A 57,671-nucleotide genomic window follows, 5' to 3' on the forward strand; every position below is an offset into this window, starting at 1 on the left:
TACGCCTTTCGGCCTCGCCTTAGGGGTCGACTTACCCTGCCCCGATTAACGTTGGACAGGAACCCTTGGTCTTCCGGCGTGGGGGTTTTTCACCCCCATTATCGTTACTCATGTCAGCATTCGCACTTCTGATACCTCCAGCAAACCTTACAGTTCACCTTCAACGGCTTACAGAACGCTCCCCTACCCAATACTCAAAAGAGCATTGCCGCAGCTTCGGTGTATAGCTTAGCCCCGTTACATCTTCCGCGCAGGCCGACTCGACCAGTGAGCTATTACGCTTTCTTTAAATGATGGCTGCTTCTAAGCCAACATCCTGGCTGTCTGAGCCTTCCCACATCGTTTCCCACTTAGCTATACTTTGGGACCTTAGCTGGCGGTCTGGGTTGTTTCCCTCTCCACGACGGACGTTAGCACCCGCCGTGTGTCTCCCGGATAGTACTTACTGGTATTCGGAGTTTGCAAAGGGTTGGTAAGTCGGGATGACCCCCTAGCCTTAACAGTGCTCTACCCCCAGTAGTATTCGTCCGAGGCGCTACCTAAATAGCTTTCGGGGAGAACCAGCTATCTCCAGGTTTGATTGGCCTTTCACCCCTAGCCACAAGTCATCCGCTAATTTTTCAACATTAGTCGGTTCGGTCCTCCAGTTGATGTTACTCAACCTTCAACCTGCCCATGGCTAGATCACCTGGTTTCGGGTCTATACCTAGCAACTCGACGCCCAGTTAAGACTCGGTTTCCCTACGGCTCCCCTAATCGGTTAACCTTGCTACTAAATATAAGTCGCTGACCCATTATACAAAAGGTACGCAGTCACACCACGAAGGTGCTCCTACTGCTTGTACGTACACGGTTTCAGGTTCTATTTCACTCCCCTCACAGGGGTTCTTTTCGCCTTTCCCTCACGGTACTGGTTCACTATCGGTCAGTCAGTAGTATTTAGCCTTGGAGGATGGTCCCCCCATATTCAGACAGGATATCACGTGTCCCGCCCTACTCGATTTCACTGATTGTACGTTGTCGGTTACGGGGCTATCACCCTTTATTGCGAGACTTTCCAGACTCTTCACCTGACGCACTAAAAGCTTAAGGGCTAATCCAATTTCGCTCGCCGCTACTTTCGGAATCTCGGTTGATTTCTACTCCTCCGGGTACTTAGATGTTTCAGTTCCCCGGGTTTGCCCTGTTAACCTATGTATTCAGTTAACAGTAACTGCTTATGCAGTTGGGTTTCCCCATTCGGAAATCGTAGACTCAAGTGGCTTTTACTGCCTAATCTACGCTTATCGCAAGTTAATACGTCCTTCATCGCCTCTGACTGCCAAGGCATCCACCGTGTACGCTTAGTCACTTAACCATACAACCCCAAAGGGTCTTATGAGCAACCAAGGTTTCTATCGTTGTCTCATTATTTGAATGAGCGAGACAACATTTCGATTTTGCCGGACTCAAATATAAACAGCATTACTATGTAATGTTGTTTCCAAGAACACTTGAATGTGTGTTGGTACCTAATTCTTTCAAAGAAAGAGTTAGGATTTGAGAACTTTTAAATTAGATAACAATCAATCAAATTGTTATCTGTCAGCTTTCCAAATTGTTAAAGAGCAAAGATTTTTTCTATTTAAAGAAATAAACCATTTTTAAATATTCTCATCTTTCTTTTAAAGAAAGAACACTTAAAGATGGTGGAGCTATGCGGGATCGAACCGCAGACCTCCTGCGTGCAAGGCAGGCGCTCTCCCAGCTGAGCTATAACCCCATCAGTGGGTGTTTCTTTTGATAACTCATAATATGTTGATTAAATCTTTCTTATTTGAGGCAAGTTATGAGGAAGCATATTGAAATATGCGACGATTAACTTAACGAAAAAGAAGGAAGATTTTGGTGGGTCTGAGTGGACTTGAACCACCGACCTCCCGCTTATCAGGCGAGCGCTCTAACCAGCTGAGCTACAGACCCATTCTAACTCGTTCTTTTTGCTTGACTCTTCGTTGTGCTGCCTATCCTCGCTCAGTCACATACTTTTGTATGCTCCTTTACTCGTCAGTTGCACGCCTCGATTCAACCAAAAATCCCGTCGTTATAAACTCAATAAGTCTGAGTTATCTTTCTCTTTGCTTTTCTAAACCGTATCAATCTGTGTGGACACTCATAAACGAGCAATCTTCGTATTAAGGAGGTGATCCAGCCCCAGGTTCCCCTAGGGCTACCTTGTTACGACTTCACCCCAGTCATGAACCACAAAGTGGTAAGCGTCCCCCCGAAGGTTAAACTACCTACTTCTTTTGCAGCCCACTCCCATGGTGTGACGGGCGGTGTGTACAAGGCCCGGGAACGTATTCACCGTAGCATTCTGATCTACGATTACTAGCGATTCCGACTTCATGGAGTCGAGTTGCAGACTCCAATCCGGACTACGACGCACTTTTTGGGATTCGCTCACTTTCGCAAGTTGGCTGCCCTCTGTATGCGCCATTGTAGCACGTGTGTAGCCCTACTCGTAAGGGCCATGATGACTTGACGTCGTCCCCACCTTCCTCCGGTTTATCACCGGCAGTCTCCCTGAAGTTCCCACCCGAAGTGCTGGCAATCAAGGATAAGGGTTGCGCTCGTTGCGGGACTTAACCCAACATTTCACAACACGAGCTGACGACAGCCATGCAGCACCTGTCTCAGAGCTCCCGAAGGCACACCTGCGTCTCCGCTGGCTTCTCTGGATGTCAAGAGTAGGTAAGGTTCTTCGCGTTGCATCGAATTAAACCACATGCTCCACCGCTTGTGCGGGCCCCCGTCAATTCATTTGAGTTTTAATCTTGCGACCGTACTCCCCAGGCGGTCTACTTAACGCGTTAGCTCCGAAAGCCACGGCTCAAGGCCACAACCTCCAAGTAGACATCGTTTACGGCGTGGACTACCAGGGTATCTAATCCTGTTTGCTCCCCACGCTTTCGCATCTGAGTGTCAGTATCTGTCCAGGGGGCCGCCTTCGCCACTGGTATTCCTTCAGATCTCTACGCATTTCACCGCTACACCTGAAATTCTACCCCCTCTACAGTACTCTAGTTTGCCAGTTTCAAATGACCTTCCCAGGTTGAGCCTGGGGCTTTCACATCTGACTTAACAAACCACCTGCATGCGCTTTACGCCCAGTAATTCCGATTAACGCTCGCACCCTCCGTATTACCGCGGCTGCTGGCACGGAGTTAGCCGGTGCTTCTTCTGTCGCTAACGTCAAATAATTGCGCTATTAACGCAACTACCTTCCTCACGACTGAAAGTGCTTTACAACCCGAAGGCCTTCTTCACACACGCGGCATGGCTGCATCAGGCTTGCGCCCATTGTGCAATATTCCCCACTGCTGCCTCCCGTAGGAGTCTGGACCGTGTCTCAGTTCCAGTGTGGCTGATCATCCTCTCAGACCAGCTAGAGATCGTCGCCTTGGTGAGCCATTACCTCACCAACTAGCTAATCTCACTTAGGCTTATCCAATCGCAGAAGGCCCGAAGGTCCCCTCTTTTCCCCCGTAGGGCGTATGCGGTATTAGCTATCGTTTCCAATAGTTATCCCCCTCGACTGGGCAAATTCCTAAGCATTACTCACCCGTCCGCCGCTCGACGTCCAATAAATCATCCGAAGAATCTTTATTGCCGTTTCCGCTCGACTTGCATGTGTTAGGCCTGCCGCCAGCGTTCAATCTGAGCCATGATCAAACTCTTCAATTTAAAGTTTTGATTTTGTTTCTCTATTAAGAGAAACGGGACTCAACGAATACTGACTTCAAAACTGTCCTTACTCGAAAGTAAGAAGTAATTTTAAAGCTATTATCATTCCAACAGAATGATAATGAATTGACTGTGCTCGATAGCCATTTCTAATAAAAGAAGTGCTATCAAATTGGTCACTCAGTTCATTGAAACCGTTGTTGATTTCGTGCCCGAAAGCAGAGAATCATCTTCGATTGTCATCAACGAGTGCCCACACAGATTGATAGGTTTAAATTGTTAAAGAGCGTTTAACTGAACATGCTATTTCTCAAGCCTGAAGCAGTTAGGGATGCGTATTCTACGCTTCCAATTTTGTGAGTCAAGAAGTTTTTAAAACTCTTTTCTCAACCTAAACAAGATAATGAATTTAATCGCTCATCTCGTGTTGGTGTGGCGCATTATAGGGAGGAATTTATTACTAGCAAGATCTTTTTGCGAAATAATTTTTAACTGCTGAAAAAAACAGCAAACCAATATAATTTGAATAAAATTTCAACATTTGAACACCGTCACACCAATAGGTTGGCAATTAGTCAGGGTTAAACGTAAGATTCAAAAGCTATTTAATAAATCATTAAAAAGCTTTTATTCTATTAACTCACTAAATGTTGTATTCATTTATGGACTCTAAAAAAACTATTTTCTTAATTATCACTGTTGCCATATTAGGAACCGTTGTCTTTTCTCAAATAATGGTTTCTCCGGCAATATCTTTTATCATCGGTGTAATTGCTACTGCTGCTGTGCTAAATATTTCTAGTTCTACTTCTTCTACAGTATCAAAAGGCAAACCTTCTACAAAAACACTTTACGTAGGAAACCTCCCTTATAAGGCAAATGAAGCAAACGTGCGCCAGTTATTCTCGGAGTATGGTGAAGTATTTGCAGTTCGCTTAATGAAAGATAAGCGAACAGGAAAAAGACGTGGTTTTGGTTTTGTTGTTGTCGCAAGCAGTGACGCAGAAAAAACCATCTCTTCTTTAAATGACAAAGACTATATGCAACGGACTTTAAAAGTTCGTATTGCTAATGATCCTAAGCATCCAGAATCGGAAGCGTCTCAATAATATCAAAACCTAATTTTGATAGTGTTAAATTTAGTGCAGCCTCTTCAAAGGGGGTTGCACTAGAATATATTTTGTTCTTCTCTCTATTTTCTATTTCAGTTGACGACGATATTAGTGTCACCACTCTTCGTGCGATTGCATCCCCAGAGTCAACCAATTTAGTACTCTCTCCTAATACTTGAGATATCTCTTCCTTAATCAAAGGAAAATGTGTGCAACCTAGCACGACCACATCAACACTATTTTTTAATGGCGATAATATCTGTGTCAGCAAATGTATGTTTACTGAATGTCCTCTCAACTTCATCTCTGCCATATCCACCAGTTCAGTAGAGCCAATAAATGTTACTGGTATATTCTGCGAAAACTGAGCAATGAGTTGATGGGTGTATTCTCTCTCTACTGTTGCGGGAGTTGCTAAAAGACCAATTGCTGTTTTTGCTAGGTTTGCGGCCGGCTTAATTGCAGGAACAACACCAACAATAGGTATTTCAAATTTTTCTCTGAGGGTTGGCAATACCACTGTACTTGCTGTATTACACGCAATCACCACCATATCTATCGAATGTTGCTTGATAACATAAGAGAGTAAACTCTCTACCCTTTTAATCAGCGTGTGGCGAGAAAGTTCTCCATATGGATAGCCTTGATTGTCAAATACGTATAGGTAGTTGCAATTAGGTAACGACTTTTGGATTTGTTGATATACAGAAATCCCTCCCATTCCAGAATCAAAAATAAGGATCGTAGGGTTTGGATGATCTGTCATGCGAATTTCATTTAAAAGAGAAGAATGGCGTCATAATACTGAATCGTATTGCCATGACAAGAAATAACGAGAAGCCACCTAGGTGGCTTCCATTAATGATCAAAACTGATAAGCGGCTGTTACCAGAAACTTACGACCATCACCTGCGTAATAAGAAGTATGGCCATACGCTTGAGAAACGTACTGTTTATCCAAAACATTATCAATACGAAGGCTGGCAGTCCATGCATCAAGGGTATAGTTTAATGCCAGATTTGCGAGCCAGTATGACGGCAGTTTTTTATCGCTGTTGCTATTATCGCTGCTGTGGAAGCGCTCACCAACATACGCACCTTCAATATAAGTTTGTACATCCTCGGTGATATCGATGTCTGTAAAGAGCCTTCCAGTATGTTCCGAAACCCAAGGAACCTTTTTGTCTTTGTTTTCACCACCGATAAACTTGGCATTCACATAGTTATATTCAGCCCCAACAAGAATCGAGTCTATTAGATACTTATCAAAATAGAGCCCTACGCCATTTCTCTCTGATTTAGCAGCATTAACATTGGCACCATTACCGCTAGCTCCTGTCGGTTTCTCCGCGTTGCGATCATAAACAATTTCATCTTTTAATCGCAAATTATAAGCATCAAACTTTACCAGGTAGTCATCACCGATATGGTTCCAACCTGCTTCAAAAGAGTAACCTAGTTGTGGTTTTAGTCCTTTAACACTTGCCGGTGTTCTGCCCTGTTCATCCGTTTTAGCAAAGCGATAGTTAGATTCAGCTCTAACGTAATAACGAGTATTCGTAGTTGGACGAATATTGATCCCCAGTTCAGCTGCGGTTGCATCTTCGTTCAGTTTTTCGCCACTGACATAAGTTTGTGCATCGGTAATATCATCCTGTACACGCCCATAACGACCACCAGCAACGACCGCAACATGATCGGTCATTTTATAATTGAACTGGCTATAGACACTAGTTAGTAACTGTTCAACTTCTCTGCTAATAGAGGAGCTCTTATATTTGTAATCATTTCGACCTACATCTAGTCCTATAAGAGTATTGAGTTTTTGCCCAATAATACCTTCTAACTTAAATGCTCCAGAGATATTGTCGTTACTGGTATTAAATCCGCTATTCCAAGAGACACCTGTGGCAGACATCCTATCCAGACTCACATCAGCATTGGTCGCCCATTTTTCAGATACGTCTTGTCCATAACCAATACGAAGTGCTCGAGTAATTTCATGGCGATGGTCATCAGGCTTAGTTTCATCAGCTTTGGTTGGATCTTTATGAAACTGCTCCTCAGTCATGCTACCAGCGTACTCTCTGTTGTTGTCGTAATAGCTAACTTCGCTGTAAAAGGCCTTGTCACTATTTTGATAATCCAACCTTCCCAGCAACATACCCGACTTTCTGGCATTGTGATCACGATAATTATCACTGTTATCCTGACTTGCTGAAACTGAATAACGCCAGTTATCCACTAAAGAGCGAGAAATAGAAACACTACCAGCACGGGAGTTCATGTTGCCTGCAGATAACGAAATATCTCCACTGTCACGGCTGTTATTTAGAGTGATAATGTTAATTACACCACCAACAGCCTGATCACCATAAAGAACGCCTGCACTACCAGATAATATTTCTATACGTTCAACTTGATTGAGCAGTATGGTATTTAATTTCGGGCTAGATAAATCTTGTTTGTTAAGACGACGGCCATCCACCAAGATAAGCGTATTGTGTGCAGCTTGACTGCCGCTAAACCCTCTTATTGAAAAAACTGGCCCGCTGTTGCTATCCGAAACTTGTATTCCAGCACGTGAGCGCAACAAATTATCAAGAGATTTGGCACCACTGCGCTCTATCTCTTCTTTACCAATCACTTGAATATTGGAGGGAATATCCGCAATGCTATTAATATTGTCACTTTTTCCAATGACAACCATGGTTTCTAGAGCATTTGTTGTAGAAGTTGAAGTTTGAGTCTCTTCAGCGTGTATTTGAGGGGCGAGCAAAAGCAGCGACACCACTTCCGTCGCAATCAACGTTTTTTTCATTATTCTGTCCTAAATCGCGTATATCCTAATTAGTGATCACTCACTACTTACTGGCAGGTATTCGGACTTTAGAGCATGATATTGTGACAACATCGCCTTACATCTCACTTCCCGCTATTTCCTTAATTAGCAGTGTGTGGGTTTCCCCGTAGATGCTCGTTCTCTATTACCGCTGCGCGTCAGTTCTGGAGTTTCACCAGATTCCCTTAAAACAGTTACTTGATAGTAAACTGTCTACCAGCGGACATGATAATAAGTATCAATACCGTTACTGTCTAGTGTTAAAATTGACAACAACAACTTAATTGGCCAAATAAGGTTTAGCTTCGCGTTGCTATACTAAAGTTCAGCGGCACAAAATCGTTACCCATAAAACGGATCATTTAGAACCGCTTATTGAGGTCACAAGGCTATAGAATTTAATATCAATACTGGACAAGTGATAAAGATTGAATAAAATCTGCCCTCCTTGTAAATGTAAAAGGCATATCTATGACCACGCTTGACGTAAATCCAAAAAGCTATCAGCAGCAATTATCTGAAAAGGTCGCACGACTAAATCAACAGTTTGCCCCATATGATGTGCCGAACTTAGAAGTGTTTGACTCTCCAGAGCAACACTACCGCATGAGAGCTGAATTTAGAGTTTGGCATGAGGGCGAAGAGCTTTACTACATAATGTTCGACCAAAAAACTCGTGAAAAATATCGCGTTGATCAGTTTCCTGCCGCCAGCCGTTTAATTAATGACTTGATGACGCTGCTTCTAGAGGCGATGAAAGGAAATGACACTCTTAGACGCAAATTATTTCAGGTTGATTTTTTGTCGACACTTAGTGGAGAGATACTAGTATCACTGCTTTATCACCGCCAGTTAGACGACGTTTGGCTTGAAGCGGCTCAGGAGTTGAAAAAGCAACTCAACAATGAAGGGTTTAACTTAAACATCATTGGTCGAGCTCGTAAAATGAAACGGGTACTGGATAGAGATTACGTCATTGAAAAACTAAAGGTTCATGGCGAAGAGTTGATCTATCAGCAAGTCGAAAACAGCTTTACTCAACCAAATGGTATCGTTGCACAAAAGATGTTGGAGTGGGCAGTAGACTGTACTGATGATAGCCACGGAGATTTACTTGAGCTCTATTGCGGTAATGGTAATTTCTCTTTAGCACTAGCCAAAAACTTTGATCGCGTGCTAGCTACTGAGCTGGCAAAACCATCGGTAGACTCTGCACAATTTAATATTGCAGCCAACAAAATCGATAATGTGCAAATCATTCGAATGTCGGCTGAAGAGTTTACTGAGGCAATGGAAGGGAAGAGAGAATTCCGTAGGCTAAAACAGCAGAACATCGATTTGAGCAGTTACAACTGCAATACTATTTTTGTCGATCCCCCTCGTTCTGGAATGGACATTGATACTTGTAAGATGGTTCAAGGCTATGAACGAATTGTGTATATCTCATGCAATCCAGACACATTAAAAGAGAATTTGGATTTGCTTAGCAAAACTCACAACATCACTCGTTTTGCTCTGTTCGATCAATTTCCTTACACCCACCATATTGAGACAGGTGTTTTTCTTGAGAAAAAGGCTTAATACTCAACAAAAAAACGAGCTCTTATGAGCTCGTTTTCTACATTTGTTTGATTCTTATTCTGCTACTTCTGTTCTTTACGATTTAAATAGCCCATCTTCTTTCCAACCCACATCAATAGCAGCATGGTCACCAAAATAGCAAAGAAATTTGAGCCTACTTCTGGGTACTTTGCTTTTAAAAATGCAGAGTGACCAAAAGCACCGACAAAGAAACAAGCCAATCCCAACAAAGGAATATCTTCTGCAACTGGATTGGTTAGGTAGTTTTGATAGAGCATTTGCGCCGCAAGGGCCAGTGCGATAAGTGGAAAAATAGAGAATGAAACTTCACTCAGTGTTACTGAAGATAACAGCGCATTGCCACACATACCGGCAATAACAGCCAACAGTAGAGTTTTTCTTTCTGAATATTGATTTACGGGTGTTGAGTCACTAGACATAATTATATCCTATTCTTTTGTCGTTCACGTTCTTTTCTATACCAGTATGCGCCTTTAGCTACCATACGTAACTGCATAACAAGCCGCTCGGTAAGTTCTTCTCTTTCATGCTTATTAAGATCTAACGCTTCTGCTCCAGAGCTAAATACTAGAATAACCGAAGCCTCTGCCTGAATGCTTGCTTCTTCTTTATTCATGCCAGTGCTGATCAAATATTCAGTCATCTCAGCAACAAAATGTTGCATTTCTCTGGCTACCGCTGCACGAAAATCGGCAGAAGTCCCTGAGCGTTCTCGAAGCAATAATCGAAATACATTTGGGCTACTTTCAATAAATTCCATAAAGGTCTCTACTGAAGTCCTTATTACACTCCCTTCTTTAACAATTCTCTGTCGAGCTTGTCGCATAAGTTGACGAAGAAGTAATCCTCCTTCATCAACCATGGTCAAACCAAGTTCATCCATATCTTTAAAATGACGATAAAAAGAGGTCGGCGCTATGCCAGCTTCTCTCGCCACTTCTCGTAAACTAAGATTAGAAAAACTTCGATCGGCACTCAATTGACTAAAGGCGGCATCGATTAATGAGCGGCGGGTTTTTTCTTTTTGCTGAGCACGTATTCCCATAGCTTTATTAATACCAAATTAACCAATGACAGTCGGATACTATAACTCGAAAAACCCGTTTAGAAAAATGACAAACAAATTCATTGCGGCTAAGAGCTTGATTTCGTGAACTCCGTGATCATTACCACTGTATAACGTGCTGAGCATTTACCTAAACGATTATTAGGTTAATATCTCGCTATAACAATGTTAAAAATCATGGAAGAACAAGATAATGACTCAATCAACTCACTTTGATGTAATTGTAATCGGTAGTGGTCCAGGCGGTGAAGGGGCAGCGATGGGATTAACCAAAGCTGGATTGAATGTCGCAATCATAGAAAAAGAATCAAGTGTTGGTGGTGGTTGTACCCACTGGGGAACGATTCCTTCAAAAGCACTAAGGCATGCAGTTAGCCGAATTATTGAATACAACGGCAACCCTCTGTTTTCTCATAACAATTCCAGTTTACACTCTACGTTTTCCAATATATTAAGTCATGCAAAAACCGTTATTGATAAACAGACACGTTTAAGACAAGGTTTCTACGATAGAAATCAGTGCAGCCTGATTTTTGGTAAAGCGCAGTTTATCGATGACAATACAGTTTCAGTTATGCAAGCAGATGGCAGCCTTGATTACTATAGCGCTGATAAATTTGTCATCGCGACTGGATCACGACCTTACCAACCTGATGATGTCGATTTTAATCACTCTCGTATTTATGACAGCGATACGATTCTCTCTTTAGAGCATGATCCTAGACACATCATCATTTATGGTGCTGGCGTCATTGGCTGTGAGTATGCCTCTATCTTCCGAGGTCTAGACGTTAAAACCGACCTCATTAATACTCGAGATCGCTTACTCTCTTTTCTTGATAATGAAATATCCGACGCGCTTTCATACCACTTCTGGAATAGTGGCGTCATTATTCGTAATGATGAAACATATGAAAAAATTGAAGGAACGGATGACGGCGTCATTGTTCACTTACAATCAGGCAAGAAAATGCGCGCAGATTGTATCCTATACGCGAATGGAAGAACCGGTAACACAGACAAGTTAAACTTAGAATCCGTTGGGCTGACTCCAGATTCTAGGGGATCACTACAAGTTAATAAAAAATACCAAACAGGCAAAGAACACATCTATGCTGTGGGTGATGTCATCGGCTATCCGAGTTTAGCAAGCGCTGCCTATGATCAAGGTCGTTTTGTTGCACAGATTATTACTAAAGGTAAAGCAGACAACCACTTAATCGATGATATTCCAACCGGTATTTATACCATTCCGGAGATAAGTTCCGTTGGTCGTACAGAGCAAGAGTTAACTTCGGCTAAGGTACCGTATGAAGTTGGACGTTCATCATTCAAGCATTTAGCTAGAGCTCAAATTGCAGGAAAAGATATCGGCAGCTTAAAGATACTGTTCCACCGAGATAGTAAAGAAATCCTTGGTATTCACTGCTTTGGTGAAAGGGCTGCGGAAATCATCCATATCGGCCAAGCCATCATGGAACAAAAAGGTGAAGCAAATACCATAGAGTATTTTGTCAACACCACATTTAACTATCCAACAATGGCAGAAGCTTACCGCGTAGCAGCGCTAAACGGTCTCAATCGACTGTTTTAACAGCTATAGAGCTAAGCGCGACATTGTGCTTAGCTCTATCATTCAATCTATTTGTCATCGACGTCAATCAGGCGATGACATAGCAAAAAATGACTGTCGCTCAAGTAAAATATCCATCTAAATAACCAGACTTAAACGTTCTACCACTTCTGAGATAGGTAACCTACCAACGGAATTCGATCAAACTTGGCGTAAGCCTATGCTTTAAAGACGGGAATTTCGCAATGACTTTATGCCATAACTTCCAGCGGCCACACTCTTGATCAACGGGAGAGAAACTTTTCGCTGACTTTATCCACGGCAGCCATTGTAGAAATGAGTCTGTCGCTGATCGAAAACCATGTTGATAATTAATAGAGCCCATTTTTTGCCCCAGTACCGTCGATGATTTATCCCCAGCAACAACAAAACACGCTTGAGCATTAACAAAGTAGCGACCTAAGACTTGAACAAATGAAGCAATTTGATTTATTGAGCAATCTAGCAGAGCTTGCTCGCAGACGATTAAGACGGGTGCTGAGTTAGGAATAACTAATGAGTCAAGCCAATCAAGGTGATCAACTGAGCCACAAATTAATTGATAACGTTCATTTTTATGAAAAAGCCGTTGTCGCCAAACAAGGTTTTCAGAGACATCCAGTTCGATCCAGTGACATGAGCCGTTATCCAATCGATAAAAGCGAGTATCCAACCCCGCTCCAACATTCAATACCCATGCTTTGGGGTGCTGGCGTAAAAAATCATTAACTTTGTCATCACAGAGTTTTGTTAACGTCGCATGCAACAGTTGCTTTTGGTCGATATCTCCAGAAGTACACTCAGTAGAGAGCTGACATTGTCGGCACGCTTTGGCGGCAATTGGGTCATAAATCAGGCCGTTATCCACTAAACTCTCTCTGCTCCTCAACCACATTGGTTGCAACAGCCGAGTTGGAATCTGATAGTTTTGGTTGGATTCAGCCTTCGAAGATGAAGGCGTATTGTGTAATAAATTCATTATCATCTTCTTTAAACAAATAAAGCAGATGATAATGATTATTATTTAGAATTGCAACAGAAGAAATTTTGCTTTGTTACTATTACATCCAGTCAGTATTGCGAATAATACCAACGGCAATGCCTTCTATCGCTAGGTGTTGAGAGGTTAAATCCACTTCAATTGGAGAGAACTCTTCGTTCTCCGCATGCAACAACACGGTAGCACCTTGTCTTTCTAGTCGCTTAACCGTGACATCATCATCAACACGAGCAACAACAACCTGTCCATCGCGAACATCTTGAGTCTTATGCACAGCCAATAGGTCACCATCCATAATTCCGATGTCCTTCATACTTTCGCCACTGACTCTCAATAGAAAATCAGCTTGTGGGCGAAACATGTTCGCATCGACTTGGTAATGCGCTTCCACATGCTCTTGTGCAAGAATAGGTGAGCCAGCTGCTACTTGCCCAATTAATGGTAAGCCTGCGTCTTCGTTTGCTGCCTCATCTTGCAACAAAATTCGAATACCACGTGAGGCTCCCGGTATAATCTCGATCGCTTGCTTTTTTGCCAGTGCTTTCAAATGTTCTTCTGCAGCATTTGCAGAACGAAAACCAAGCTCTTTGGCAATTTCAGCTCGAGTTGGTGGCATACCTGTTACTTCAATTTTGTCTTTAATTAACTCAAATACTTGTTGCTGTCGGGGCGTTAACGGCTTCATAAGTCACCTGTCTTTTTATACAGTTAACTGTGAGTATATCCAGTATTTATTATCTTGCAATGAAAACCTGTTATTTTTTAATCACATCATAAATTTGGGGTCGAACAAGGTGATCTATTTGCTGTTTATGACTCATCCCATGCGTAGACATTAGTTTGCGTTGTGTACTTCGCTCTATTCATTGAAATGTGCGTCTTAAATGAACGGACATTGTCATTGTTATAAAACACCTCTTCTCGTAAGGTATCAAAAGCCGCCATATTAGGTACTTCAATGATCAAAACAAAATCCACTTCGCCGGTCACTTGATAGCACTCCTTCACTTGCGGAATACCCTGTATATGCTTCATAAATGCGTTGTTAAGATCTTTTCGGTCTCTCTCCATATAAACCTCAATAACCATATGTAAGCATGAGCCGAGCTTTTCAGGGTTTACTATAGCGACTCGCTCACTTATTACTTGCTCCGCTAACAGTCTTTGTACCCTTTTTAGACAGGCTGGCGGGGATAGAGCAACACGCTCAGCTAACTCTACATTGGTAATGGAGCAATCCTCTTGCAACATCTTCAATATTGCCTTATCAATGCGATCAAGAAACATTATTAACTTTTCCTAACAAAAAATTGAATATATATAAATTATAGACCAACATAATTGCAATTATTTCTAACAAAGTCGCATAAAATAACCACAATTCATACAAAGGATTGGAATATGTTGTCGACACTAAACTACTCTAAATTTATCAGCTTCTTTAAAGAGGTCACTCATGTCTATTGGGTGCTGATAAAGGTAATGGTGCCTGCCATTGTTATTGTTAAAATACTCGATCACTTTGGTGCGACAGAGTTATTGGCTCACTATTTATCACCCGTGATGCAATTGGTTGGACTACCTGAAGAGATGGGTATTGTTTGGGCTGTCGCACTACTGACTAATGTCTATGCCGCGATGATCGTCTTCTACAATATTGCGTTAAACCAGATGGTCACGGTCGCTGATATTACGGTCTTAGGAACCTTAATTCTTGTAGCTCACTCACTGCCGATTGAAGGCGCTATCGCCAAGGCACTCGGTATACGATGGCGTTATACGCTACTTATTCGTGTTGGCGGCGCGTTAGTGTTGACTTTTATTCTTCATCACACTTACTCATATTTTCAATGGCAGCAACAACCCATTGATCTTATCTGGCAGCCCGGTTCCAGCCACTCTTTATCCATTGTTGAGTGGTGTATTGAACAGCTACAGCTGCTGGTTTCTATCTTTTTTATTCTTCTGGCACTGATTTCACTATTGCGATTGCTCCGACTACTTGGGATTGAAGCCCTATTACACAAACTGTTAATGCCACTGCTGCGCAGTTTGACTCTAGGGAAAGAAGCGGCAAACATTACCGTTATTGGCGTGACATTGGGAATATCATTTGGTGCAGGGCTTCTCATTGATGAAGTTAAAAAAGGACATATTAGCAAACGAGATACCTTATTGGTGATGGGCTTTTTAGGTCTATGTCATAGCATCATTGAAGATACCATTTTAATTCTATTACTGGGGGCAGATATTAACGCTATTCTCTGGGGAAGATTGATTTTTGCGGTGGTGGTGGTCGCCATATGGGGAAGGCTATTAAAACAGAACAACGCTTCTATCCCTCTTACCTAAATCCGTTCCTTTCATGACATCACAATGCGTACCACTCTATCGATGCTGGTACGCTTTCAAACAAAATTATTCTCATCAACTGCTGTTTTTCGTGCTAATAGACAAAATTGTGATTAAAGATTCATCATCATGCTATTTTCTAATAAAAGGTTAGACCAGTTTCTGATATCCTTGCAGCGCAAAAAGCTTGCTATAAAACGCAATCTCTAGAAACCCCTATAGTAAGTGAACCATCGGCATACTGAATATACTTGAGGCGAAAAGCACATGTCTTCTGAACGAATCATTCCCCGTTCGCTATTGAAACTTCCTCTTTCTGTTTTTGTAAAGAGTACCGTGATCCCATCACAGCCTATTAACGACTTAAAGATAGATATCAATAAGCCGATCGTTTATGCACTTCCGTTTCGTTCCAATATGGATTTATTTACTTTAAGAAGAAAAGCACTGGAACTTGGCTTGCCCGATCCTCTATCTCCTTTGGAGATTAACGGCAAACAGATGGGACGTTACGTCAATATCATTTCTCGCCCACGCGTACTTCGAAACGATAAACATGTGCCTAGCGCTTCTATCGAGTTGTTTAGTGAACTGCTCGCAATGCATGATGAAGACCCAGATTTGGATGTTCAACTGATCCCAATTACGGTGATGTGGGGACGGAAACCAGGTAAGGAAGAAGATTTACGCCCCTATCTCAAAGCGATGAACGCACCACAAAAAGCGATGTCACTGTTGCTAGCAGGTCGCGACTGTATGGTTCGTTTTAGCCCAGTAGTGTCATTGCGGTACATGGCAGATTCTCACGGAACGGACAAATCCATTGCTCACAAGTTAGCACGAGTCGCCAGAATTCATTTCTCTAGACAGAGAATGGCGGCGTCTGGCCCTAACTTGCCAGTTAGAGGTCAACTATTTGATCGCTTACTAAATTCAGAAGTGATACGAAATGCGATTGCCGATGAGGCCGCAAGTAAAAACATTAGTCTTGAAAAAGCACAAAAAGAAGCTCACTCCATTATTGATGAAATAGCCGCCAACTTCTCCTATTCCCTAGTAAAAAAAGGCGACAAGATTCTAGGCTGGTTATGGAACAAACTCTACCAGGGTCTAAATATTAGTAATGCAGCAACGGTGCGAAGGTTAGCTCAAGACGGTCACGAGATCGTCTATGTTCCTTGCCATCGTAGCCATATGGACTATTTATTACTCTCTTATGTGCTGTATAACGAAGGAATGGTCACTCCGCATATTGCAGCAGGTATCAACTTAAACTTTTTCCCTGCTGGCTTTATTTTCCGTCGAGGTGGTGCATTCTTCATTCGTCGCAGCTTTAAAGGTAACCGACTCTACTCAACTATCTTCCGCGAGTATCTTGCCGAACTGTTTAGTAAAGGCTATTCCGTTGAGTATTTTAGTGAAGGTGGCCGTTCGCGTACTGGGCGTTTACTGCAGGCTAAAACCGGCATGCTCGCTATGACCATTCAAGCCATGTTAAGAGGCCTAGATAGACCTGTAACACTGGTACCGGTTTATATCGGTTACGAACATGTCATGGAAGTTTCAACCTATGCGAAAGAGCTTCGTGGTAAAAGAAAAGAGAAAGAGAATGCTGGCCAAGTGATAAAAACGCTTCGTAAGCTGCGTAATTTTGGCCAAGGTTATGTCAACTTTGGTGAACCGATTCCTTTGAATCAATACCTCAATGACCACGCGCCCGAATGGACAAAAGATATTGACCCATTAAATGCGCCACGACCTGAGTGGATGACACCTGTAGTTAATCAACTTGCGGTTAAGATGATGACTCATATTAACAATGCTGCTGCTACAAACGCACTTACCCTTTGCGCGACAGCACTGTTAGCTTCTAGACAACGGGCTTTAGCAAAAGACACCTTGGTATCGCAAATTGATTCTTACTTATCACTGCTTAAAAATGTCCCTTACTCTGATACAACTACACTGCCAGAGAAGAGTCCAGAAGAGCTGGTAAAACACGCGCTCACGCTAGATAAGTTTGTGGTTGAATCCGACACCATGGGGGATATTATCTCTCTAGATCGTCAACAATCGATTTTAATGACTTACTACCGTAATAATATTATTCACCTGTTTGCCCTCCCTTCACTCATTGCACAATTAATTGTTCAGAATGAAAGCTTATCGGTTGATGAGATTAAAACATCAGTAACACAATTATATCCATTCCTTAAGAAAGAACTGTTTTTGCGTTACGACACTGAACAAGTGGCTGAAGTCGTTGAGTCCATTATTGAAGAGTTAGCTAGACAACAACTAATCATCGCAAAAGATGGCCAAGTCACACTTAACGACCTGAACATTCAATCGCTAATGTTGTTAGGTAGAACAATTACCGAAACACTGCAACGTTACGCCATTGCCATTAATCTTCTCGGCTCCAATCCCGATTTAGATAAGTCTCAGCTAGAGAAGAAAAGTCAGGAAGTTGCCCAGCGCCTAGGTAGGCTGCATGGTATCAACGCCCCTGAATTTTTTGATAAAGGGGTATTTAGTTTCTTGTTCAATACCTTAAAAGAAGAGAAGTATATTGATATAAGTGGTAAGTGTTGCGTTGAAAAAACTCAATCACTGGCAGATATGCTTTCTAATCTGGTTTCTACTGAGGTAAAACTAACCATTCAAGAAAGTCTTTACCAAGAAAATGAAGAGTGATGGCATGTACTGAGGAGCTCTGCTCCAATTAGCCGTAATTTATCGTCGCACATAAAAAACAAAAAGGTTCTGAATAGCAGAACCTTTTTGTTTATATAAACGTGTGAACGAGACTATTTAGCCGCAACTCGAGATAAATGAACAAAGCACTAGAACGTACTCACCAATAAGCTGGCCGCCATAACCAAACCAACTTGGTTATTATTAAGAAAAGCTTTAAAGCAGTTATCTCGTTCTCTTTGTCTAATTAAGAATTGCTGATACACAAACAACCCTGCAGATACCAACACTCCCCAATAGAATGCTTGGCCGAGCTGTAACCACATACCTAAGCAGATAAAGAGAATTAAGGTAATAAGTTGCAATAAACCGATGATCATTTTATCAAAACGACCAAATAGAATGGCAGTAGACTTTAACCCCACCACCACATCATCATCTCGATCCACCATCGCGTATTGAGTATCGTAAGCTACCGTCCAGATGGCATTGATAATAAAGAGCAACCACACCTGAGCAGGCAATTCATTGGCTTGAGCCGCCCATGCCATTGGAATCGCCCAACTAAACGCCAAACCAAGAAACAGCTGGGGTAAATGGGTAAACCGCTTCATAAAGGGGTAGATAAAAGCGAGAACAATACCAATGAAAGAGAGCTTAATCGTCAAAGCATTCATGGTGAGTACAAGCAGAAAGGAGATAACCGCCAATAAGACAAACAGAATAATCGCTTCTATTGGCGTCACAGCACCAGAAGGTAGTGGTCGAAACTGCGTGCGTTTTACATGGCCATCAAAATCTCGATCAGCAAAATCGTTAATGACACACCCTGCAGAGCGCATCAATACAACGCCCATAACGAACACCACCAATACATCCCAGTTTGGTAATCCGTTGGCAGCTATAATAAGAGACCACAATGTTGGCCACAACAGTAGCAAAGAGCCTATTGGTTTATCCATTCTCATTAATAACCAATAAGATCGTGCCTTGGCAAAGCTCATCTATACTTTCTCCTTTGAATAGATGGGGGCATGAGGCAAAAACAGTTCCGCCACTAACATCGGTTTATCGTTCATCCATAATCTCGATCGTCTTGCAATCAGTTTACCAGAAGGGGTATCAACCCAGCCGACCTGTAATGCATCTCTAGAAACATTATCAACACTAAAAACCGTCAACCCTAAAGGTATATCACCCTGTTCTGCTAAATCATAAGGTTGCTTATCCAGTGAGCTGGCAGGAATGAGAGTTCTACCGACAACCCACTCTTCTTCATCACCAAACAAAACCACTTCGCGAAGCAGACATTGACCATCTGACAGCAGTGTTTTCTCACTCTCAGATATAGATTTAGCGGGAATCATAATGTTGTTTAATAAATTAACGGTGAGTTTTTCACATTTTTTTTCTAAACGACGAGACAAAGATCCCTTTTCAAGCAACCAAGGTAGCGAAACTTTATCAGAGGGTTCAAACTGGTTAATATCTTGCCAATCAATTTTTCCGAGAGCAGCAATGTAAAGCGAAATCAGCTCATTCATAGTTGTTTTTATTAATTAATGCTTGGGTTTTAGTAAAAGAAGCCGCAAAATACGATCATACCTTTGCGCTACATTGTAGCAGAACAAAGGGATTCGATAATCGGAATAAAAATAAAGAATCATAAATATGCTGACACGTTACCTCGTACTATTCATTTTTGCCTGCAGTTCACTGTTTTCTCTCTCCGCTTTAGCGGAAGAAGAAGCTGACCAAGGGCCTACTTTTGCCTATTATACGCTTGAACCAGATATGACGACCAATATTTATACTAAGGGAAAAGTCCTTAGTTATCTTCAAGTTCGTATTGATCTGATGGTTGCGGATAACAGTTATATTGCTGATCTGGAAGCTCATGATCCTCTTATTAGAGACACGATTGTTGAGATCATTGGAAAACAGTCAGCAGATCAGGTCAAAACCCTTGCTGGAAGGGAAGAGCTTCGTAAAACTCTATTAGATGAACTCAATAGTCTATTATTGGTGGAGACTGGACGAACGCTTATTGCCGATCTACTTTTTACCAAGTACTTATACCAGTAACTGCATTCGACAGCCAGTTATCACGACGATTTTTGGCTGTCTAACCATCCTAGTACTACACCGGATAACAAACCCACCAAATGCGCGGTATTGGCAATCGCCATATAAGGTTGAACGTAACCCAATACCAACCAAACCAACATAAAGACGACGATTGGTTTCGGTACGGCCAATCCTTTTTGCGGTGCACGACTGCCTAAAAGCCAAGTGTATCCAAGCAAGGCGTATACTACACCAGATAACCCACCAAAATTAGCATCCTCGACCCAATACTGCCCTGCTCCAGACAATGCGGCAGAAACCAAAAATATCTGCAATAACTTTAGTGTTCCAAGCCGTTTTTCAATATCGCCACCAAGCTGCCACCACCAAAGAAGGTTAAAGGCAATGTGCATCACTGAGAAATGAAGTAATGCGTGAGAAACCCAGCGCCAAAGTTGCCATTTCTGACTGTCATACGCAGGAAAATGAAGAGAAGAAAATATCGCTTGAGCCAAGCCTATCTGTTGCGCAATGAACAATACAATAGCAACCGTCATTAGCAGTAATGTTAACGGGCCAGCTTTCGCTTTTATCATATTCAACATACTGGGTGTATGATAAGAAAACTTACGGGTACGACTATCGGCCATCTCCCAAGATGCCGCTAGGTACTTCCTGTCTGCTGGATTTTGCAGAAACTGTTTCAGTTCAGACTCAGCTTCAAGTTGAAACTGATCCTCTTTGAGCCAAAGTGCAACTTTGCCTCCTTCTTCCGGCATCATATCAATATCAATATGTCGTGACGCCATATAATCTATGAACGCTTGAGCAACCCTAGGGTTATCAATCACCAATAACTTAAGCATTTATCCTCTCTCTGTTGGAAGACCTGCCGTATGCCATGCAGAAAAGCCACCAATCACACTATACACGTCTTCGTATCCTTGATTCACCAAGTATTCTGCTGCACCTTGGCTGCTGACACCGTGATAACACATCACAAGTACCGGCTGTTGGTAATCAATTTCATTCATAAACTCAACGATATTGTCGTTAGTAAGATGACGGGCCGACGCAGCATGGGATGTGGCGAAAGAACCCATATCTCTAATATCAACCATGACAGCATTATCTTCATTCAATAGCTGCTGTGCTCCCTTTGAGTCTATTTGCTTGAAACTACTCATGCCTTATCCTTTTTAATGGTCAAAATGTTATATGCAAAATGGCAAAATGTATGTTCACCATTTTATCCACTTACTGATCAATAAATCATCATCTGTGGATAAATTTGTGGATTGCGTTGATAAAGTGTTTTCAAGATCAAAGATCCACAATATGTAGTAATGATCTTTCTTTATCTGTGAGTATGTCCATAATTATCCCCAATGGAATAATGGCTCTTAAACCAGTCTATACTACAGTTCCCTACAGCTCGTTGAACATTTTCCCACAGAGTTATACACAGATTGAAATGACATTTGATCTCAATTTATGATCATTTTCAACCCTTGTTATTGGGTATAAAAAAACCGAGATCAATCGATCTCGGTTTTTTATAAATACATTAGTTGGAGTTTAGAACTCACCCACAGCCAATTTCAATTTCTTCATGGCATTTTTCTCTAACTGGCGAATTCGTTCTGCTGAAACATCATAAGTTTCAGCTAACTCTTGCAACGTTGACTTGGTATCTGTCAACCAACGAGAACGTACAATATGCTGGCTACGTTCATCTAACGTTGCCAAAGCGTGGCTCAAACGGTTATTTGTATGAGCTTCCCAGTTGTCTGCTTCAATATTATCAGCCACATCGGAATGCTTGTCTTCCAAATACAACACAGGCGCAGCATAACCGGCACTTGAATCGTCATCTTCTGTTGGCATTTCAAACGTCGCATCCTGAGCGGCTAAGCGAGATTCCATCTCTCGAACTTCCGATGGCTCAACTCCCAACTCTCTAGCAACAGTTTCAACTTCACTATTATTAAACCAACCTAAACGTTTCTTAGATTTACGTAGGTTGAAAAATAGTTTCCGTTGAGCTTTGGTGGTGGCAATTTTTACAATGCGCCAGTTTCTCAATACATATTCATGTATTTCTGCTTTAATCCAATGCACTGCGAACGAAACCAGACGAACACCAACTTCCGGGTTAAAGCGTTTTACCGCTTTCATTAATCCAATATTACCTTCCTGAACAAGGTCAGCCATTGGCAATCCATAACCGGAATAACCACGTGCAACATGAACAACAAATCGAAGATGAGAAAGAATAAGACCTTTCGCCGCTTCAATTTCACCTTTGTAATGTAATCGTTCGGCCAGCTCACGCTCTTCATCAGCAGTTAGCATTGGGTAGCTGTTTGCTGAACGAATATAGCTATCTAAGCTATCTTGTGAAACTAAAGCCATTTGATACGGTTGCTTTGCCATTCAATTCCTCAATAATCTTACCAAGAGTAATATTTTACTTCTAAACCCATCAATATTGAACCTAATCAAAGAAAGTTTCAATAAGGGGATGCTAATTATCCATAGATATTTCAGCTTAACAAGGCCGAAAGTGAATATCTTATATGGATAACACCATCTTTATGACAAATTACGGTTAAACTGGTTCAATTTCTCTTAAATGTTTACGTGCAGACAATTTAGCGGCAATAAAACCAAGAAAAGTGCCTAGCATGAGTAGCAACAAAGATTCATCCCAATTTAATCCCATCAAGCGGAATTGGCTGTCATACAGTAATGCCAAGTCTTCCACAGCACCATTTAACAAAACAGTGATAACCGCCGTTAACACCCATGCACATAAAGCACCAATTGAGCCAAACCACATACCAGAGTAGAGATACGGACGTAAGATGAAGCTGTCAGTCGCACCTATCAGCTTCATGACTTGAATCTCATCTTTATGCGCTAACACTGTAAACCTAAGGGTATTCCCCACAATCAAGAATACCGATGCCAACATTAATACAGCCAAAGTGATAGCAACCGTGGTCGCCAAATTTTGGATGGCGGTTAATCTCGCTAACCAATCTTCATCCAGTCGTACATCGGTAATATCATCCAATTGCTGACTTAACTGAGCGATGTTACGAATATCGCTGTTTTGCTCGCTGGCGGGTTGTATAACGAGAACAGCAGGCAGCGCATAGTCACTCAATATAGAAATGGCTTGCTCAAACCCAGAATACTCACTTAAATCATTAAGACCTTGCTGAGAAGAGATATATTGCACACTAGCGACATTTTCCCAGCTTTCCATTTGGTCTTTTATCACCATAACCCGCGCTTCAGAGATACCTTCTGCCACATAAGCACTTACACGAGATGGTGTTGTGACACCTTCAGCAACTTTAGCGATATTCTTACCCACCAAATAGCCGCTAGCAGGTAGAGCCAGCGCCATTGCGATGACCGCTAATGTCAATATGTTACCTAAAGGCCTAAGCCACAAACTTGCCAGCGATGCTTTCGCTTGCCGAAAATGAACTTTAAAAAATCCGTCATGTTCAATAACAGACTTGGCGCGATTTTTATTGGCCATACCCTTCAACCTCGCTCATAAAACCTTGATTAAGTTCAAACCTGCGATGCTGAGGCCGGCTATTCACTAAGCTAATATCATGAGTCGCGATAATGATAGACACACCTGCGCGATTAAACTCTTCAAATATCTGCATGGTACGATTAGAGAGCTCGGGATCTAAATTTCCTGTTGGTTCATCTGCTAATACGAGTGCAGGTCGGTTAACGACCGCTCTAGCGATACCCACTCTTTGCTGCTCACCACCAGACAATTGGCTTGGCAGACATTTTGCCTTATCGAGCAAGCCAATTTTATCCAGTGCCGCGGATACCCTATGTTTAATGTCTGTCTCTCTTGCCGACTCAATCCTCATAGGTAAGGCGACATTTTCAAAGACAGAACGATCCATTAACAGTCGGTGATCCTGAAAAACGATACCTATGTTTCGCCTTAAAAAGGGAATGTCTTTGCTAGAAATCTTAGTGATGTCATGACCATTAAAATGAATACTTCCGTCAGAGGGACGTTCCATAGCACAAATCAATTTCAGTAAAGTACTTTTTCCGGCACCAGAGTGCCCACCTAAGAAAATCATCTCACTTTTCCTTAGATGAAAATCCACCTTTTGTAGTGCTTGGCGGCCTCCGCGATATGCTTTACTTACTTGTTGAAATCTAATCACCCATCTTTCCTCTGACGTAATCTATAACCTACAGAATTTGACCCAATTACTCTTCTCGGCTAAACAAGGCTTCTATAAAGTCATCTGTATTGAACGGTCTTAAGTCGTCGATACCTTCACCAACACCAATATAACGAATTGGAATAGTGAACTGATCAGCAATGGCAAAGATAACACCACCTTTTGCTGTGCCATCCAATTTTGTCAACGTAATACCCGTTATAGGAGCCACATCACTAAATAGCTTGGCTTGGCTAATGGCATTTTGGCCTGTTCCGGCATCCAGAGTTAACATGATTTCATGAGGTGCTGAATCGTCAATCTTTTTCATTACACGAACAATTTTTCGCAGCTCTTCCATCAAGTTGCTCTTGTTCTGTAATCGACCTGCTGTATCCGCAATAACGACATCAACACCGCGTGCTTTCGCAGCTTCAATTGCGTCATAAATAACAGATGCGCTATCTGCGCCAGTATGCTGAGCAATAACAGGAACATCATTTCTCTCTCCCCACACTTGCAGCTGTTCAACGGCTGCAGCTCGGAAAGTATCTCCAGCGGCAAGCATTACGGATTTGCCTTGAGCTTGGAACTGTTTTGCTAACTTGCCAATGGTCGTCGTTTTACCTACGCCATTAACCCCTACCATCAAAATAACATAAGGGCTCTTTTGAGTATCAACCGTCAGTGGTTGATCTACATGAAACAGTATTTCACTCATCTCTTCTTTTAATAGGCCGTATAACGCTTCACCGTCTTTAAGCTCTCTTCGAGAAGCTTTTTCAGTTAAGTTTGAAATGATTTTTAATGTTGTATCCATACCAACATCGGCAATCAAAAGCTGCTCTTCTAGCTCTTCAAATAGGTCGTCATCTATTTTCTTTCCTTTGAACAAACCAAAGAAACCGGCGCCAATATTTTGCTTGGTACGAGATAAGCTACGTTTAAGACGGGCAAAAAAGCCTTCTGTTGGCTTTTCTTGTTCTACCACTCGCGGAGATGACTCTTCTGACTCTTCTGACTCTTCTGACTCTTCTGACTCTTCTGACTCTTCTGACTCTTCTGACTCTTCTGACTCTTCTGACTCTTCTGACTCTTCTGACTCTTCTGACTCTTCTGACTCTTCTGACTCTTCTGACTCTTCTGACTCTTCTGACTCTTCTGACTCTAGGGCAGAATGAGCGCCATCTTGCTCAGATGCAACCTCAACCTCTTCATTACTGACAGACGTTTCATTGATATCATCTTCAGAATGCAACTCTTCAACCACCACAGAGGACTCAGACTGATGCTCAATATCTTGTTCATCAGCCGCTAACTCACTATCTGCTTGTTGTTCGAGTTCGTTATCGCGAGTGCTATCCTGCTGCTGACTCGGTTCTATCTGTTCTAGATCCGTCTGCTTAACTTCGTCCTGCTCAACTTCAACTTGCTCTTGCTGATCCGTTGTTTCATTCTGAGTTGTCTCTTGGTCTTGCTCATCTTTATCACCAAAACCAAGCCATGAAAATAATCCGCGTTTTTTCTTTTCCGTCATCTGGAGAAATCCTAGATTTTACTGCTACTGTTATGAGTCTTAGTTTCAACTCTTGACTCTGCTTCTTGCTCTGTTTCGTTATTGAAACAGAATTAATGCACAAAGTACTGAAATCTTTTGACAATGATTGGTACACTTCGAACTGGTTATAGTATCACTTTATTCGCGGTCAAAAAATCTATGGTAAGACGTCGTCCACAAAACTCTCTCACAAAAAAGGCATCTATCGGCTCTGTTCGTATAATTTCTGGGCTCTGGCGCGGTAGAAAACTTCCCGTGCATAATGCTGAAGGCTTACGCCCCACTACCGATAGAGTAAAAGAAACGGTATTTAACTGGCTTTCACTCGATCTCCCTCACGCAAAATGTCTTGATCTATTTGCGGGCTCTGGAGGTTTAGGCTTTGAGGCCGCATCAAGGCAAGCAGAGCAAGTTGTCATGCTAGAATTAAACTCCGCAGCGCATCAACAGTTACTCACTAATATTGCCCTATTGAAAACAGATAAAATTACAGCAATACAAACAGATGCTCTACACTATTTAAACCAGCAAGGCACAGCCCATGATATCGTGTTTATCGATCCTCCGTTTAGGCAGGGTCTGCTAGAAGAGACCATACAACGCCTTGAAGAGAATGGATGGCTAAGTGATGAAGCCATGATATACATAGAAACAGAGAAAGAACTTACCTTGCCAGCCATACCCGTTCACTGGAGCTTATACAGAGAAAAGACCGCAGGACAGGTAAGTTTTAGACTTTATCAAAGGAACAGCAAATGAAAATACTAATTATGTTGGCAAAGATCTCCATTGCCTTTGTGTGGATGGTTCTAATTCTAAATTTATTTATGCCTTTTCCCGGCAAAGCAGCCATCGCTCTTTACATTATGACGGCATTTTTATTTATGATGCATGCGGTGCAAATGCTCATTTTCATCGGAGCTTTTGGCGACAAAATTGAGATCAGTGGATGGGAAAAATGGTCCATATTAATTTTTGGTATTTTTTCGCTGCTTGATATCAGACGAAAACATATGATGTAAAAAAAGCGCATGATAAATGCGCTTCTATCTATCCCATATAATCTTTAATACCGTCTAACAACATTTGCATAGAGATCATTACTAACAATAATCCCATTAAGCGCTCAACGGCTTTTAAGCCTCGTTCCCCCAGTAACTTATGGAAAAAGTTGTAAAACATAAGAACAACGAAACTCGCTCCCCATGCAATCAACAAGGCTGCCGCCCAATCACCTAATCGGTCGGGCTCTTGGCTGGAAAGTAACAATAGAGAAGCCATGACCGATGGTCCCGCGATCATAGGGATTGCCATAGGAACAATATAGGGCTCTTCACCAGCGGCGAGTCCTGTAACCCCACCCGGTTGAGGAAAAATCATTCTGATCGCAATAATAAACAAAATGACTCCACCAGAGATACTCAAGGTTTCAGGCTGAACATGTAAGAAATTAAGTACTGTCTGACCACCAAATAGAAACGCCATCAATATCACCAAAGCAATACAGAGCTCGCGAACCAATATAATTCGGCGTCTTTTAGGGTCAATATGTTTAAGAATGGAAAGGATAACTGGTAGGTTTCCTAAAGGATCCATAATTAAAAACAGCATGGTTGCTGCTGACAATAATTCCATCGCTATTTACATCTCAACAATTAATGGTGATATGAATTTAATAATACTCATAAATCCGTGTTGTTAAACATCAATGTGCGCATTTGTTAGCAGCACAAGAAGAGAACTTGCCTGCTACGCAGGAAACTTTCTGTTTACTGATAAAGAAATCAAACAGGGTATCAAAGTCTAATCCTTCACTCTGACAAGTATGGAAAAGCACATCTTTACCATACTTTTCAGTAAGGTAAGATTTTAGTTCTTCTCTAGTAAGGGAGTTTTCAGAAAGAATATCGAGAACAGTGTGCCCATGAATTTGCTGTGCCATTAAAACCTCCTAGCATTAAAGCATAGAGAATACAGCGAATAGCACAAAATATCTTCTATTTACGAAAAGATAAGATATTTCAACTCGCGTTTATTTTAAAGATAAATATAAAACGGATATCAGTTAGTAACCAGCCACACTAGAAAGTGTCGACAAGTCTTAAATGATAACGGAAGCGACCATAAATGCGTGACCAAGGAAAAGCCCAGCGGTAGAAAGTATATCTGCCCGAATGGTTGAACGTCGATAGATGTTGAGCGCCCTAATCAATGTCGCAATAATGAAAACTGAACAAGAAACACAAGCAAACAAATGATTTGCTGTTGGATCGACTAACCATACTGCGATTGAAGCCCATACCATTTGCACAAGAATAAGCCCCATAACAGATACGGGGAGCACCACTTTATCCAGTCGAGGTAGCAGCATTAATACCACCATTACTGCTGCTGCAAATAAAATAGAGGGTAACCACCAGCTAATTTCTCCGTTAAAGGGCAGCCATAACGCTTTGCTATAACAGAGAAAAGCAATGATGAACATGCTAAAGGCAGCTTTAACTTTTGCTTTAGAGAGCGACCAAAAAAAATCAGCACAAATGGAAAGTAATAAACCGAGGGCAACCCAAACAAATTGTGGCTTTTCACTACCTGATACCACTAGGATAGCGAATAAAAAAAGAAGCGTGATAGGCTTAGAGATGTAAGACAGTCTTTTATTCTCATGATTGACCGTTGAGATATGAATTAAACCAGACAGTCCGACGATTAGCCAGCTCCACATAGTGCTTCCTCTTTGTTACGAAGGTCGCCAGTGTAGGAAAATAGATATGTTAGTCCAGTAACTAATCGCAATAGTTGGATCTAAGCAGCTAAATTACTGGCTAGCTGAAACCAATTAGATCGAACAAGTAACATGATTAACATTTAATTAACCATGAGAGCATTGGCTAAAATGTTTTTAACGCATCATCGCATCGATGATGCGTCGTTATAAGTGTGCAGAAAGCTTGTCCCAATGAGCGTAATAAAAACCTAACGCAGCAAGAGTAATTAGTGCCATTAATGACACAGCAATGCACCAAATAAACCGACCAGCTCGTGGGGTTAACTCTTTCTCACAGGCGTCGCACACAGATAAAAACGCCTTTCTATCATCTAAACGAAAATCATCTTCATGCACGATCTTATTTCTTATTGTCGCAATATAACGCAACCGACTAATAACATCATGAGGCAATCTCTCTTCAGTACTGGTAATCAGTTGATGAAGCCCTTTACCTTCAGCATGATATTGAACTCTCAATAGTTTCTCTATCCGACGAGTGCGCTTAACGACTTTTTCAATATCTGACATCGTAATATCCCTCTACACTCAAGTTTCCATTCCATAACTTAAGTATAAGTAAATTCTCATAAATACGGGAACATCTTTACAAAAAATAACAAAAACCGGCTACTCATAGAGAGCACATGCCCCTATGGAAGCAGCCATCGCGTTTTTGATGAGCGTGACAATAACCAGCTGCTCGCTAGAGCTAAACTTCCGCTGACCGCTACCCACAGAGGGATTTCCCATGCCGGATGACCTTGATCCCAACCAAACGCTTTTACTGGCCATAAGAAAAGTGGATGAAGTATATAAATCCCTAAACTATGCTGGCTAATAAAACATACGGCTTTATTAAATTTTTCCGGCAACTGACGGTTGGCAACATATCGGCACAACATAAACAACATTGACGCTATCACAACGGTATTAATCGTTTTGTAAGATAGCCATCTTGCTACGGTGTACTGGCCGGCGTCCAAACTTAGTGAGGTCACCATCGCTATCGTCAATAACCCAGCGACTAACCCAGCCAAAGTGATTAATACCACATTGGCTCTCTTTAATGACACCTTTTGATACAACAGGTAACCAAGAGGTAAGTAACCACTATAGAGCCACATCTGATTGCTCCAAGGCCCATCAATTTTTGCCAGATACAACACGGTTGTGAACAGCCATAAACCAACGTATAGCACTAACCAAGACTCATGCTGCTTTTGTACTGCTGCTTGAAAGAAAGGGATAACAAAATAGAGAGGAATAAAGTAATAGAAAAAACCAAGATGATAATAGGTAGCGGAGGTCGCACTATTTAGTAGAGCACCTTCTACCTCTTGAGCTATAAAGCCTTGCGCAGTCCAACCTGACAAATAAGCATAAAAAAGCGACCAAACCAAGAAAGGCAACAGTACTTTCCCTAAGCGTCGCTTTAAATAATATGGAAGATTAAACTCTCTTCGATCACTCAACATAAGCGCCCCTGTAATCAAGATAAATACAGGGACAGCCCAACGACTTAAACTGTTAACAGAAATTGCGGTAAACCATTCATCAAATGAAATAACACCAAGCTCATGCCGGTATGGCGCTAAAACATGAATAGCTATAACCGCTATCGCAGCAACACAACGTAATAGATCAAAAAAGAAAACACGCTCTTTCATAAATTCACTTTAGCAATAGTACTCGCCTAACTATAACAACTTATGCATATCATTGGTCAGAACCAAGTAAGAAAATAGTCATGCAGCTTATCGTGATAATTAGTGTGTCTCCGCCAAAATAAAAGCACGCGTTATGATCTTACCTCATGAGATGAATGCGAATTAGGCAGATACAAAGAGATAAGAGTAGTAACAAGTAGGAATGCAAAAGAGACCCACAAACACGCCGCTAACCCTGCAATCTGGAACACCCACCCGGACAAAATGGTGCCAATTAATCGACCCATAGCATTCGCCATATAGTAGAAACCGACATCCAAAGAAACCCCATCACCTTTCGCGTAGCTAACAATCAGATATGAATGTAAGGATGAGTTAACAGCAAAAATAGCACCAAATATCAGTAGTCCAACAACGATAGTAAATTCTGCTTGCCAGCCGATTTGTACCCCATACGCAATGGCTGCTGTTACCACCGTAAGTAATGCTGCCCATCGCATCGCCACTGAACCATCAGGTACCTTTCCTTCTGCTTTGCCTGTTATTTTGGGCGCCACACCCTGAACAACACCATAAGCAATCACCCACGATGCCAAAAACCCGCCGACCCATAGATGATCCCAACCAAATACCGATCCCAAATAGATAGGCAAGGCCACAACAAACCAGACGTCTCTAGCGCCAAATAGAAACATTCGTGCTGCTGACAAAATATTTATGCTGCTCGATTTGGAAAATATCTGTTTAAACTTTGGCTTGCTTTTCGCTTTCCCTAGGTCTTTTTCTAAACTTATAAGGCTGGCAATAAACACCACGATGAGTACTGCCGCCATTGAGAGAACAGCATACTGAAAGCCGATATAAGAGAGCAATAAACCGCCGATAAAGAACCCCATTCCTTTAAGGGCGTTTTTCGATCCCGTAAGAATAGCAATCCACTTATATAAAGCGCCCTGCTGCTCATCTGGAACCAAGGTTTTTATGGCACTCTTGGCGCTCATTTTATTCAGATCTTTAGCGATTCCCGACACCGCCTGCGCTGCCATTACCCAAGGAATTGTTAACCATACATTAGGCACAGCAAGCATCATTAAGGCCACAATTTGCATTGCCAAACCAATGTTCATCGTTCGGTTTAAACCGAGCCGAGCCCCTAACCAGCCCCCAATAAGGTTGGTAACAACACCAAAAAACTCATAAAACAGAAAGAGCGAAGCAATGGCAAGGGTGCTATAGCCAAGATCGTGGAAATATAACACCACCAGCATACGAAGCGCGCCATCTGTAATGGTGAAGTTCCAATAGTTAAACGTCACTATCATGTACTGACGAATACTTTTATCGAGATTTGAAAACATTTCTCTACCTAATTTGTACAGCGATCAAAGCATTTAGATCATCATGATCCAAATGCTCATTTATCTCTTAGGGTCTCAAGATACTCAACCTGAACAGGCTTGGTGTATGCGCCGGGTCTTAATGCTTGAACCTCATTGACTATGGAGTCAATTTCCCACCCTTTTTCTAATAGTAAATGAGCGGCAAGAAGCCCTGTCCGACCAGACCCACCCATACAATGCATAACAACTTTGCCATTGTTGTCCAATATGGCATGTAACTCTGAAGAGACTGCATTCCATTTCGTAGCAAAGTCGCTTTCAGGAGCGCGATCATCTTCAATAGGCAAGTGAAACCACTTCATCGCCAAAGAACGACTAACCTCTTCTAACTGCTGTACATCTTTACTGACCATTTCATCCATTGTCAGTGCCGTTACTATCGCTTCTGCTCCTTGCTCTTTCAACTGCATTAAAGAGTCACGCAACGAAACACCTTTGGTTCCGGGACAAGGTGTTAAAATAAGGGCCGCATCATCGTCGGTTTTATTAACCTTTAACTGCCAAATTGGGTGTGTCATATCATTCATCCTTAAGCTAAACCTACATTACGTACCAACTCAGATGTACGAGTTGCATAGCCCATTTCATTGTCATACCAAGCATAGATCTTCACCATTCGCGTTCCTACCACCATAGTTGATTGAGCATCAACAATGGTTGAACGTTGATCACCTTTGTAATCAATGGAAACTAAAGGTCGAGTTTCATAACCCAAAATCCCTTTTAGCTCGCCTTCCGACGCTTCCTTTAATAAAGCGTTAACTTCTTCATGCGTAGTATCTCTTTTCACGTCAAAGATAATGTCTGTCAATGAGGCATTCGCTAATGGAACTCGAACAGCGTGTCCATTGATCTTATCTTTTAACTCTGGGAATATTTCTACAATGGCAGTCGCCGAACCTGTAGTCGTAGGAATTAAACTGGTGCCGCACGAACGAGCACGACGTAGATCTTTATGAGGGGCATCCAGAATAGTTTGTGTATTAGTCAGGTTATGAATCGTGGTAAATGATGACTGTTCAATACCAAGTTTCTCATGAATAACTTTTACTACCGGTGCAATACAGTTAGTGGTACAAGATGCCGCCGTCACTATTCGGTGAATACTTGGATCGAAAATATGGTCATTTACACCCACAACGATATTTGCCACACCTTCTTCTTTCACCGGTGCAGAAACAACCACTCGCTTAACACCTTGTTCTAAATATTTATTAAGAATCGCTTTTTTACGATGAACACCTGTCGCTTCGATCACCACATCACAGATAGACCAGTCAACATCGTCAATATCGGACACTTGCGTTGTTTTTATCTTCTGCTGATTAATAACAATATCACTTCCATCCACATTCACTTCATGCTGCCAGCGTCCTTGAATAGAATCAAATTCAAGCAGATGAGCCAATGTCGTTGTGTCTCCAGCAACATCATTTATCATGACAAACTCAATTTCAGGCCAGTCAAACGCTGCACGCATTGCTAAACGTCCAATACGACCAAAACCATTAATACCAACTTTAATAGGCATAATTGTTCCTTTTAATTAGGTTACTATTTGTATAAATTTCATTTAATTAACATACCGACGGTCTGTTCTGCATAGCAGCTAGGCGGTCGATATCTTGCTGATAGGTTTGCTTCAAGCAGTTTGATGCGCTTAAGTTCTCAATAATCTTTCTCATCCAGCCTGGCAATTCATCTGATACTCGGTATTTGATCCACTGACCTTTTCGCTCATCAATGAGCACACCAGATTGTCTCAACTTAGCGAGATGGCGAGATATTTTGGGTTGGCTCTCTTCAAGTGCCTCTGTTAGTTCACATACACACAGCTCTTGCTCTCGGCTAATAAGTAGCATGCACCTTACTCTCGTCTCATCCGACAGTAATTTAAAAAACTCACTTGGGATCATAATACAACTCACACATATGGATATGCGCATATATTAACAACACGATGAGATAGTGCAAGAGCCAATGTGGATTGTAATCAAATATTCATAAACTGGTTGCGCGGTTAAACCGTCTACTCACAAACCATTATCGGTGTTACTCTTACGGGAAACTCAGATATCAAATTGATGCTAATGCAAGAAGAATGGTATTCAAATAAAATGGAAAATCAGGTTGCCAAACTTTGGCAACAGCGAGACGAAGGCTATATCCAAGGCTGCGCCGACAAGCAGCTTTACTGGGTTTCTTTAACAGCACCTCACCACACTAAAGCAGTAATAGTGGTAAATGGGCGGATTGAATCTGCATGGAAATACCAAGAACTGTTTTATGATTTATACCAGAAAGGTTTCGACGTTTACTCGTTTGATCATAGAGGGCAAGGACTTTCTGAGCGACTTATTGAGAACCCGCAAATGGGCTATGTGGATCACTTCGATGATTACGTCGACGACATGGCATCCGTGTTAGCGAACGTTGACCTGAGTGGTTACCAACAACGTCATATTCTCGCCCACTCAATGGGTGGAGCTGTTGCGACACGCTATCTACAACGTTATTCAACTACCCCGTTTAATAGCATAGCCTTAAGTGCTCCCATGTTTGGTGTTGATATAAAATGGTACCTAAGGCCAATCGTCACTTATCTAATCCCTGTGATAGTGACTCTTTATACCAAGCCATTTTATCTCACAGAAAACAGAGATTATTACCCTAAACCGTTTGAAATAAACCCATTAACCTCTAGTTCACTACGTTACCATTGGTTTCGACAATTATATGAAGCCAAACCTGAAATGAAACTTGGGGGGCCGAGTGCTCGATGGATATGGCAAGCACTCTCTGCTGCTAAGCAGTGTACTTTTGAAGCAAGAAAAATCGATATCCCACTATTACTACTCCAAGGTTCACAAGACAAAATCGTCAGCAATAGCGCCCAAGACACATTCATAACGGCTTTAAAAACAACCAATAATGATAGTGAGCTAAAAATTATAGATGGGAGCAAACACGAGATCTTGTTTGAATCAGACACGATTCGAGAGAGCGCCTTGGAACAAGTGTTCGCTTTTTTTGAGGACACTAAAAGAGGAAAGTAATATTTACCCTCTTTTCTACGATTTCTTTCACGTACACTGTGTGCGTCAATTAACTCTCGCTATATGAGGCAATTATGTCCAAAGATTCTCACTCACATTTTACTATTGTTGCATCCGACCTTGATGGCACACTCCTTTCTCCAGACCATCAGTTGAGTGAAGTCAGTAAGCAGACACTTAAAGCTCTGCATCAACAAGGATACCATTTTGTTTTTGCTACAGGTCGTCACCATATCGACGTAGCAAATATGCGCGAACAAGTGGGTATACCTGCTTATATGATTACCTCAAACGGTGCACGAGTTCATGATGTGAACGATCAGCTTATGTACAGTAAAGATATTGAAAGCGATTTGGTGCAGCCTATTCTTGATTTGGTGAAACACGATAGCGATTTACGCATCAACCTTTACCACAATGACCAGTGGTTGATTAACCAAGAAGATAAGCTGCTGAAAGAGTTCCACAAAGAATCAAAATTTAGTTACTCGCTGTTCGATATTGACCATGCACCTGAACAAGGTATCGCTAAAATTTTCCTTATTCATACTGATCACGACCATTTGGCTAAATATGAAACTAAGATAAATGAGAAATTCTCAGAGGTGACTAGTGTGGCGTTCTCTACACCTAACTGCTTAGAAATTATGGGTAAAAGTGTCTCTAAAGGCGCTGCGCTTGATGCTGTGGCACAAACATTAGGCTTCACATTACAACAATGTATCGCCTTTGGTGATGGTATGAACGATGCCGAAATGCTTTCTATGGCAGGAAAAGGCTTGGTTATGGAAACCGCTCACGAAAAAGTAAAACGCGCTCTTCCAAATAATACCGTCATTGGTTCTAACGCCGACAATGCCGTCGCTCACTATCTCAACTCAAACTTACTTTAACCTCACAAAATAGTAGAGAGTCACTTACCGTGGCTTTCTACTCCTTACTTGCTCAGATAGAATAACCATCAACAAGATCATCAAAATACATAGCCATTGCTGGTTGTGGCTAATATAAGGACGACCTTTATGTCTCTGAACATTCGACACCTTGTCGTGACGGCCTGCGTGTTTCTTCAGGCTTGTTCATTATTTCCCTTTACCGAAGAAAAAGAACCGCTTGAAACTCATCCAGCACCACTGCCGATATCAGAGTTGACCAAACAACAGACAAAGACCGCGCCATTTATGCTTAGAGGAAAGTTAGTTATGAGTCATGATACTCAGACTTTTACTCCTTGTAATAGCAACCAGCAGTACTGGGCGGTATTTAATGACCTTCAGCAAACTCTTATAAATAATTCTATACCAGCATCATCAGAGCCTTTATACGCTGAGCTAGTCGTCACTTTAAGCGAAACCAGCCCATACGGCGTTGATAGAGATTACACCGCTAAACTCAATGTCTCTATGATCAACCTTATTAGTACCGAAAACCCTAATCGCTGCTCAGCTTCTCCACAGTCAACTAGAGCGTTTGGAACGGAACCTTTTTGGTCATTAGCGTTATCCAAAAATCAAGTGACCTATCGCACCCCTGAACAGAGCCGTGTATTTGATCGCCTGTCGAGCAGTATAAAAGAGAAGCGTCGCGATTATCAGTTTGAAGATGGTCAACTGACCTTAACGCAATCCGATTGTAATGATGGTATGAGTGATTCGTTATACGGATGGAAATCCAAACTTTCACTAATGAACAACCAACTGAAAGGTTGCGCTACACTAGCAAATGTAGATAACACCGCTAGCTGGGCCGGTGTTTATCAAGCCACTAGCACACAACCACAACCGTTCTCAGTGACCGTTGAGCTTAATGACGATCACAGTGCAAAAACCTATTACCGCTACCAAGATAACCAACCTGAAAGAAGAGAGATGGGATATTGGCAACAGATAAACCCTGATCAGGTTCAGGTGGTAATGACTTCTCATCAAGGGCAACGACTGATTGCAGAGCGTATTTTCACTAGAGAAGAGAACCGTATTTCGACTGATAAAGAAAAAATAAACGGCCATATTTATACCATTGCTAACCAAGGTTTAGTCCTATACAAAACTGACAATGACTAATTCACCTCAACATGGCGACCAACAGTGTCCTCAATGCGGTTTCCGTTATCAATGTGTTTGCCATTTATGGCCATCTATTGATAGCTCATTATCTATTGTGCTCATTTCGCACCCTAATGAACTGGCGAGAAGCACAAATACAGGCAAGTTACTTCAGCACAGCCTAGCAAACTGTCGTACTTTTATCTGGGATAGAAAACAGCCAGATAGTGAGTTACTCGCTTGCTTACATGAGAGTCCTAAAATTCCACTGGTTCTTTTTCCTTCTGATGACAGCATTGAACTAGATAGGGTCATAAGTAAGCACTCACAAACTGATATTTATGATAAATATCAGTTTGTGATACTAGACTCCACTTGGCAAGAAGCCGCTAAAATGATGCGAAAAAGTCCATGGTTAAATAAGCTGGCAAAGGTACATTTAAGCAGTACACAGCTATCCAGATATTCATTAAGACGAAACCAACAGCCAGGTCACTTATGCACTTGTGAGGTGGGAATAGAGTTACTGTCACTATTCCAAGACGATCAAAATGCCAATACACTTTGTGACTTCTTTCAGCATTATCTCTCTGTTTTTAAAGCAGATAAAAGTGGTCATCGCTACCTACCCCCCCAGTAAGTAACCTCAGCTCGGGATAATTAGCTTTAACTTGAAATTAGAGCATAAAAAAACCAGCAGGCATTACCCACTGGTTCTAAATTAACCGCGCTGTCTTATTTTAAGACAACGCACACCAACAGTACGTTGATTTAGTTTGCTTCAAGTAACTTCAATGCTTGCCTTGAGACATCATTTGCAGCATGAGTGAGTTCTTGTTTTTCCAATGTGTCTGCTAGATAAGCATAATCGGAGACATTGGCACGAACAGAGAGCGCATGTTCTAAATGCTTCTGAGCTTCTGTCCATTTTTCTGCACGGAAGTAAAACTGCCCTAACGCGCTATGCGCGGCCGCATTATCCGGCTCTTTCTTAATGATACCTTCTAAAAGCACTATCGCTGGATGTTCATCGTTCAGGTTCATATTAGGAAGCAGAGCGATAAGATCATCATGACGATTTTTCTTTAGCGTCTCTTTAACAACAGTAAATGCTTCACTGTCCGCTTTTCTTTCCATCAATTGTTTAACAAAACAGGCGATTAAAGCCGTATCTTTTCGCACCTTTCTTGGCAGTTGATTCCAGTGCGCCATCAGACCTTCACTGCCTTTTTCCTGAGCAACATCAGCCAACATGCCACACTGAGCTTGGTGAGCAAGAGCCACTTGCTCTTTGGCGTCCAGACTGTTCATTTTCGCTAGCTTAGGAAGAATAGCCAATAATGGTTGCCACATTCTTAAATTGAGATAGGTCGTTTTAAGAAGGTTTAACACCATAGCATTATTTGGATAATCCGCTTTTAAGCTGGATAACGTTTCGTTAGCTTGGCTATATTTCTCTTCTCGTACTTGTAATCTTGCTTTGGTTAATAGTACGGCCAAAGTGGAGTTATCCTGCTTATCGGCAAGCTCCAAGTAGTGATCTCGTTTTTGCTCATTGCCCATCTCTTGAGCGGCTTCAGATGCAATCAAGTAACAGAGTAATGGCATGTCATGATGGTTAGCCCATCGAGTCACTTTCTTCTCTGCTGCCTGCCAATCACCTTCTAATAGTTTTACGATACCTTCATTGGTATAGCGGCGTGCTCGTTTAAGTTTACGCACACTAAACCAGTTCCACGTTGTGCTACTAACTCGTAGCGCCTTTTTAATGATGTACTCGAGCCCAAACAGCGCAGCGAGTAACGCTATGATCAGCACCACCAGCGTTGTTACGCTCATTTCAACGGTTTTATCCGCTATAGAGATCAGCACATAACCCTGTTGTCCGGCAAATTGGGTTCCAACAAAGAGTCCTATTCCAAGTACTGCGAAGAGGAAAATCATCCTAATCATTATTTTTCCTCCACTGTCATACTTGTTACTTGACGACGTAAGCGCTCATTGATCACATCAGAAAGTGCTTTTTGCGAAGAGAGCTTAACTGGATATTTGACTGAAATATTTTGGGTTGCCAGCTGTTGTATTGATTTGCTGAACTGCTCTACAGCGGGATCATCCAGTTTGAAGAACTGCATCGCCCACTTGTCTGCAACATCTAAAGACATTTTGTAGATTTCTTGATTCTCTTGGTAGACAGCACGCACAGCGGTTTCAATTTTACCTTTAATGTTCTCTTTCAAATAGTAATGCTGTTTTGGCGACAACAACGGAATCACATTACCATCACGAGTTCTAAAGGTAATAAATTGCTCAGAGAAGTCTTTCATAGAGGTCAATAAGTTCTCTTGCCAATCGTTAATGTCTTCAGAAACCACGGCTTTTTCGACCACTGGAGCATCCGGCAAAATAGCATTAGCAAGAGGTAATTGATCCACTTGCTGCTGCAAACTCATTAGTCGTAATGCCAAACCGTCTTTATCTATTAATGCGACCGATTTAAGAGCCGTAATATCTTTCGCCATCTCTTTACGTAATGGCACTAAACTTGGGTCATTCAATACTGAAATTCGTTGATCCGCACTCTCCATTAGCAGAGTGGCACTCTCAACATCTTTCTCTAGCATTAATTTGCGCCCAGCTAACTTAACCAAATAGTCTGACTCAGCTAATAACCAATCATTAGGACGACGACCTTTCACGTCAGCCAAAGCAACTTGTAGACTTTTAATACTTTTCTGCTGTTGGTCAATCGCGGTTTCAGTCTTGTTATCAACTTGCTTAATATCTGACTGAGTCGTTGCCTTCGCTGATGCTAATTTCTGCTCAAGCTGACTATTCATGTTTTTAATTTGCGCTTCTAATTGCGCGATTTGAGCTTGATGTTGCGTGTTTTGCTGATTAACCAGCACCGCTGCACCACCACCGACAAATAGGGTAAGGAAGATAGCAAAAGTACCTAGCTTCACGCCTCTTTTACCTTGCTTCTCTTCTAACTCAATAGGCTTAGTTGACGGCTGAGGTTTTGCCTTCGAAGACGGTTTGTTAGCATCAGTCGCCAATTTATCATTCGATGCCGATTTAGCATCTGAAGAGGGCTCTTTTACTGCTGCCTTTGACGCTTTTGATGATTCCGTTTTTTTCGGCTTATCATCTTTTGCTTTTTGATTATCGGTTGATGAAGTTACTTCTGTTTGAGAGTCTTTTTTTTCAGGTTCAGATTGCCCGTTATTCTTACTTGTCATGCGCTTGTCCTGTTGTACACTGCGGCAGAATTGCAGCTAATAAGTCGGGATTCGATGCGCTTCCCGAAACCAATACGTTATTAAATCCTAATTCATTTGCCAAGTACGCTATACGCTTACTCGGAACAATGACCCATCTATTACATAGCCACTGTTTGTCTGGCACTTGCTGAAACAAGTGCTCTAATTGTTCTCCACTCGTGGTGATAACATGAGTGATGTTTTTTTCTTGCCAGTCATTGAGTATAGATTGGCCATCAAAGGTCTGTTTGTGACGCTGGTAGACTTCACAATAATCCACTGTGGCTAAGCGTGTTGTCAATGTAGAGTAAATTAACTCTCTGCCACCGTTGCCTCTTAAGATAACAACACGTTTATGCTCTATATTTTGTAATGCGCTCAGTTGTAAAAAATGCTCGCTATCACTGACCTCGGGATAGCATACTTGCTGGTGAGACACTGAGCCTAACTTTTCTGCTGTTTTTTGACCAATCGCAAAATAGAGTGCTGTACTGGGCCAATTTTCTTGCTGCGATTGCAAAATTTTGTCGGCCCAAAGTACCGCTTGTTTACTTACAGCAATAATAATCTCTGCTCCACTTAATAAGGGAAGTAACCCCTCATTATCTTTTCCGGGCAAAAACCGGATAAGAGGATAATGGTGAGCAGTTATGCCTTGGGCCTGTACCAAACGACACAACTCCTCTCCTTCACCTTCAGGACGAGTAATCAAAACAGCCATAGCCGAAGAAGAATGGCTTAAAGCAGATTTAGTCATCTCAGACATAGATATTAATGTTCGTTATATAACTTATCTAAAATCTCTTTCGCACCGTCATCCAACAGTTGCTCTGCCAACTCAACACCTAATTTTTCTGCATCATCTCTGTGCCCATGGATTTCACCACGAACGACTTTTGAACCATCAGGTTCGCCAACCAGTGCTCTTAGCCAGATCTGATCACCGTCTAATAACGAGTAACTGCCAATAGGAACCTGACAACCGCCTTCTAAACGGATATTCATTGCGCGTTCACAACGTACACGATCTGCCGTATCTTTATGGTTAAGAGGCTCAAGTAACTCGATTAAACGAGCATCATCAACTCTACACTCGATGCCTACCGCGCCTTGACCCACAGCCGGTAGTGACTGTTCTGGCTCTATAAAGCTTTTAATGCGATCTTCCATTTCCAATCGCTTTAATCCTGCAGCAGCAAGAATAATAGCGTCATAATTTCCCGCATCCAGTTTAGCCAAACGAGTATTCACATTGCCTCGCAGCTCTTTAACTATAATATCTGGACGCGCTTCTTTTAATTGACACTGACGACGTAAACTACAGGTACCAACAACTGATCCTTCAGGTAACTCGTCTATCGATTGATAGGTATTCGATACAAACGCATCACGCGGATCTTCTCGTTGACAAATAGTGACTAAATCCAAACCTTCCGGAAACGCAACAGGCACATCTTTCATAGAGTGAACCGCTAAATCTGCGCGGCCTTCTAACATTGCAACTTCCAGCTCTTTAACAAACAGTCCTTTACCACCAACTTTTGCTAGAGGTGTATCGAGAATAATATCCCCTTTGGTGACCATCGTAACCAACTCAACTTCCAGTCCGGGATGCGCAGACTGAAGGGCATCTTTAACAAAATAAGCTTGCCATAATGCAAGAGGGCTTTTACGGGTAGCAATACGAATTGGGGCTGTATCTTTCATGAATATTCCGACATTATTTTTATTGGTAATCGCTCAATCCTACCATTCTATTAGCATGACTAGCACCCATTGTTCTAAGCTGTGATAAATTGTTCAGGTTTAAACAGGATTAGTGAAAAATAATGTGACCTTCATCTCAATACTAGTGAACACCTCACGGAAAAATCATTAGCCAAATTGCATTCTTTTTTCATATCTATTCATAATCCCTTAATAAGCATGGCGACAAATGTCCTATTCTTTCATCTTTACCTTACAATAAAAAAGTGTTAAATTGATCACGTTTTGTAGCGCTATTAGAATAAAAACCAAGCGAAACCGAATTAATCAATCAGGGAAATCCCTTGCAATCATATATCCAAACGATAACAAAAAGAGTCGACACTCTAAACCAACAGCGAATAGAACGCGCGTTGGCAGTTATGGATCTACAAGGGCAACATGTTTTTCATTTAATCCCAACACTGCTACATTTTAACCACCCTTCTCTTCCCGGCTATTACGCCAAACCCGTACCATTCGGTATTGATAATTATCAAGAAAATGCAGTTCAACAAGATTACGTTGACCAACTTTGTCATGATAACGACAACCGCATCACCAATCATAACAACGCTGATATTCTTGCCTTATATACCATGGGAAGTACCTCTTCTATTGGTCAAAGTACATCCAGTGATTTAGATGTTTGGGTATGTGTATCACCGTCAATGGAAAGTGAACAACGCTCCCACCTCAGCAATAAATGTATGCAAATTACTGAGTGGGCAAAAGAGCAAGGGGTCGAAGCTAACTTTTTCCTGATGGATGAAGAGAGATTCCGTAGCAATCGCTCAGAAGAGATGACAGGTGACAACTGTGGTTCATCGCAACATTTGCTTTTGCTGGATGAATTTTATCGCTCTGCTGTTCGCATTGCGGGCCAACGACTGTTATGGCAAATAATTCCTCCTGAAATGGAAGAGTGCTACGACGAATATGTCGAGCAACTATGCCAGTCTAATTATATTGATTGTAATGAATGGATTGATTTTGGTTCGTTAAGTCGCATTCCTGCAGAAGAGTATTTTGGCTCTAATCTCTGGCAGCTATATAAAAGTATCGATTCTCCTTATAAATCCGTTTTAAAAGCGATACTGCTTGAAGCATATTCGTGGGAATACCCTCATACCCAGTTACTCAGTATTGATGGCAAACGACGTTTTTTTGCTTATGAGCCAGATCTATACAGCACTGACTCTTATTATTTAATGCTAGAAAAAGTCACGCTTTATCTTGAAGGCATTAAAGACTTTAAACGGTTAGACTTAGTGCGTCGCTGTTTCTATTTAAAAACCCATGAAAAGCTTTCGCGGGAACCGGGTGCCGGTTCTGTCCAGTGGCGTCGAGAAGCGCTAACCGAGATGATAAAGAGCTGGAACTGGGATGAAAACACCATTAAAGAACTTGATAATCGCCGTAATTGGAAGGTTGAACAAGTAAAAATCGTCCATCTTGGTCTGCTTGATGCTTTGATGCTCAGCTATCGAAACTTGATTCAGTTTGCCCGTAAAAATGATATTACTTCTGCGATCAGTCCTCAGGATATTAGTATTCTGGCGCGAAAACTCTATGCAGCATTCGAAGTATTACCTGGCAAAGTGACTTTGCTAAACCCTCAGATTTCTCCCGATTTACATGAAGGTGACCTTAGCTTTATTCAAGTAGAAAAAGGACGTGCGAATAAATCAGGGTGGTACCTGTACAAAAAGCCTTTAGTTGCTCGCGAACTTATTGGCAGTAAACCCCTTGAGCACAATGAATACTTGAGCAAATTGGTCGCATGGTCATTTTTTAATGGCTTAATTACTGAGTCCACTCGTCTTCATTCTGTTATTCACAATGCCAATTTGGATATTGATAAGTTCTACCAAATGGTAAGTGACTTACGTAATACTTTCTCATTACGTAAGCGAAGACCAACAATGCAAGCACTAGGTAGCCCTTGCGAAATCAGCCAACTGGCTATGTACATCAATTTCGAAAACGATCCAAGTGCTGAACTCAATACTCGTTCATTTAAGATGGACTTAAAAAATCCAGATATCTTTAGTTTTGGTGACACTCAATCTTGCTTAGTCGGCAGTGTTGATTTGGTGTATCGAAATTCATGGCACGAAGTAAGAACTCTGCACTTTACGGGCTCAACGGCCATATTAGATGCTTTAAAAACCATTCTGGGTAAAATGCATCAAGATGCGTTACCACCGGAATCCGTTGATGTATTTTGCTACAGTAAAAACTTGCGTGGCATTATACGAAACACCGTTTATCAGTTATTAGCAGAATGCATTGAAATGCGTTTGAAGCCTGTTGAACAGCAAAATCGCCGACGTTTTAAAGCCATAAAAGTCGCCGACCAAACCTTTGGGCTGTTTTTTGAACGTCGCGGAGTATCGCTGCAGAAGTTAGAAAACTCGGTAGACTTTTATCGTAGTATCTCGGTAAATAAGTTGAATGGTTCTCCTCTTTCTAAATTGGATAAAGAGCAAGATTATCATTTACCCGATGTAATTGATGGCTTTGCCAGTGAAGGATTGGTGCAGTTTTTCTTTGAAGACACAAAAGACGGCTACAATATTTATGTGTTAGACGAAGAGAACTCTGTAGAGGTTTATCATCAGTTTAATGGTGGTAAAGATGAAATGATCAATAACGTCAATCATTTCTATACGTCTAGCCAACAAGAGTCGATGGAAAACCACACTCTTATCAATTTCAACCTTCCTCAGTACTATCAAATAGTGCATCCTGAAGAAGGTACCAATAGCTATGTGGTTCCTTACCGCAATGACAACTCATTGAGCTCTAAGCCATCAAAAGCGGTAAACGCTTAAAAACGAGATTTATGGCCAGTCGTTTGCTTCACCGCTATGCTTGTCACACTCCTGTTTAACCATTTCAAATAATTCCATCTCTGTTTTCGAACATAACCACTGTTCATTTTGATAAGAAAAATGAAAGCCTCCAGATTTAGAAGCAAGCCAGATCTCTTTCATCGGTTCCTGACGATTGATAACTATTTGACTTCTATCATCAAATTCCAAAGTCATCACATTTCCTACTGTCTCGTAATCGATGTCTGCACCCGATTCATCAATCGCTTCTTCCAATTTAGTAAACTGCTGATCAACCAATTGATGGTATTCAGTATCATTCATCCTGCTCTATCCTATTGCTTTTCTTATTAGTAGTGCGATTATAGGGGGCATTGAATCAATAATCACGATATGCACAATGAAAAAGATCATTATTATACTCAGTTTTTTATCAATTCTCGGTTTAGCTGGATGCGGAAATACCGGCCCGCTATACATGCCACAAGATGAAACACCAAGTGAAACCGCACAATCGTAATTTTTAGGGAATACAAAATTGGATTATTTTAACTATCAGGATGATGGCCAATTATGGGCCGAAAATGTCTCTCTCATTGAGCTAGAACAACAATTTGGCACACCACTTTATGTCTATTCACGCGCAACACTAGAAAGACATTGGAATGCTTTTGACAACGCGGTTGGTGCTCATCCGCACCTTGTATGCTATGCGGTGAAAGCTAACTCTAACCTAGGTGTGCTCAATACATTGGCACGACTTGGTTCCGGCTTCGATATTGTTTCAGTCGGAGAGCTTGAACGTGTAATTCAAGCCGGTGGTGATGCAAGTAAGATTGTTTTTTCTGGTGTTGGTAAAACAGCAAAAGAGATGAAACGTGCTCTAGAGCTGAATATTAAGTGTTTTAATGTCGAATCCGAACCCGAGTTAAAACGTTTAAATCAAGTCGCAAAAGAGATGAACGTTGTCGCGCCAATTTCGCTAAGAATCAATCCAGATGTAGACGCTAAAACTCACCCATATATCTCCACTGGGTTGCGTGATAACAAGTTTGGTATTGCCTTTGATCACGCTATTGACGTTTACCGTTACGCGAATGGGCTGGACCATCTAGATGTTCAAGGTATTGATTGTCACATCGGCTCTCAACTGACTGACATAGAACCGTTCATTGATGCTACGGATCGATTGTTAGCATTAATAGATCAACTCATTGCTGAAGGCATTAAAATTAAACACCTTGATGTGGGTGGCGGATTAGGCGTGGTTTATCGTGATGAACTTCCACCTCAGCCATCAGATTATGCAAAAGCACTGCTTTCTCGTTTAGCTAATCATCCAGAAATTGAGCTGGTATTCGAACCGGGACGTGCAATTTCTGCTAATGCTGGCATATTACTGACCAAAGTTGAGTACCTAAAACATACTGAACATAAAAACTTTGCCATTGTAGATGCTGCGATGAATGACTTAATGCGCCCGGCACTCTACTCTGCGTGGCAAGATATTGTTCCTGTCGTACCTAGAGATGGTGAAACCACCACATATGATATTGTGGGGCCTGTTTGTGAAACCGCAGATTTCTTAGGGAAAGATAGAGCGTTATTGATTGAAGAAAATGACCTACTTGCCGTAAGATCAGCAGGAGCATACAGCTTTGCTATGGCATCAAACTACAACGCAAGATGCCGCGCTGCAGAAGTCATGGTTGATGGCGATAAGGCGTACCTTGTTCGTCAAAGAGAAGAATTGGCCGATCTATGGCGCCATGAACAGATTTTACCGGAGTAACTAAAGAGTATGCATTTCCATTTTTCAAAAATGCACGGTTTGGGTAATGATTTTATGGTGGTCGATTGCATTACCCAAAATATCTTCTTCTCACCCGATCTCATTCGCCGGCTGTCTAACCGCCATACCGGTGTGGGCTTCGATCAATTACTGATTGTTGAAGCACCTTATGACCCAGATTCAGATTTTCATTATCGTATCTTCAATGCGGATGGTAGCGAGGTAGAACAGTGTGGCAATGGTGCACGCTGTTTTGCACGCTTTGTGAAAATGAAAGGGCTAACCAACAAGTTCAGCATTAATGTCAGCACCAAAAAAGGCAAGATGGTATTAAAGCTGGAGGATGATGAGCTGGTCACTGTCAATATGGGTGAGCCGGAGTTTGAACCCGGAAAAATACCGTTTAGAGCAAAACAGAAAGAAAAAACCTACATTCTACGAACACAAGACCAAACTCTATTTTGTGGTGCTGCCAGTATGGGTAATCCTCATGTTGTCACTGTTGTGGATGAGATTAATACAGCGGATGTGGCCACACTAGGACCAATGTTAGAATCTCACGAACGATTCCCAGAACGTGTTAATGCGGGTTTTATGCAAGTAATTAGTCGCAATGAGATTAACCTGCGCGTATACGAACGTGGGGCAGGAGAAACTCAAGCATGCGGTAGTGGTGCATGCGCAGCCGTCGCAGTAGGAGTCATTCAAGGCTTATTGGATGACCAAGTCACTGTTCACTTACCTGGTGGTGATCTTACCATTCACTGGCAAGGACCGGGTTCAAGCCTTTATATGACAGGCCCTGCGACTCATGTTTTCGACGGCCAGTTATCATGTTAGATCCTCTAATTAAAATAATAAGGATAAATTTTGTCTCAGTTTGAAGCGGATAATTTGACCGCTGAAGTCGTTGCACAGTACCTTCGCGATTTTCCCGATTTTTTTCAAGAACGACGGGATTTGGTTGACCAACTTGCTCTTCCTACAAGAGAGCAAGGGGCTTTCTCTTTGGTAGAACTGCAAATAAAAAGGCAACGACAACGTATTGGTGAGCTGGAAGAGGAGATCACTGATCTCATGTCTATTGCCGCGAATAACGACCAGACCTTCCATCAGTTTATGGGATTACAAGAAAAAGTACTGAAATGCCAATCTGTTCAACAGGTCATCGAATGTATCGAAAAGAGTGCTAACCAGCTATCTTTAAAATCCCATGTGAAACTCATTGGCTCTCAAAGCCCAAGATATTCAATGAGTCATGAGAACTGGCAACGTTTTGCGACGAATCATTTTAACGGTAAAGATGCGTATCTTGGACGTCTGAAGAGACAGGATAGGGAATTATTGTTTGGCCAAGAAACCACGACTGAACTTGGATCATACGTAATTCTGCCTCTCTCTCAATCCACTCCTCTTGGGATCATTGCTTTTTCTAGCGAAGATGGCGGTCATTTCCAACCAGCAATGGATACTCTGTTCTTGCGACATTTGGCCCTTGTGGTTTCACACTTGGTCAGTACGCTACAGTGGAACACCGAGGAATATCAACATGTCATCAACCAAACAACCTCTGCCTAAATCGTTTACCGAGCCGTTAACTCGATTTTATCAATACCTCCGAAACGAAAGAGGGCTTAGCCCTCACACCATACAAAACTATAGCCTGCAGTTAGACATCATTGCAGGCCAGTTTGTACAATTCGGTTTGCAAAATTGGCAAGAGGTCGATACGGCTTGGGTACGTCAGTTAACCAGCAAAGCTATGCGGCAAGGTATTAAGCCTAGCAGCATTTCAACGCGACTCTCTTCTCTGCGAAGCTTTCTCGATTTTCTTATTCTTCGTGGTGAACTCACCGCCAATCCAGCCAAAGGGGTGACTCCACCAAAAAAACAAAAAACATTACCAAAAAACTTAGATGTAGACGAAATTGGACAGCTGCTCGAAGTCGATGAAAACAACCCTTTAGCTATTCGCGATAGAGCAATGATGGAGCTAATGTATGGTACTGGAATCCGATTAACAGAGATGATCACAATGAACGTTCAAGATGTTGACTTAACTCGTGGAGACATCAGAGTGATTGGTAAAGGGAATAAAGAGCGCATTGTGCCTTACTCTGGAGAAGCCAAAATCTGGCTAGATAAATGGCTACGTGTAAGGTCAAGTCTGAAGGACACTGACAGCCCTGCTCTATTTATCTCCAAACTAGGTAAGAGAATTTCTGCTAGAAGCGTACAGAAGCGAATGAAGGAGTGGGGATTAAAACAGGGTGTCGCCAGTCATATCAGTCCGCACAAACTTAGACACTCCTTTGCCACTCACATCCTAGAATCTAGCGGCAACCTGAGAGCAGTACAAGAGCTATTGGGACACGAAAATATATCCACGACTCAAGTGTACACCCACTTAAACTTTCAGCACCTCGCACAAGAGTACGATAAAGCCCACCCAAGAGCGAAAAAACGTACCTCATCAGACAAAGAGTAGCTTATGCATATCTATCGTAACTTAAGAACCATCAAAGCACTCAGCTTTGATCTCGATGACACTCTCTATGACAACAAGCCCGTCATTCAATATGTTGAACGTGAAATGGTTAAGTGGTTATACGCGACACACCCACTCTCTGCATCCATACCGTTAGAAACATGGCAAATTTTCAAGAAGCAAGTTGTCATATCAGAACCTGAACTGAGACACGACGTCACTCGATGGCGGAAAAAACAGATCGAGTTTGGTCTTATACAACTGGGATATAGCCAGCATAACGCCGAGCAAGCGGCTAATGACGGTATTGAACATGCTCTTTGGTTAAGAAATCACGTTGACGTTCCTGATGAAACTCACAAAGTAATGTCGCTCTTGGCAGAGAAACGGCCATTAATTGCGATTACAAACGGCAATGTCGATGCGAATGTCATTGGTCTGGGAGACTACTTTCAGTTTGTACTAAGAGCAGGGCCTGATGGACGAGCGAAGCCGCATTCAGATATGTTTGATCTGGCAGAAAAAAAACTCGCCATTCCTTCCGGTAACATACTTCATATTGGTGATCATCCTGTATCAGATGTTCAGGGGGCAATCCACTCAGGGTGGCAAGCATGCTGGCTCAATGAAACCAACCCACCATCATGCTTTCCAGACAAAGGAAAAGTTTTACCAGATATAGAAATTACTCGGTTAGAAGAATTGATACTTTTGCTCTAAACTGTCCTTCATTTCAAGCTTCAATGCCACTGCCATCAAAATCTTGTGCAGTAATGTAAAATCCTCTCTTCCATATAGTTGATTAAATACTAATATATGAAATAGTAGTTACACTAATGGCAACGAGAGTATGATTGTATGGATAGTGACGTTAAGCATCCACTTGAGCTAGAACTTTTTAACCGATTATCCAATGACCCCAGCATATTTGAGTTTCTTCATTCTAAATGCCTAGACGGCTTGTTCTTCCGTGATATTGACTCTTATAAAGAAGAGTGGATGAGTAACAGTTTCTGGCAACTGTTAGGCTATGATCCTGAAGAACTAACAGGTTCAATTCAAGAACGAAGAGAGAGAATTCACCCAGACGATCTTCTTGTAGCTATGCACAACTTCAAAGAGCATTGCAAAAACCCTCATCATCCTTACGATCAAATTGTCCGCTATAAGCATAAAAAGGGGAAATATATTTGGGTTCGCTGCCGAGGTATGGTGATCAGAGATAGCAACGGAAAACCAACGAGAATGTTGGGTGTTCACAATGACATCACTCAATTAAAAGATACAGAAGCTCTACTACAGCAAAAAAACAGAGAACTAGAAAAACTGGCTCGTCACGACTTTCTCACCTCTCTGTTTAATCGATATGCCTTTGGGGAAATATTTGAGCAGCAAGTTTTGTTAGCAACCAGAGAGCAAGTTCCAATTTCACTCGCCATTGTAGACGTCGACCATTTTAAAAACATTAACGATAGCTTAGGTCACCAAGCCGGCGATAACGTACTGTTGGACATTACAAAACAGCTACAGTACTTAGTTCGAGACAGCGACATTCTAGGACGATTTGGTGGAGAAGAGTTCACCATATTGATGTTCAATACCGATCATTCTGAAGCTCGTCATGCTGCTGAAAGAGTTCGATTAGGTATTGAGAAGAAAGTCCATGCAGGCAATATCTCCGTGACAGTCAGCATAGGTATTTCAACATTTGGCGAAAAAAGCATGGCAGGGATTGATCTCCCTCCCAACAAAATCTATGACAAAATGCTTTCTAGTGCTGACAAAGCACTTTATAGAGCAAAACAAACTGGCAGAAATAAGGTTTGTGATTAACAATTCTTACTATTATAACCAAAGTCATATTTCCGTCAGACTTTGGTTTTTCTCTTTCAAAGCTATATTAGTCGGTTAAGTCCTTTATATTTAACGTAATCGTTTTCTTTTCTAGACACTACAAAATCAAGTTATTACTAAATATGTTGGTCAAGCGATTGCTATCTTCATTTATTAAAATTACCCATTAAACAGATTTCGTTATAATCATATTTCGTTAGCGATCAGCTTCACGATATTGCTTATAATTAGAGTAATTACTTTTTAAATTTGTTCTAAATCAAATTAATTAAACACATTGATATGCGAATCTAATTAAAGAATTTAATAACTATGAGTGGAATATATAAATGACTAGTGCATTTTTCATCCCAACGGTAAACCTAATGGGCGCTGGTTGCTTAAAAGAAGCAGCTGATAGCATTCAATCGCAAGGCTTTAAAAAAGGCTTAATCGTTACTGATAAGATTCTTAATGAAATCGGTATTGTTAAGCAAGTTCAAGACCTTCTTACCGAGCGTACTGTTAATACTGTCGTATTTGACGGAACTCAACCTAACCCAACTATTGGTAACGTAGAAAACGGCTTAGCACTTCTACAAGAGAATGACTGTGATTTTGTGATCTCTTTAGGTGGTGGTTCACCGCATGACTGTGCGAAAGGTATTGCTCTAGTTGCTGCTAATGGTGGCAAAATTGGTGATTACGAAGGTGTTGACCAATCAGCTAAGCCTCAACTTCCATTAATTGCTATTAATACGACAGCTGGTACAGCATCTGAAATGACACGTTTCTGCATCATTACGGATGAAGAACGTCACATTAAGATGGCTATCGTTGATAAGCACACTACACCACTTATCTCTGTAAATGATCCTGAGTTAATGCTTGCCAAGCCAGCATCTCTAACTGCAGCGACAGGTATGGATGCATTAACGCACGCCGTTGAAGCTTATGTATCTATTGCAGCAACGCCGGTAACTGATGCTGTAGCGATTAAAGCTATCGAACTGATTCAAGCTTTCCTACGCAAAGCAGTAGAGCACGGTGACGACATCGAAGCTCGTGAGCAAATGGCATATGCTCAATTTATGGCGGGCATGGCATTTAACAATGCTTCATTAGGTTATGTACACGCTATGGCGCATCAGCTAGGTGGATTCTATGACCTACCACACGGTGTTTGTAACGCAATTCTACTTCCGCACGTACAACGCTATAACGCTCAAGTATGCCCTGAGCGTCTTAAAGACGTTGCTAAAGCAATGGGTGTGAATGTTGAAGCGATGACAGCTGAGCAAGGTGCTGAAGCCGCTTTAGAAGCTATCATTAGCCTATCTAAAGATGTTGGTATCCCTGCAGGACTCGCTGAGCTAGGCGCGAAGAAAGATGATATTTCTGTTCTAGCTGATAACGCACTAAAAGACGCATGTGGTTTCACTAACCCGAAACAAGCGACACATGAAGAGATCTCTGCAATTTTTGAAGCTGCTTTATAATTAGTTATTAAGCACTCTTTCATCAATTTAAAAGGCGCTGGCTATCAGTGCCTTTTTTATTTTAGAATATTAGATAATTAATATGATTTTAATTTATCAAACAATAAATAATATTTATTTATCGCTTAGCATGCTCAACATAATGAGATAAAAATCAGTTCAATAACACGATCAATATAATTACATAAATATCAATAATACGTATTTATATATTCCAAAGTACAAAACAGAACAATATAATCGATTGCGTAAATTATTCTAGTCATTCCTGCCTCTGTAAATAGACTTTCCTTATTTTTACTTTATTGACAGCTTTCTAATTGACGAATTTTTCTTAATGGTTTCTATAAGAGTTTCGAAATAATCTCAGGGAGCCAACACTCTAGGTGTTTTGAAGCCTAATTAAAGCTAGGCAAAAGATTAACTATGCATGTCGGCAAAAGAGCTATCAATGGGCAGAGATAGGACGTGTAGAAAAATAGAGGCAAACTCTGCCAGAATGCTAAATATGGACTGTAAGCATCGCTGTAAAGCTCCCTATGCTACTTAAAGCTATCTTTGCAGCATCTATGCTCATTATTATCATACTTACTGCTATTTAGCATTAATGGCCAATTGAGTGAGACATAAGACTCTTGGCATCACAGCCATGATCTCAGCGTGATGAACGACCACGCATATGGATACACTATTTGCCGCTATGACGAAGAAAGAACTCAGGTGGCTATCTTACAGACATAAAAAAAGCCTCAGCATCTCAGCTAAGGCTTACTGTTCTTATTCCTGAGCATAAGTGGCGAAGTGGACGGGACTCCCTATTCCTTGAAAACAAGCGCGACCCCCGGCGTGACAGGCCACTTTCTCTAATTAAAAAGCTAACCAACTGAACTACCGCTCCGCTGCCCACTTTGCTAGAACTAACCATTGGTATTTTTATAACCGCTAAAACACAAAAAAGCCTTAACATCTCTGCTAAGGCTTACTTTCTTATTCCTAAGAATAAATGGCGGAGTGGACGGGACTCCCGACTCCTTGAAAACAAGTGCGACCTCCGGCGTGACAGGCCGCTTTCTCTAATAAAAAAGCTAACCAACTGAACTACCACGCTTAAACGAAAAAAGCCTCAGCATTTCTGCTAAGGCTTACTGTTCTTATTCCTAAGAATAAGTGGCGGAGTGGACGGGACTCGAACCCGCGACCCCCGGCGTGACAGGCCGGTATTCTAACCAACTGAACTACCACTCCACATGGTATCTTTTACTAAATAAAGACTGACAATCTATCTGCTTTATCCAGTTTTGCCTTCAAATTTGTTCAAAATCTGAAAACAAGTAAATAAGCCTGGCGATGTCCTACTCTCACATGGGGAAACCCCACACTACCATCGGCGCTATTGCGTTTCACTTCTGAGTTCGGCATGGAATCAGGTGGGTCCACAACGCTATGGTCGCCAAGCAAAATATATTAATTCGGAAAGCCGTTTAAAAGTCTTACACATTCAATGTTCTATTTGAGTCCACAACCTACACGGATGTAGGAAGTGCTGAGGATTGTCTGGAACAATCTCAGTAAACAAAACCCCTTGGGTGTTGTATGGTTAAGCCTCACGGGCAATTAGTACAGGTTAGCTCAACGCCTCACAACGCTTACACACCCTGCCTATCAACGTCGTAGTCTACGACAACCCTTTAGGATACTTAAAGTATCAGGGAGAACTCATCTCAAGGCTCGCTTCGCGCTTAGATGCTTTCAGCGCTTATCGATTCCGAACTTAGCTACCGGGCAATGCCATTGGCATGACAACCCGAACACCAGAGGTTCGTCCACTCCGGTCCTCTCGTACTAGGAGCAGCCCCTTTCAATTCTCCAACGCCCACGGCAGATAGGGACCGAACTGTCTCACGACGTTCTAAACCCAGCTCGCGTACCACTTTAAATGGCGAACAGCCATACCCTTGGGACCGACTTCAGCCCCAGGATGTGATGAGCCGACATCGAGGTGCCAAACACCGCCGTCGATATGAACTCTTGGGCGGTATCAGCCTGTTATCCCCGGAGTACCTTTTATCCGTTGAGCGATGGCCCTTCCATTCAGAACCACCGGATCACTATGACCTGCTTTCGCACCTGCTCGAATTGTCATTCTCGCAGTCAAGCGGGCTTATGCCATTGCACTAACCACACGATGTCCAACCGTGTTTAGCCCACCTTCGTGCTCCTCCGTTACTCTTTGGGAGGAGACCGCCCCAGTCAAACTACCCACCAGGCACTGTCCTCATCCCCGATTAGGGGACTAAGTTAGAACATCAACACTACAAGGGTGGTATTTCAAGGTTGACTCCACTCCATCTAGCGACGAAGTTTCAAAGTCTCCCACCTATCCTACACATGTAGGGTCAATGTTCAGTGCCAAGCTGTAGTAAAGGTTCACGGGGTCTTTCCGTCTAGCCGCGGGTACACTGCATCTTCACAGCGATTTCAATTTCACTGAGTCTCGGGTGGAGACAGCGTGGCCATCATTACGCCATTCGTGCAGGTCGGAACTTACCCGACAAGGAATTTCGCTACCTTAGGACCGTTATAGTTACGGCCGCCGTTTACCGGGGCTTCGATCAAGAGCTTCGACCTAAGTCTAACCCCATCAATTAACCTTCCGGCACCGGGCAGGCGTCACACCGTATACGTCATCTTGCGATTTTGCACAGTGCTGTGTTTTTAATAAACAGTTGCAGCCACCTGGTATCTGCGACTTCCGATAGCTCCATCCGCGAGGGACTTCACCGTCAGAAGCGTACCTTCTCCCGAAGTTACGGTACCATTTTGCCTAGTTCCTTCACCCGAGTTCTCTCAAGCGCCTTGGTATTCTCTACCCGACCACCTGTGTCGGTTTGGGGTACGATTTCTTACAATCTGAAGCTTAGAGGCTTTTCCTGGAAGCATGGCATCAATGACTTCACGCCCTTGGGCGCTCGACATCGGGTCTCAGCCTTAATGATTTCCCGGATTTACCTAAGAAATCAGCCTACACCCTTGAACCTGGACAACCGTCGCCAGGCCCACCTAGCCTTCTCCGTCCCCCCATCGCAATTGTAAGAAGTACGGGAATATTAACCCGTTTCCCATCGACTACGCCTTTCGGCCTCGCCTTAGGGGTCGACTTACCCTGCCCCGATTAACGTTGGACAGGAACCCTTGGTCTTCCGGCGTGGGGGTTTTTCACCCCCATTATCGTTACTCATGTCAGCATTCGCACTTCTGATACCTCCAGCAAACCTTACAGTTCACCTTCAACGGCTTACAGAACGCTCCCCTACCCAATACTCTAAAAGAGCATTGCCGCAGCTTCGGTGTATAGCTTAGCCCCGTTACATCTTCCGCGCAGGCCGACTCGACCAGTGAGCTATTACGCTTTCTTTAAATGATGGCTGCTTCTAAGCCAACATCCTGGCTGTCTGAGCCTTCCCACATCGTTTCCCACTTAGCTATACTTTGGGACCTTAGCTGGCGGTCTGGGTTGTTTCCCTCTCCACGACGGACGTTAGCACCCGCCGTGTGTCTCCCGGATAGTACTTACTGGTATTCGGAGTTTGCAAAGGGTTGGTAAGTCGGGATGACCCCCTAGCCTTAACAGTGCTCTACCCCCAGTAGTATTCGTCCGAGGCGCTACCTAAATAGCTTTCGGGGAGAACCAGCTATCTCCAGGTTTGATTGGCCTTTCACCCCTAGCCACAAGTCATCCGCTAATTTTTCAACATTAGTCGGTTCGGTCCTCCAGTTGATGTTACTCAACCTTCAACCTGCCCATGGCTAGATCACCTGGTTTCGGGTCTATACCTAGCAACTCGACGCCCAGTTAAGACTCGGTTTCCCTACGGCTCCCCTAATCGGTTAACCTTGCTACTAAATATAAGTCGCTGACCCATTATACAAAAGGTACGCAGTCACCCCACAAAGGAGGCTCCTACTGCTTGTACGTACACGGTTTCAGGTTCTATTTCACTCCCCTCACAGGGGTTCTTTTCGCCTTTCCCTCACGGTACTGGTTCACTATCGGTCAGTCAGTAGTATTTAGCCTTGGAGGATGGTCCCCCCATATTCAGACAGGATATCACGTGTCCCGCCCTACTCGATTTCACTGATTGTACGTTGTCGGTTACGGGGCTATCACCCTTTATTGCGAGACTTTCCAGACTCTTCACCTGACGCACTAAAAGCTTAAGGGCTAATCCAATTTCGCTCGCCGCTACTTTCGGAATCTCGGTTGATTTCTACTCCTCCGGGTACTTAGATGTTTCAGTTCCCCGGGTTTGCCCTGTTAACCTATGTATTCAGTTAACAGTAACTGCTTATGCAGTTGGGTTTCCCCATTCGGAAATCGTAGACTCAAGTGGCTTTTACTGCCTAATCTACGCTTATCGCAAGTTAATACGTCCTTCATCGCCTCTGACTGCCAAGGCATCCACCGTGTACGCTTAGTCACTTAACCATACAACCCCAAAGGGTCTTATGAGCAACCAAGGTTTCTATCGTTGTCTCATTATTTGAATGAGCGAGACAACATTTCGATTTTGCCGGACTCAAATATAAACAGCATTACTAGGTAATGTTGTTTCCAAGAACACTTGAATGTGTCTGTTTACCTTCATTTTTCTAAAAAATGAAAACAAACTTTTGGTACCTAGCTTTCTTATATTTCAAAGAAAATTAGGATTTGAGAACTTTTAAATTAGATAACAATCAATCAAATTGTTATCTGTCAGCTTTCCAAATTGTTAAAGAGCAAAGATTTTTTCTATTTAAAGAAATAAACCATTTTTAAATATTCTCATCTTTCTTTTAAAGAAAGAACACTTAAAGATGGTGGAGCTATGCGGGATCGAACCGCAGACCTCCTGCGTGCAAGGCAGGCGCTCTCCCAGCTGAGCTATAACCCCATCAGTGGGTGTTTCTTTTGATAACTCATAATATGTTGATTAAATCTTTCTTATTTGAGGCAAGTTATGAGGAAGCATATTGAAATATGCGACGATTAACTTAACGAAAAAGAAGGAAGATTTTGGTGGGTCTGAGTGGACTTGAACCACCGACCTCCCGCTTATCAGGCGAGCGCTCTAACCAGCTGAGCTACAGACCCATTCTAACTCGTTCTTTTTGCTTGACTCTTCGTTGTGCTGCCTATCCTCGCTCAGTCACATACTTTTGTATGCTCCTTTACTCGTCAGTTGCACGCCTCGATTCAACCAAAAATCCCGTCGTTATAAACTCAATAAGTCTGAGTTATCTTTCTCTTTGCTTTTCTAAACCATATCAATCTGTGTGGACACTCATAAACGAGCAATCTTCGTATTAAGGAGGTGATCCAGCCCCAGGTTCCCCTAGGGCTACCTTGTTACGACTTCACCCCAGTCATGAACCACAAAG

General features: G+C 42.1%; 50 protein-coding genes, 5 tRNA genes, 5 rRNA genes and 1 riboswitch (2 of these 61 only partly in view). Of the genes, 21 read left to right on the forward strand and 39 right to left on the reverse strand.

Annotated elements, in window-relative coordinates; genetic code table 11:
• From CHJ_RS14290 to CHJ_RS14305, 4 genes are all read right to left on the reverse strand, one after another.
• A 23S ribosomal RNA gene (locus CHJ_RS14290) occupies window positions 1–1,357 on the reverse strand; it reaches 1,534 nt to the left of the window's first position.
• Between the two features lie 329 nt (window positions 1,358–1,686).
• Window positions 1,687–1,762, reverse strand: a tRNA-Ala gene (locus tag CHJ_RS14295).
• A gap of 123 nt (window positions 1,763–1,885) precedes the next feature.
• Window positions 1,886–1,962, reverse strand: a tRNA-Ile gene (locus tag CHJ_RS14300).
• Window positions 1,963–2,175: 213 nt separating this feature from the next.
• Window positions 2,176–3,726 (reverse strand): 16S ribosomal RNA (locus tag CHJ_RS14305).
• Together the 16S and 23S rRNA genes with 2 tRNA genes alongside form the textbook arrangement of a ribosomal RNA operon.
• A gap of 662 nt (window positions 3,727–4,388) precedes the next feature.
• Between CHJ_RS14305 and CHJ_RS14310 the strand changes: the two genes are divergently transcribed.
• Window positions 4,389–4,835 carry an RNA recognition motif domain-containing protein gene (locus CHJ_RS14310; RefSeq protein WP_171755009.1) on the forward strand — a complete coding sequence of 149 codons (447 nt, stop codon included), beginning with the start codon at window positions 4,389–4,391 and terminating at the stop codon, window positions 4,833–4,835.
• On the opposite strand, the gene murI is transcribed toward CHJ_RS14310, so the two are convergent.
• Complete coding sequence (gene murI / locus CHJ_RS14315; protein WP_317917979.1) at window positions 4,804–5,604, reverse strand: glutamate racemase; 801 nt, start codon at window positions 5,602–5,604, stop codon at window positions 4,804–4,806. The genes CHJ_RS14310 and murI overlap by 32 nt on opposite strands.
• A gap of 99 nt (window positions 5,605–5,703) precedes the next feature.
• Window positions 5,704–7,659, reverse strand: coding sequence for a TonB-dependent receptor (locus CHJ_RS14320; RefSeq protein WP_317917980.1), 1,956 nt, complete (start codon window positions 7,657–7,659; stop codon window positions 5,704–5,706).
• Between the two features lie 34 nt (window positions 7,660–7,693).
• Window positions 7,694–7,916, reverse strand: a riboswitch (cobalamin riboswitch).
• 235 nt (window positions 7,917–8,151) lie between these two features.
• Here CHJ_RS14320 and trmA point away from each other — a divergent pair.
• Window positions 8,152–9,261, forward strand: a complete 1,110-nt coding sequence (gene trmA / locus CHJ_RS14325) for a tRNA (uridine(54)-C5)-methyltransferase TrmA (RefSeq protein ID WP_317917981.1) — start codon at window positions 8,152–8,154, stop codon at window positions 9,259–9,261.
• A gap of 62 nt (window positions 9,262–9,323) precedes the next feature.
• Here the strand turns inward: trmA and CHJ_RS14330 are convergent, their stop codons facing one another.
• Complete coding sequence (locus CHJ_RS14330; RefSeq protein WP_171755005.1) at window positions 9,324–9,701, reverse strand: YijD family membrane protein; 378 nt, start codon at window positions 9,699–9,701, stop codon at window positions 9,324–9,326.
• A gap of 2 nt (window positions 9,702–9,703) precedes the next feature.
• Window positions 9,704–10,327 carry an HTH-type transcriptional repressor FabR gene (fabR, locus tag CHJ_RS14335; RefSeq protein ID WP_171755004.1) on the reverse strand — a complete coding sequence of 208 codons (624 nt, stop codon included), beginning with the start codon at window positions 10,325–10,327 and terminating at the stop codon, window positions 9,704–9,706.
• Window positions 10,328–10,541: 214 nt separating this feature from the next.
• Here fabR and sthA point away from each other — a divergent pair, with 214 nt between their 5' ends.
• On the forward strand, window positions 10,542–11,942 hold the full coding sequence (sthA, locus tag CHJ_RS14340; protein ID WP_171755003.1) for a Si-specific NAD(P)(+) transhydrogenase: 1,401 nt from the start codon (window positions 10,542–10,544) through the stop codon (window positions 11,940–11,942).
• Between the two features lie 163 nt (window positions 11,943–12,105).
• Here the strand turns inward: sthA and CHJ_RS14345 are convergent, their stop codons facing one another.
• The 3 genes from CHJ_RS14345 to CHJ_RS14355 form a co-directional block, all read right to left on the reverse strand.
• Window positions 12,106–12,939: a class I SAM-dependent methyltransferase gene (locus CHJ_RS14345; protein ID WP_317917982.1), complete on the reverse strand. Its 834-nt coding sequence runs from the start codon at window positions 12,937–12,939 to the stop codon at window positions 12,106–12,108.
• Between the two features lie 82 nt (window positions 12,940–13,021).
• On the reverse strand, window positions 13,022–13,645 hold the full coding sequence (gene lexA / locus CHJ_RS14350; RefSeq protein ID WP_317917983.1) for a transcriptional repressor LexA: 624 nt from the start codon (window positions 13,643–13,645) through the stop codon (window positions 13,022–13,024).
• Window positions 13,646–13,770: 125 nt separating this feature from the next.
• A complete protein-coding gene (locus tag CHJ_RS14355) occupies window positions 13,771–14,247 on the reverse strand; it encodes an Lrp/AsnC family transcriptional regulator (RefSeq protein WP_171755000.1) in 477 nt (158 codons plus the stop codon).
• 114 nt (window positions 14,248–14,361) lie between these two features.
• On the opposite strand from CHJ_RS14355, the gene CHJ_RS14360 reads away from it, so the two are divergent.
• The gene (locus tag CHJ_RS14360) at window positions 14,362–15,312 is read left to right on the forward strand and encodes a nucleoside recognition domain-containing protein (RefSeq protein WP_317917984.1); all 951 of its coding nucleotides are present in this window, start codon (window positions 14,362–14,364) and stop codon (window positions 15,310–15,312) included.
• A gap of 267 nt (window positions 15,313–15,579) precedes the next feature.
• Window positions 15,580–18,009: a glycerol-3-phosphate 1-O-acyltransferase PlsB gene (plsB, locus tag CHJ_RS14365; RefSeq protein ID WP_317917985.1), complete on the forward strand. Its 2,430-nt coding sequence runs from the start codon at window positions 15,580–15,582 to the stop codon at window positions 18,007–18,009.
• A gap of 149 nt (window positions 18,010–18,158) precedes the next feature.
• On the opposite strand, the gene ubiA is transcribed toward plsB, so the two are convergent.
• Window positions 18,159–19,013 (reverse strand): 4-hydroxybenzoate octaprenyltransferase, encoded by an 855-nt coding sequence (gene ubiA, locus CHJ_RS14370; protein WP_317917986.1) that lies wholly within the window; start codon window positions 19,011–19,013, stop codon window positions 18,159–18,161.
• Window positions 19,014–19,553, reverse strand: coding sequence for a chorismate lyase (locus tag CHJ_RS14375; protein ID WP_317917987.1), 540 nt, complete (start codon window positions 19,551–19,553; stop codon window positions 19,014–19,016).
• Window positions 19,554–19,680: 127 nt separating this feature from the next.
• On the opposite strand from CHJ_RS14375, the gene CHJ_RS14380 reads away from it, so the two are divergent.
• Window positions 19,681–20,094 (forward strand): flagellar basal body-associated protein FliL, encoded by a 414-nt coding sequence (locus CHJ_RS14380; RefSeq protein ID WP_171754995.1) that lies wholly within the window; start codon window positions 19,681–19,683, stop codon window positions 20,092–20,094.
• A 20-nt stretch (window positions 20,095–20,114) separates the two neighbouring features.
• Here the strand turns inward: CHJ_RS14380 and glpG are convergent, their stop codons facing one another.
• The 6 genes from glpG to ftsY all read right to left on the reverse strand — a co-directional run bounded on the left by glpG (window position 20,115) and on the right by ftsY (window position 25,833).
• Window positions 20,115–20,942 (reverse strand): rhomboid family intramembrane serine protease GlpG, encoded by an 828-nt coding sequence (glpG, locus tag CHJ_RS14385; RefSeq protein ID WP_171754994.1) that lies wholly within the window; start codon window positions 20,940–20,942, stop codon window positions 20,115–20,117.
• Window positions 20,943–21,263, reverse strand: coding sequence for a thiosulfate sulfurtransferase GlpE (gene glpE, locus CHJ_RS14390; protein WP_317917988.1), 321 nt, complete (start codon window positions 21,261–21,263; stop codon window positions 20,943–20,945). It lies immediately after the preceding gene.
• A 391-nt stretch (window positions 21,264–21,654) separates the two neighbouring features.
• Window positions 21,655–22,512: an RNA polymerase sigma factor RpoH gene (gene rpoH, locus CHJ_RS14395; RefSeq protein ID WP_171754992.1), complete on the reverse strand. Its 858-nt coding sequence runs from the start codon at window positions 22,510–22,512 to the stop codon at window positions 21,655–21,657.
• Window positions 22,513–22,687: 175 nt separating this feature from the next.
• A complete protein-coding gene (gene ftsX, locus CHJ_RS14400; RefSeq protein ID WP_171754991.1) occupies window positions 22,688–23,632 on the reverse strand; it encodes a permease-like cell division protein FtsX in 945 nt (314 codons plus the stop codon).
• Window positions 23,622–24,296 carry a cell division ATP-binding protein FtsE gene (gene ftsE, locus CHJ_RS14405; RefSeq protein ID WP_171754990.1) on the reverse strand — a complete coding sequence of 225 codons (675 nt, stop codon included), beginning with the start codon at window positions 24,294–24,296 and terminating at the stop codon, window positions 23,622–23,624. The genes ftsX and ftsE overlap by 11 nt, the downstream gene beginning before the upstream one ends.
• A 46-nt stretch (window positions 24,297–24,342) precedes the next feature.
• A complete protein-coding gene (gene ftsY / locus CHJ_RS14410) occupies window positions 24,343–25,833 on the reverse strand; it encodes a signal recognition particle-docking protein FtsY (RefSeq protein ID WP_317917989.1) in 1,491 nt (496 codons plus the stop codon).
• A gap of 180 nt (window positions 25,834–26,013) precedes the next feature.
• Between ftsY and rsmD the strand changes: the two genes are divergently transcribed.
• Both rsmD and CHJ_RS14420 read left to right on the forward strand, forming a co-directional pair.
• Window positions 26,014–26,613, forward strand: coding sequence for a 16S rRNA (guanine(966)-N(2))-methyltransferase RsmD (rsmD, locus tag CHJ_RS14415; protein ID WP_317917990.1), 600 nt, complete (start codon window positions 26,014–26,016; stop codon window positions 26,611–26,613).
• The gene (locus tag CHJ_RS14420) at window positions 26,610–26,876 is read left to right on the forward strand and encodes a DUF1145 domain-containing protein (RefSeq protein ID WP_171754988.1); all 267 of its coding nucleotides are present in this window, start codon (window positions 26,610–26,612) and stop codon (window positions 26,874–26,876) included. The genes rsmD and CHJ_RS14420 overlap by 4 nt, the downstream gene beginning before the upstream one ends.
• Before the next feature lie 28 nt (window positions 26,877–26,904).
• On the opposite strand, the gene CHJ_RS14425 is transcribed toward CHJ_RS14420, so the two are convergent.
• The 9 genes from CHJ_RS14425 to CHJ_RS14465 form a co-directional block, all read right to left on the reverse strand.
• Window positions 26,905–27,489 (reverse strand): YhgN family NAAT transporter, encoded by a 585-nt coding sequence (locus tag CHJ_RS14425; protein WP_171754987.1) that lies wholly within the window; start codon window positions 27,487–27,489, stop codon window positions 26,905–26,907.
• Window positions 27,490–27,559: 70 nt separating this feature from the next.
• Window positions 27,560–27,796, reverse strand: coding sequence for a YecH family metal-binding protein (locus tag CHJ_RS14430; RefSeq protein WP_171754986.1), 237 nt, complete (start codon window positions 27,794–27,796; stop codon window positions 27,560–27,562).
• Window positions 27,797–27,955: 159 nt separating this feature from the next.
• A complete protein-coding gene (locus CHJ_RS14435; protein WP_317917991.1) occupies window positions 27,956–28,579 on the reverse strand; it encodes a lysoplasmalogenase in 624 nt (207 codons plus the stop codon).
• Between the two features lie 207 nt (window positions 28,580–28,786).
• On the reverse strand, window positions 28,787–29,152 hold the full coding sequence (locus CHJ_RS14440) for a DUF4145 domain-containing protein (protein ID WP_171754984.1): 366 nt from the start codon (window positions 29,150–29,152) through the stop codon (window positions 28,787–28,789).
• A 122-nt stretch (window positions 29,153–29,274) separates the two neighbouring features.
• Window positions 29,275–30,291 carry an acyltransferase gene (locus tag CHJ_RS14445; RefSeq protein ID WP_317917992.1) on the reverse strand — a complete coding sequence of 339 codons (1,017 nt, stop codon included), beginning with the start codon at window positions 30,289–30,291 and terminating at the stop codon, window positions 29,275–29,277.
• A gap of 131 nt (window positions 30,292–30,422) precedes the next feature.
• The gene (gene arsJ, locus CHJ_RS14450; protein WP_317917993.1) at window positions 30,423–31,649 is read right to left on the reverse strand and encodes an organoarsenical effux MFS transporter ArsJ; all 1,227 of its coding nucleotides are present in this window, start codon (window positions 31,647–31,649) and stop codon (window positions 30,423–30,425) included.
• Between the two features lie 56 nt (window positions 31,650–31,705).
• Window positions 31,706–32,209, reverse strand: coding sequence for a cyclin-dependent kinase inhibitor 3 family protein (locus CHJ_RS14455; protein ID WP_317917994.1), 504 nt, complete (start codon window positions 32,207–32,209; stop codon window positions 31,706–31,708).
• 11 nt (window positions 32,210–32,220) lie between these two features.
• Window positions 32,221–33,222: an ArsJ-associated glyceraldehyde-3-phosphate dehydrogenase gene (locus tag CHJ_RS14460; protein WP_171754980.1), complete on the reverse strand. Its 1,002-nt coding sequence runs from the start codon at window positions 33,220–33,222 to the stop codon at window positions 32,221–32,223.
• A gap of 46 nt (window positions 33,223–33,268) precedes the next feature.
• Entirely contained in the window at window positions 33,269–33,607 is a 339-nt protein-coding gene (locus CHJ_RS14465) for a metalloregulator ArsR/SmtB family transcription factor (protein WP_171754979.1), read from the reverse strand.
• Between the two features lie 201 nt (window positions 33,608–33,808).
• Here CHJ_RS14465 and CHJ_RS14470 point away from each other — a divergent pair, with 201 nt between their 5' ends.
• The 4 genes from CHJ_RS14470 (at window position 33,809) to CHJ_RS14485 (ending at window position 37,432) form a co-directional block, all read left to right on the forward strand.
• Complete coding sequence (locus CHJ_RS14470) at window positions 33,809–34,747, forward strand: alpha/beta fold hydrolase (protein WP_317917995.1); 939 nt, start codon at window positions 33,809–33,811, stop codon at window positions 34,745–34,747.
• A gap of 74 nt (window positions 34,748–34,821) precedes the next feature.
• Complete coding sequence (locus CHJ_RS14475; protein ID WP_171754977.1) at window positions 34,822–35,640, forward strand: Cof-type HAD-IIB family hydrolase; 819 nt, start codon at window positions 34,822–34,824, stop codon at window positions 35,638–35,640.
• 129 nt (window positions 35,641–35,769) lie between these two features.
• Window positions 35,770–36,810, forward strand: a complete 1,041-nt coding sequence (locus tag CHJ_RS14480; protein WP_317917996.1) for a COG3650 family protein — start codon at window positions 35,770–35,772, stop codon at window positions 36,808–36,810.
• Window positions 36,803–37,432, forward strand: a complete 630-nt coding sequence (locus CHJ_RS14485) for a tRNA-uridine aminocarboxypropyltransferase (RefSeq protein WP_317917997.1) — start codon at window positions 36,803–36,805, stop codon at window positions 37,430–37,432. Before CHJ_RS14480 ends, CHJ_RS14485 begins: the two co-directional genes overlap by 8 nt.
• Before the next feature lie 131 nt (window positions 37,433–37,563).
• Here CHJ_RS14485 and CHJ_RS14490 read toward each other — a convergent pair whose 3' ends face one another.
• The 4 genes from CHJ_RS14490 to hemC are packed head-to-tail and all read right to left on the reverse strand — an operon-like array spanning window position 37,564 to window position 41,762.
• On the reverse strand, window positions 37,564–38,745 hold the full coding sequence (locus tag CHJ_RS14490) for a heme biosynthesis protein HemY (RefSeq protein WP_171754974.1): 1,182 nt from the start codon (window positions 38,743–38,745) through the stop codon (window positions 37,564–37,566).
• Entirely contained in the window at window positions 38,745–40,034 is a 1,290-nt protein-coding gene (locus CHJ_RS14495) for a uroporphyrinogen-III C-methyltransferase (RefSeq protein ID WP_317917998.1), read from the reverse strand. The genes CHJ_RS14490 and CHJ_RS14495 overlap by 1 nt, the downstream gene beginning before the upstream one ends.
• Complete coding sequence (locus CHJ_RS14500; protein WP_317917999.1) at window positions 40,024–40,821, reverse strand: uroporphyrinogen-III synthase; 798 nt, start codon at window positions 40,819–40,821, stop codon at window positions 40,024–40,026. The genes CHJ_RS14495 and CHJ_RS14500 overlap by 11 nt, the downstream gene beginning before the upstream one ends.
• 5 nt (window positions 40,822–40,826) lie before the next feature.
• Window positions 40,827–41,762 (reverse strand): hydroxymethylbilane synthase, encoded by a 936-nt coding sequence (gene hemC / locus CHJ_RS14505; protein WP_317918000.1) that lies wholly within the window; start codon window positions 41,760–41,762, stop codon window positions 40,827–40,829.
• 344 nt (window positions 41,763–42,106) lie between these two features.
• On the opposite strand from hemC, the gene CHJ_RS14510 reads away from it, so the two are divergent.
• Window positions 42,107–44,638: a class I adenylate cyclase gene (locus CHJ_RS14510; RefSeq protein ID WP_317918001.1), complete on the forward strand. Its 2,532-nt coding sequence runs from the start codon at window positions 42,107–42,109 to the stop codon at window positions 44,636–44,638.
• Between the two features lie 9 nt (window positions 44,639–44,647).
• Here CHJ_RS14510 and cyaY read toward each other — a convergent pair whose 3' ends face one another.
• Window positions 44,648–44,962 carry an iron donor protein CyaY gene (gene cyaY / locus CHJ_RS14515; protein WP_171754970.1) on the reverse strand — a complete coding sequence of 105 codons (315 nt, stop codon included), beginning with the start codon at window positions 44,960–44,962 and terminating at the stop codon, window positions 44,648–44,650.
• Window positions 44,963–45,038: 76 nt separating this feature from the next.
• Here cyaY and lptM point away from each other — a divergent pair, with 76 nt between their 5' ends.
• The 8 genes from lptM to yiaY all read left to right on the forward strand — a co-directional run bounded on the left by lptM (window position 45,039) and on the right by yiaY (window position 52,250).
• Window positions 45,039–45,158, forward strand: coding sequence for an LPS translocon maturation chaperone LptM (gene lptM / locus CHJ_RS24145; protein ID WP_411861549.1), 120 nt, complete (start codon window positions 45,039–45,041; stop codon window positions 45,156–45,158).
• Window positions 45,159–45,176: 18 nt separating this feature from the next.
• Entirely contained in the window at window positions 45,177–46,430 is a 1,254-nt protein-coding gene (lysA, locus tag CHJ_RS14525; RefSeq protein WP_317918002.1) for a diaminopimelate decarboxylase, read from the forward strand.
• A gap of 9 nt (window positions 46,431–46,439) precedes the next feature.
• Window positions 46,440–47,270, forward strand: a complete 831-nt coding sequence (dapF, locus tag CHJ_RS14530; RefSeq protein ID WP_317918003.1) for a diaminopimelate epimerase — start codon at window positions 46,440–46,442, stop codon at window positions 47,268–47,270.
• A gap of 30 nt (window positions 47,271–47,300) precedes the next feature.
• Window positions 47,301–48,008 carry a DUF484 family protein gene (locus tag CHJ_RS14535; RefSeq protein WP_317918004.1) on the forward strand — a complete coding sequence of 236 codons (708 nt, stop codon included), beginning with the start codon at window positions 47,301–47,303 and terminating at the stop codon, window positions 48,006–48,008.
• Window positions 47,980–48,918 (forward strand): tyrosine recombinase XerC, encoded by a 939-nt coding sequence (gene xerC / locus CHJ_RS14540; RefSeq protein WP_317918005.1) that lies wholly within the window; start codon window positions 47,980–47,982, stop codon window positions 48,916–48,918. Before CHJ_RS14535 ends, xerC begins: the two co-directional genes overlap by 29 nt.
• A gap of 3 nt (window positions 48,919–48,921) precedes the next feature.
• Complete coding sequence (gene yigB, locus CHJ_RS14545) at window positions 48,922–49,638, forward strand: 5-amino-6-(5-phospho-D-ribitylamino)uracil phosphatase YigB (protein ID WP_317918006.1); 717 nt, start codon at window positions 48,922–48,924, stop codon at window positions 49,636–49,638.
• 138 nt (window positions 49,639–49,776) lie between these two features.
• A complete protein-coding gene (locus CHJ_RS14550) occupies window positions 49,777–50,751 on the forward strand; it encodes a sensor domain-containing diguanylate cyclase (protein WP_317918007.1) in 975 nt (324 codons plus the stop codon).
• 350 nt (window positions 50,752–51,101) lie between these two features.
• Entirely contained in the window at window positions 51,102–52,250 is a 1,149-nt protein-coding gene (gene yiaY / locus CHJ_RS14555) for an L-threonine dehydrogenase (RefSeq protein ID WP_171754963.1), read from the forward strand.
• Window positions 52,251–53,418: 1,168 nt separating this feature from the next.
• Here yiaY and CHJ_RS14560 read toward each other — a convergent pair.
• The 6 genes from CHJ_RS14560 to CHJ_RS14585 form a co-directional block, all read right to left on the reverse strand.
• Window positions 53,419–53,495: transfer RNA gene (locus tag CHJ_RS14560), tRNA-Asp, on the reverse strand.
• A 94-nt stretch (window positions 53,496–53,589) separates the two neighbouring features.
• Window positions 53,590–53,705: ribosomal RNA gene (gene rrf / locus CHJ_RS14565) — 5S ribosomal RNA — on the reverse strand.
• A 138-nt stretch (window positions 53,706–53,843) separates the two neighbouring features.
• Window positions 53,844–56,736 (reverse strand): 23S ribosomal RNA (locus CHJ_RS14570).
• Between the two features lie 372 nt (window positions 56,737–57,108).
• Window positions 57,109–57,184: transfer RNA gene (locus CHJ_RS14575), tRNA-Ala, on the reverse strand.
• 123 nt (window positions 57,185–57,307) lie between these two features.
• Window positions 57,308–57,384, reverse strand: a tRNA-Ile gene (locus CHJ_RS14580).
• 213 nt (window positions 57,385–57,597) lie between these two features.
• Window positions 57,598–57,671 (reverse strand): 16S ribosomal RNA (locus CHJ_RS14585); it runs 1,477 nt beyond the window's last position.

It is taken from the genome of Vibrio sp. MACH09, assembly GCF_033238805.1.
Taxonomy (GTDB): Bacteria; Pseudomonadota; Gammaproteobacteria; order Enterobacterales; family Vibrionaceae; genus Vibrio.

Bases quoted from the DNA above. Each gene is read 5' to 3' on its own strand.
- CHJ_RS14310 (WP_171755009.1), top strand. From the start codon at position 4,389: ATGGACTCTAAAAAAACTATTTTCTTAATTATCACTGTTGCCATATTA.
- murI (WP_317917979.1), bottom strand. From the start codon at position 5,604: ATGACAGATCATCCAAACCCTACGATCCTTATTTTTGATTCTGGAATG.
- CHJ_RS14320 (WP_317917980.1), bottom strand. From the start codon at position 7,659: ATGAAAAAAACGTTGATTGCGACGGAAGTGGTGTCGCTGCTTTTGCTC.
- trmA (WP_317917981.1), top strand. From the start codon at position 8,152: ATGACCACGCTTGACGTAAATCCAAAAAGCTATCAGCAGCAATTATCT.
- CHJ_RS14330 (WP_171755005.1), bottom strand. From the start codon at position 9,701: ATGTCTAGTGACTCAACACCCGTAAATCAATATTCAGAAAGAAAAACT.
- fabR (WP_171755004.1), bottom strand. From the start codon at position 10,327: ATGGGAATACGTGCTCAGCAAAAAGAAAAAACCCGCCGCTCATTAATC.
- sthA (WP_171755003.1), top strand. From the start codon at position 10,542: ATGACTCAATCAACTCACTTTGATGTAATTGTAATCGGTAGTGGTCCA.
- CHJ_RS14345 (WP_317917982.1), bottom strand. From the start codon at position 12,939: ATGAATTTATTACACAATACGCCTTCATCTTCGAAGGCTGAATCCAAC.
- lexA (WP_317917983.1), bottom strand. From the start codon at position 13,645: ATGAAGCCGTTAACGCCCCGACAGCAACAAGTATTTGAGTTAATTAAA.
- CHJ_RS14355 (WP_171755000.1), bottom strand. From the start codon at position 14,247: ATGTTTCTTGATCGCATTGATAAGGCAATATTGAAGATGTTGCAAGAG.
- CHJ_RS14360 (WP_317917984.1), top strand. From the start codon at position 14,362: ATGTTGTCGACACTAAACTACTCTAAATTTATCAGCTTCTTTAAAGAG.
- plsB (WP_317917985.1), top strand. From the start codon at position 15,580: ATGTCTTCTGAACGAATCATTCCCCGTTCGCTATTGAAACTTCCTCTT.
- ubiA (WP_317917986.1), bottom strand. From the start codon at position 19,013: ATGAGCTTTGCCAAGGCACGATCTTATTGGTTATTAATGAGAATGGAT.
- CHJ_RS14375 (WP_317917987.1), bottom strand. From the start codon at position 19,553: ATGAATGAGCTGATTTCGCTTTACATTGCTGCTCTCGGAAAAATTGAT.
- CHJ_RS14380 (WP_171754995.1), top strand. From the start codon at position 19,681: ATGCTGACACGTTACCTCGTACTATTCATTTTTGCCTGCAGTTCACTG.
- glpG (WP_171754994.1), bottom strand. From the start codon at position 20,942: ATGCTTAAGTTATTGGTGATTGATAACCCTAGGGTTGCTCAAGCGTTC.
- glpE (WP_317917988.1), bottom strand. From the start codon at position 21,263: ATGAGTAGTTTCAAGCAAATAGACTCAAAGGGAGCACAGCAGCTATTG.
- rpoH (WP_171754992.1), bottom strand. From the start codon at position 22,512: ATGGCAAAGCAACCGTATCAAATGGCTTTAGTTTCACAAGATAGCTTA.
- ftsX (WP_171754991.1), bottom strand. From the start codon at position 23,632: ATGGCCAATAAAAATCGCGCCAAGTCTGTTATTGAACATGACGGATTT.
- ftsY (WP_317917989.1), bottom strand. From the start codon at position 25,833: ATGACGGAAAAGAAAAAACGCGGATTATTTTCATGGCTTGGTTTTGGT.
- rsmD (WP_317917990.1), top strand. From the start codon at position 26,014: ATGGTAAGACGTCGTCCACAAAACTCTCTCACAAAAAAGGCATCTATC.
- CHJ_RS14420 (WP_171754988.1), top strand. From the start codon at position 26,610: ATGAAAATACTAATTATGTTGGCAAAGATCTCCATTGCCTTTGTGTGG.
- CHJ_RS14425 (WP_171754987.1), bottom strand. From the start codon at position 27,489: ATGGAATTATTGTCAGCAGCAACCATGCTGTTTTTAATTATGGATCCT.
- CHJ_RS14430 (WP_171754986.1), bottom strand. From the start codon at position 27,796: ATGGCACAGCAAATTCATGGGCACACTGTTCTCGATATTCTTTCTGAA.
- CHJ_RS14435 (WP_317917991.1), bottom strand. From the start codon at position 28,579: ATGTGGAGCTGGCTAATCGTCGGACTGTCTGGTTTAATTCATATCTCA.
- CHJ_RS14440 (WP_171754984.1), bottom strand. From the start codon at position 29,152: ATGTCAGATATTGAAAAAGTCGTTAAGCGCACTCGTCGGATAGAGAAA.
- CHJ_RS14445 (WP_317917992.1), bottom strand. From the start codon at position 30,291: ATGAAAGAGCGTGTTTTCTTTTTTGATCTATTACGTTGTGTTGCTGCG.
- arsJ (WP_317917993.1), bottom strand. From the start codon at position 31,649: ATGTTTTCAAATCTCGATAAAAGTATTCGTCAGTACATGATAGTGACG.
- CHJ_RS14455 (WP_317917994.1), bottom strand. From the start codon at position 32,209: ATGACACACCCAATTTGGCAGTTAAAGGTTAATAAAACCGACGATGAT.
- CHJ_RS14460 (WP_171754980.1), bottom strand. From the start codon at position 33,222: ATGCCTATTAAAGTTGGTATTAATGGTTTTGGTCGTATTGGACGTTTA.
- CHJ_RS14465 (WP_171754979.1), bottom strand. From the start codon at position 33,607: ATGATCCCAAGTGAGTTTTTTAAATTACTGTCGGATGAGACGAGAGTA.
- CHJ_RS14470 (WP_317917995.1), top strand. From the start codon at position 33,809: ATGGAAAATCAGGTTGCCAAACTTTGGCAACAGCGAGACGAAGGCTAT.
- CHJ_RS14475 (WP_171754977.1), top strand. From the start codon at position 34,822: ATGTCCAAAGATTCTCACTCACATTTTACTATTGTTGCATCCGACCTT.
- CHJ_RS14480 (WP_317917996.1), top strand. From the start codon at position 35,770: ATGTCTCTGAACATTCGACACCTTGTCGTGACGGCCTGCGTGTTTCTT.
- CHJ_RS14485 (WP_317917997.1), top strand. From the start codon at position 36,803: ATGACTAATTCACCTCAACATGGCGACCAACAGTGTCCTCAATGCGGT.
- CHJ_RS14490 (WP_171754974.1), bottom strand. From the start codon at position 38,745: ATGATTAGGATGATTTTCCTCTTCGCAGTACTTGGAATAGGACTCTTT.
- CHJ_RS14495 (WP_317917998.1), bottom strand. From the start codon at position 40,034: ATGACAAGTAAGAATAACGGGCAATCTGAACCTGAAAAAAAAGACTCT.
- CHJ_RS14500 (WP_317917999.1), bottom strand. From the start codon at position 40,821: ATGTCTGAGATGACTAAATCTGCTTTAAGCCATTCTTCTTCGGCTATG.
- hemC (WP_317918000.1), bottom strand. From the start codon at position 41,762: ATGAAAGATACAGCCCCAATTCGTATTGCTACCCGTAAAAGCCCTCTT.
- cyaY (WP_171754970.1), bottom strand. From the start codon at position 44,962: ATGAATGATACTGAATACCATCAATTGGTTGATCAGCAGTTTACTAAA.
- lptM (WP_411861549.1), top strand. From the start codon at position 45,039: ATGAAAAAGATCATTATTATACTCAGTTTTTTATCAATTCTCGGTTTA.
- dapF (WP_317918003.1), top strand. From the start codon at position 46,440: ATGCATTTCCATTTTTCAAAAATGCACGGTTTGGGTAATGATTTTATG.
- xerC (WP_317918005.1), top strand. From the start codon at position 47,980: ATGTCATCAACCAAACAACCTCTGCCTAAATCGTTTACCGAGCCGTTA.
- yigB (WP_317918006.1), top strand. From the start codon at position 48,922: ATGCATATCTATCGTAACTTAAGAACCATCAAAGCACTCAGCTTTGAT.
- CHJ_RS14550 (WP_317918007.1), top strand. From the start codon at position 49,777: ATGGATAGTGACGTTAAGCATCCACTTGAGCTAGAACTTTTTAACCGA.
- yiaY (WP_171754963.1), top strand. From the start codon at position 51,102: ATGACTAGTGCATTTTTCATCCCAACGGTAAACCTAATGGGCGCTGGT.